Source organism: Oricola nitratireducens, from assembly GCF_014904745.1.
Taxonomy (GTDB): domain Bacteria; phylum Pseudomonadota; class Alphaproteobacteria; order Rhizobiales; family Rhizobiaceae; genus Oricola; species Oricola nitratireducens.
Window position 1 is genome coordinate 1 of record NZ_JACZCS010000021.1, and the last position, 57671, is coordinate 57671.

Consider the following 57671-nt stretch of genomic DNA (forward strand, 5'->3'; position numbering starts at 1 on the left):
CGGCAACGGCATCTCCGAGGAGTTCCAGGTGTTCCGGCACATGGCCAATCTCGAGACCGTCAACACCTATGAGGGCACGCATGACGTGCATGCGCTGATCCTCGGCCGCGCGCAGACCGGATTGCAGGCGTTCTTCTGAGATGACGGCGAGCAAAATGCCGCCGGGCGACCGGTGCGCCGGCGGTGGTTGCCTATATGCGTGGGAGACTGAGACCATGATTCACGAAAACCTGATCGGTGGGGCTTGGGTGGCCGGCGCAGGCACGTCCGAAAACCGCAATCCCGCGGACGCGAGCGACCTCGTGGGAATCTACGCCCACGCCGACGTGTCCCAGGTGGCGGAGGCCGTCGAGGCGGCGCGGCAGGCGCTCCCCGGCTGGGAAAGAGCCGGTTCCCAGTTCCGGGCGGATCTGCTCGACAGGGTCGGCGCCGGGATCCTCGCCCGGAAAGACGAGATCGGCAGGATCCTCGCCCGCGAAGAGGGCAAGACGCTCGCCGAGGCCGTGGGCGAAACGGTGCGTGCCGCGCAGATCTTCCGCTTCTATGCCGGCGAGGCGCTTCGCGTGGCCGGCGATGCGGTCGCCTCGGTGCGACCGGACGTGGATGTGGAGATTACCCGCGAACCCGTGGGCGTTGTCGGGCTCATAACGCCCTGGAACTTCCCCATCGCGATCCCCGCATGGAAGATCGCGCCCGCTCTCGCCTATGGCAATACGGTGGTCTTCAAGCCCGCCGACCTTACGCCGGCCTGCGCCCATATCCTGGCCCGCTTGCTCCACGAGGCCGGTGCGCCGGCCGGAGTCTTCAACCTCGTGATGGGTCGCGGCTCGGTCGTGGGCGATGCGATCCTGAGCCACCCGGACGTGGATGCCGTCTCGTTCACGGGCTCGGTCCCGGTCGGCCGTGCGCTCGCCGTCAAGGCCGCCGGGGGACTGAAAAAGGTCCAGCTCGAAATGGGCGGCAAGAACCCGATGGTGGTCCTCGATGACGCCGATCTCGATTTGGCCGTCGCGGCCTGTCTCAACGGCGCCTTCTACTCCACCGGCCAGCGCTGCACCGCATCGTCGCGGCTGATCGCCGAGGCCGGGATCCACGACGCGTTCGTGGAGAAGTTGACGGAGGGCGCCATGGCACTCAAGGTCGGCGACCCGCTCGATCCGGGCACGCAGATCGGGCCGGTTGTCTCGGAAAGCCAGCTACGGTCCAATCTCGCCTATGTGAACCTCGCGTGCGAGGAAGGTGCGGAGGTTTTTGGCGGGGAGACGATCAACGGCGAGACGGAAGGCTATTTCCAGCGTCCCGCCGTCTTCGTTGGAGCCACAAACGGCATGCGCATCAGTCGGGAGGAGATCTTCGGACCCTGTGCCAGCGTTATCAAGGCCGCCGATTTCGAGGAGGCGCTCGCGCTCGCCAACGACACCGAGTTCGGCCTTTCATCGGGCATCTGCACCTCGAGCTTGAAATACTCGCGTGAGTTCAGGAAGCGCTCTCAGGCCGGCATGGTGATGGTCAATCTACCGACGGCGGGCGTCGACTATCACGTGCCGTTCGGCGGGCGAAAGGGCTCGTCCTACGGCTCGCGCGAGCAGGGGCGCTACGCGGCCGAGTTCTATACGACCGTGAAGACCGCCTACAGCTTTGCCGGGTGACGCGATGGCCGACGTGATCCTCGCCATCAACCCCGGCACGACGACGACGCGTTGCGCGCTGTTTGCGCTAGACGGCGCGGGCGTCGAGCCGGTGTCCGAGCAGACGCTCGACCATGACGAGGCGGCGATGGCCGGCTTCCCGACCGTCGCATCACAGCTCGAATTCAGATCCGGACACGTCGCGGCCTTTCTGGAGGCGCATCTTTCGCCTGAACACCGTCTCGCGGCCTGTGCCGGGCGGGGCGGGATGCTGACCCCGGTGCCCGCCGGCGTGATCGCCGTCAACGACGCATTGGTTGAATTCGCCCTCGAAACGCCGGTCTATCAGCATGCGAGCAATCTCGGAGCGCCACTGGCGCACCGGATCGCCTCGGCCAGGGCGGTTCCCGCCTTCGTCGTTGATCCCGTGAGCGTCGATCAGCTGGCGCCGGTCGCGCGGATATCCGGCGTGGCCGAGTTGCCGCGCTTCAGTTTCGTTCACGCACTGAATATCCGGGCCTGCGGTCGCCGGCTGGCGCGAGAGACCGGCAAGCCCTTCGAGCGGCTGCGCGCCGTGATCGCCCACATGGGGGCGGGGTTTTCGATCGCCGCGCTCGTCGACGGACGGCTCGTCGACAGTTCCAACCGGATGGAAATCTCACCTTTCACGCCCGAACGCGCTGGCGGCTTGCCGCCCCTGCCTCTGATCGAGCTCTGCTACTCGGGCAAGTATACCCGCGAGCAGCTTCTCAAGAGGCTTTACGGACATGGCGGCGTCTGCGGGCTCATCGGGACGAAGGATATCCGCAAGGTCGAGGCGATGGTCGAGGCGGGGGACGAAACCGCCGCACTCGTCTACGAGGCGATGCTCTACCAGACGGCCAAGGCCATCGGAGCCATGGCTTCCGTCGCCTCCTTCGATCTCGACGGGATCGTGCTGACCGGCGGGCTTGCCAACAGTACGCGGGTGACGGGCTATCTCACCGGGCGGCTGTCGCGCATCGCGCCGCTCTGTGTCTATCCCGGGTCTGACGAATGCCGCGCGCTCGCCGAGGGCGCGGCCCGTGTGCTTTCGGGGCAGGAGAGGCCCATGAGCTGGCCCGTCGCGGCGGCACTCGAGGCTGCTGAATGACGGTGCGTAGCTTTGCCGAATTGCGCAAGGCCGCCGGCGCCATGCCGCCGCTCCGGGTGGCCGTCGCTGGGGGCGAGGCGCCGGAAATCGCCCGCGCGCTCGAGCGTCTGATTGCCGAGGGCATTCTTGCCGAGGCCCTGGTCGCGGGCGATCCCGCGACGGTTTCGGCGCAGTTCGAGGGGGCGTTGCCCGCCGGCGTGACGCTCCTGCAGGCGAATAGTGCGCAGGCCTGCGCGAGCGCCGCGGTGGCGGCAATCCGCGCCGGCGCGGCCGATATCCTCATGAAGGGCCATGTCGACAGCACCATCTATCTGCGCGCGGTGGTCGACCGCGAGACCGGATTGCGCGCCGGCGGCGTGCTTTCGAACGTGACCGTGGCGGAGATGCCATCGGTCGGCCGGCTCATCGCGGCGACGGACAACGGCATTCTGCCGCTGCCCGATCTCGACCAGAAGCGCCAGATCGTGCTGAACACCGCGCCGCTTTTCCGGGGGCTGGGCGTGAACCCGGTGCGCGTGGCAGCCATCTGTGCGACAGAAAAGGTCTCCGACGCCATACCGGCCACGCGCGATGCCGCGACCCTCGCTCAGGAAGCCCGTGAAGGCAAACTGCCGGGTTTCGAGCTCGGCGGGCCCATGGGCTATGACGTGGCCGTCTCCGCCGAGGCGGCCCGGATCAAGGGACTCGGCAATATGCCCGCCGCCGGCGCCGCCGATCTCCTGCTCTTTCCCAATATCGATGCCGCCAATGCGGTGGCGAAATCCTGGAAGTATCACGGCGGGGCCGAGACCGGTTCCATCGTGCTCGGCGGGCGTTGTCCGATACTCCTCAACTCCCGTTCCGACGGGGCGGGGCGGCGCATCAACGCGTTTTTGCTCGCCGCCGCGGTGCTGGCGGGCGAGCCTGCATGACAGCGCAGCCGGCGGAAGCGACCGGCCCGAGCGCTTCGCGCATCTCCAACTCGTGAATGTGTTCCGAATGCGCTCAATGCCCGTTTCCCGATGGGCAAGCCGCCGTTCTTTTAGTCTGTCCGTGATGCGGAAATGTGATGTAAAATCTCATCACTTCCCCGGCCGTTGGCGACCGGGGCGGAAATTGCCGTCCCGGTCGCGGGGCGGCGCGCGTCGAGATAGGGAGAAGATAACTTGTCCGGAACTGGCACGAGAGTTGCATTTATATCAACGAGGGCGGCGACGCACGTCGTCGGCAAAAACGAGAGGTGCGGAATGTTCCGGACCAGGATCGACAACTGCATAACCGGTTTGCCCGCCGCCGCCGGCACGAGCGAACCGGTGCGCGCCGGAATTCCGGGAGGTGCAAGGCCTTGACGGAGAAAACCACCGGACCGCACGCCGTTGGGGCAGCCAGCATATACGAGATCGCCCAGGATGGTACGATCCTCGCTTGCGAAGCCGACGCCGCGCTAGCTTTCGGATACGAACCCGAGGCGCTCGTCGGTGCGCCCTGGTCTATCCTTTATCCGATCTCGTCTCGACGCGTGCTTGAGGCCCATTTTATCCGGGCGCGGAGCGGGCCCGCGCCCGAGACCCTGCAGATCAAGGATGCCGGCGGGCAGATCCATGACGTCGCAGCGATCGTCGAACTCCGTGAAGATGGCGCGGGGCGGCGTATTATCCGGATATTCAAGTGGCTGGAAGCCGATTTCATCACCCGCGCCGATGTCTTGGCCGAGGACAAGGAAATTCTCGCGGATATCGTTGAAGCGTCCGACGATCCGGGCTGGTGTATCCAGTTTCTGGAACCCGTCGACCTTTCGGCGCCCGAGCAGGAAATCGTCCGTCAGGTCTTCGGCAACAAGCGGCGCTGGCGTTGCTGCAACTCTGCCATGGCGCGGTTCTATCGCCTGCCCGACGGCGAGGATCTTAATGATCGGCCGGTTGATGAGATCTTTGCGCTGAATCCGGACAATGAAGAATTCGTCAGACTGCTGATCCGCTCGAATTTCGACGTTGTCCGCGCGGTCTCTTTCGACACCCGCTACGACGGTGTGACCCAGGCGGTTGAAAACGATGTGCGCGGGCTCATCCGCAACAACCATCTCTACAGGATGTGGGGCACGGTGCGGGACGTCAGTCAGCATCACCGACGGACCGAAGAGCTCAAGCGCCGGATCGCGGACCTCGAGACCTATCTCTCGGCGGTGCCCGATGCGTTGGTGCTTCTCGACCATAACGGTGCGGCGATCCACGCCAACGCGATCGCCCAGTCTCTTTTCGGGATGGCCGCAGCCGAGATCGACGGCGCGTCCTGCAGTCGCCTCCTCGCCGATGACATCAGTATCGAGGATCTGTTTGCGCTTGCTTCGGACAGGTCGGGCGAGTTCGCGGGCCGCATACTTACGACACGGGCCCACGGCCGCGCCGGGCCCGTTCCGGTCGAGATCAACCTGAGAACTTTCGGGCTCAACGGCGAGACCCTTCTCGCGATGAGCCTGCGTCCGGCCAATGCGCCAAGCCGGCCCGCCCGGCCCGCTCAACTTTGGGCAACGTCGTGAGCGGGGTGGTGCGCATGACAGATCCAAAGCAGGGACAGGGGCAGCTTGCGGCCGCAACAGAAATCATGTTGCGCTCCATGACGGCGCTGCCCGACGGCGTAATCGTGATCGGTCCCGACCGCAGGATCGTATTCGCCAACGGCGAGGCCGGCTCTATACTCGGCACCACCGTCAAGGACCTCGCAGGGCTCGACCTCGGCCGGCTGTTCAATCTCGGCGATTACGACTGGGGCGATGCCCTCGAGGCGGCCGCCGACGGGGTCAATGGCGAGTTCATCATTCGCGGCGGAACGCGCGGCTCGGTCTTTGCGACCGTGCGGCGGGTGACGGGTGTCGACGGCGCCATGCTTCTCTGCCTGCGCGACCTCGAAGTGTTCGATCACATGCGCCGGTCGGCGACGGGACTTCCGAATCCCGCCGAGTCGCCCGGCACGGTACGAAAGGTCCGGCCCAATTTCGCGCGTCAGCGCCAGATCAGCCCGTATCTCGATCGTATCATCGCCCGCGGCGAGCGTGCCCTCGTACAGGGCGCGCGGGTCATCATTACCGGCGAATCCGGTGTCGGCAAGACGGAAATCGCCCGCCATCTGCACCACTTCGTCTCCGACGCGAGCGATCCCTTCATCGTGGTCAACTGCGCCGCAATCCCCGATACGCTCTTCGAGTCCGAACTCTTCGGCTACGAGAAGGGAGCCTTCACCGGAGCGCTTTCGGGCGGCAAGCCGGGGCTGATCGAACAGGCGGAGGGCGGTACGCTCTTTCTCGATGAGGTGGGCGAGATACCTGTCCATCTCCAGGCCAAGCTCCTGAGCTTTCTCGAAGACGGCACCGTGCAGCGTGTCGGCGGGGCGAAGCCGAAACAGGTTCATGTGCGGGTCATCTCGGCCACGAACCGCGATCTCGAGGAGATGGCGGCCGACCGGCTTTTCCGGCGCGATCTCTACTACCGGCTTGCCGTGGTGCGCCTGCCGATCAAGTCCCTGCGCGAGACGCCGGAACTCATCGTCCACCTTGTCGACCGGTTCCTCGCGTCGATCAATCAGCGGCGGCCTGCGCCCCTGGAACTGTCGGAGGACCTGCGGTCGCGGCTTCTGGCCTACGACTACCCGGGCAACATCCGCGAGCTCTACAACCTCATGCAGCAGATATCCGTTCTGGCGGAGGAAGACGAACTTCCGCGCCGTCTGAACCGGCGGGCCCGGCGGGATCCCGATTCCCAGAGGCAGATGACGACTGCTTCAGTCGAGGACGGGCGCGGGCTCAAGGACATCGTTGCGGAATTCGAACGCGGGGTGATCGAGGCGGCCATCGCCAAATACGGAAGCAAACGCAAGGCCGCCGCAGCACTGGACGTGGATATCGGAACCATCGTCCGGAAAACCAAGAACGTTCCGAGTGAATCCGAACTAACACAGGAGTAAACAGAGAGATGCTGAAGAAGACCATGACAGTCACCGCGGTAGCCACGCTGATGGCCAGCACCGTGTTGGCCGACGAAGTGAATGTGCTGACCTGGGAAGGCTATGCCGACGACAGCTTCATTAGCCAGTTCGAGGCCGAATCCGGCTGCAAGGTCACGGCGACATATGTCGGCTCGAACGACGACTTCGCACCGAAGCTCGCCGCCGGCGGCGGGACCTATGATCTCATAACTCCCTCGATCGACACCACCCAGCTGATGATAGACGCGGGCTTTGTCGAGCCGATCGACACATCCCGGATCGAGAACTGGGACAGCATTTACGAGAAGTTCCGCAACCAGGAAGGCATCCAGTCGAACGGCGAGTACTACGGCATGCCCTACACATGGGGCGCGATCGCCTTCATGTATCTGAACGACGCATTCGATACTCCGCCGACCTCGCTTGCGGCGCTCTGGAGCGAAGAGAATGCGGGCAAGATCTCCCTTTGGGACGACAAGAGCGCCCTTTTCGTCGCCGCACGCCTCAACGGCGACTACAACATTTACGACCTCTCCGACGAGCAGCTCGCCGCCGCTCAGGAAACCCTCCTCAAACAAAAACCGCTCGTGCGTAAGTACTGGGCGACCGCAGGCGAGCTGGTCGATCTCTACGCGGCCGGGGAAGTGACGATTTCCAATACCTGGGCCGGTTACCAGTCTTCGCTTCTGGCCGAGAAGGGTATCAACGTGACCGAATTCATCCCCAAGGAAAACGCCGAGGGCTGGATGGATAGCTGGATGATCGTCAAGGGCACCCCGAACCAGGAATGCGTCTACAAGTTCCTCAACATGCAACTCAGCGAACTCGGCCAGTGCGGAGTCGCCAATGTCAACGGATACTCAGTGGCCAATCCGGTCGCTGCCCGCAAATGCATGCCCCAGGAACAGTTCACCAAGCTGCACCAGGACGATCCCGACTACCTCGACGGCCTGCTCCTCTGGAAGCCGCTGGGAGAACGTCTCGAAGCGTACACCAACGCATGGAATGCCGTTAAGGCGCAGTAAGCCGGCAGGGCGGGGCGTAGATGCGGCCCGCCCTTCAAACTCCAGGGATGGTTGAGTCATGGCCAGCATCATCGAACTGAACGACATCAGGAAGGTTTACGGCGGCGTCATCGTCGGCGTGGACCACGTTTCGATGTCGGTCGAAGACGGGGAATTCGTTACGCTTCTGGGGCCGTCGGGCTGTGGCAAGTCCACACTTCTGCGCATGATTGGCGGTTTCGAGCAGCCGACCGCGGGCCAGATCGTACTGGCCGGGCGGGACGTGACCTACGAACCGCCGCACAAGCGCGACGTGAACATGGTGTTCCAGGACTACGCACTCTTCCCCCACATGACCGTGGGCGAGAACATTTCCTACGGACTGCGGATGATGGGCCTGCCGAGAAGCGAGACGCGCAGCAAGGCTGTCGAGGCGCTCGATCTTGTCGGCCTGCCCGAAAAGATCGACCAGAAGCCGCACGAGCTCTCGGGCGGCCAGCGTCAGCGGATCGCGCTCGCCCGCGCGATCGTGCGCAACCCAAAGGTGCTGCTGCTCGACGAGCCGCTCTCGGCGCTGGACGCCAACCTGCGCGAACAGATGCAGGTGGAACTCAAGCACATGCATGAGAAAGTGGGGATCACATTCATCATGGTGACCCACGACCAGACCGAGGCGCTTGTCATGTCCGACCGCGTCATTGTCATGGAAAAGGGCAGGGTGGCCCAGGACGGCACGCCGGCAGAGCTCTACGATCATCCCGAGACGCCCTATGTGGCGAACTTCATCGGTACGACGAATTTCCTGCCGGCGCGTGTCCTCAGCCGCGACGGCGGGAGCGTGGTCGTGGAGGCAGGCGGCACGCGGATCATCGCAGAGGTCGGCGGTGCGCTGCCCGAGGGAGAGCACATCAGGATCGGCATACGCCCCGAAAAGCTCCATTTCGCCGAGAGCGGTGCGAGCGGCCCGGGCAACACGCTCGAGGGCCGTATCGAAGAACAAATTTATTACGGCCTCGGCATGCGCACCGTGGTGCGCCTGGCCGAAGGGTCGACCGTGCTGGTCGACGGACTGTTGCCCGAGGCGGTCGCGCGTACCACGCTGCCGGAAATCGGTTCGAACGTACGGCTGAGCATCGCGCCGCACAATGTGCGCGTCTTTGCTGCGGAGAACTGATCGATGGCTGCATTTTCCACCCGGCGGCTTTCGAGCTACATGGTCCTCGGGATTCCGATCGCCTGGATCATCATCTTCATGTTGGTGCCTTATGGCGTCCTTCTGACCTACAGTTTCTGGGTAAAGAAGTATCCCCTGTTCGTTCCCGCCTTCCAGTTCGGGAACTACATTACCGTCTTTACCGATCCGCAGTATCTGCGCGTGCTGCTGCGCACCCTGAAGATATCGGCGCTGGTCTCGCTCGCCTCCCTTCTGCTGGCATACCCTTTCGCGTATTTCCTGGTTTTCCGACTGAAAAACCAGTCTCTGAGGGTGTGGCTCTACATGGCCGTGATCGCGCCGCTGTGGGTGTCCTATCTCCTGCGGGCCTACACCTGGAAGTCGATTCTCGGGACGCAGGGCGTCCTGAATTCCTTCCTGATGTCGACGGGAATCACGACGGAGCCGTCGACGATCTTCCTGTACAATCAGTCCGCGATGGTGGTCACGCTGACCTACATCTTCATCCCGTTCATGGTGATGCCGATCTACGCGGCGCTGGAAAAGATACCCAATAATCTGAGCGAGGCCTCGGCCGACCTCGGGATGGGGCCGATCCGGACCTTCCTGCGAATTACTCTGCCCCTGTCGCTGCCGGGAATCGTCGCCGGCTTCACGCTGACCTTCTGCCTGAGCTTCGGCGACTTCATCGCGCCATTCCTGGTGGGCGGGCCGGACGGCCTTCTCGTGGCCAACGTCATCGTCTCGCAATTCGGGGCGGCGCTGAACTGGCCGCTCGGCTCGGCGCTTTCCGTCGTGATGCTCTTCATCGTTCTCGCCATCATCACGGCCTCGGACCGGCTGGAACGCTTCGGCCAGCAGGGACACTGACATGAGCACTGCCTCGACCGACACCGCGATGATCTCGACTGTCAGCCGCGCCAGGAAACCGGGCCTGGTCAGCCGATATGCCGCCGACATGGCCTTCATGGCCTTCGTCGCGCTGCTGATGGCATTTCTTTACGTCCCGATCTGGGTGCTCATCATCTTCAGCTTCAACGACAGCCGGACGCTGACCTGGCCGCTCTCGGGCTTCACGCTGGACTGGTACGGCACGCTCTTCAGCAACCAGGATCTGCTCGCCGCCATCGGCAACAGCTTCTACGTGGCTACTTCCGCGACGATTCTGACCCTGATCGTGGGCATCCCGGCCGCCATGGCGATCAACAAGTTCCAATTTCCCGGCAAGGCTCTCTTCCGCCGGCTGATCCTGCTGCCGATTACCTTGCCCGGGATCGTCACGGGTATCTCCATGCTGAACATGTTTCGGCTGTTCGGTTTCAACCTGAGCCTCGAGACCGTTATCCTCGGCCACGCGACGGCACTGCTGAGTGTCGTGGTGACGCAGGTCTATTCTCGACTCCAGCGGCTGCCGCGTTCGCTCGATGAGGCTTCGGCGGATCTGGGTGCGAAGGGCTGGCAGACGTTTCTTTACGTCACGCTTCCGAACCTCAAGACCGCGATCATCGGGGCCGCGCTGTTGTCATTCGTGCTGTCTTTCGACGAGATTCCGGTGACCTTCTTCCTCACGGGCCGGGAGAATACCCTGCCGATGTATATCTACTCCACCATGCGTCGCGGCGTGACGCCCGAAATCAACGCTGTGGGCACGCTGATCGTGCTCGCCTCGCTGGTTCTTATCGTGATTTCGGTGATCATGTCTCGCGAGGCGAACCGATCTCGTCAAAGCCTCTAAGACCGGCGGGCCGGGCAATCTGCCCGATCCGCCTGGTTTTTCGATCGTTGCACGGACGAAATGGAACTCAAGCCGACGCTCTCCCTCAGCCAGAAACGGCTTCTGGCGATCACGCCGGAACTGCGGCAGGCAATCGGCCTGTTGCAGATGGGGGCGAGCGACCTGAGGCGATTCATCGCCGAGCAGTGCGATAAAAATCCCTTTCTGAGGGCTCATGTTCCGGTCGGGAGCCGGTACCGTGCGCGGCCGGCGGGCGACAGGACAGATCCGATCGATAAGCTGGCCTACCGCCCCAGCCTGATTGACCACGTAACCGCGCAGATCGGCACCTGCGATCTGACGCCGGCCGAACGACCCATCGCGGTTGCCTTCATGGAAGCGCTGGAACCCAGCGGCTGGCTTGGCGTCGAAGTTGAGGAGGTCATGGCGCGCACAGGCGCGTCCGGGGCCGCCTGCGAGGCGGTATTGGGAAAACTCCAGGAACTGGAGCCCACCGGCCTGTTCGCACGCAACCTCTCCGAATGCCTGCGCCTCCAACTCGCCGAGCGGGATGCGCTGGATCCGGCGATGGAGATGATCCTCGGCGCGCTGTCGGAGCTTGTGGAGTCGGGGCCGGCGCGGTTCGCCGCGCGGCTGGGTTTGTCGGGAGCGGAGATTTCCGAGCGTCTCGCGCGGATCCGGACGCTCGATCCGAAGCCGGGCGCCGCATTCGGATCCGGCCGCGCGGAGGCGATCGTGCCCGACATCCTGGTCGAGCGGCGCGCCGGCAAGTGGGTGGTCTCTCTCAATGCCGGCGCATTGCCCGGCATCGAGGTCGATACGCGGCTTCACAGGACGCTGAGGGAAACGGAAGCGGCCGATACGGATATCGCGCGTTTTCGCGAGGCCTTCGGCACGGCGAGATGGATCGTCAAGGCGATAGAGCGACGCCAGGAGACGTTGCTGCGCATCGGGACCGAACTCGTGTGCCACCAGGCGGCCTTCCTGGATCACGGCCCGGCCGGGCTCCGACCGTTGCTGCAAAAGGACATCGCGCGGTTGCTCAAACTCAGCGAAAGCACCGTCAGCCGGGTGGCGAACGCGACCTATATCCAGACGCCCGCCGCCGTTTTCCCTCTCAAGCGCTTTTTCTGCACCGGCCTTCCGACGGACGGCGGCGGCGCGCTCTCCCCGGCTCAGATACAGCAGCGCATCGTCGAAATCGTGCGCTGCGAAAATCCGGACCGGCCCCTCTCTGACGGGATTATCGCGGAACGCCTGAACGGCGAGGGCATCCCGATCGCGCGGCGCACGGTCGCTAAATATCGTGTCAGCGCGCGTATCCCCGGCCATAGCCTCCGCCGAAAAACAGCGGCCCCGTACCTCTGAGCGGGTCTCGTTGACGCTCTCCTGCTGCAAAATTTCAGCGCACATCGCATCAATCGGCACATGCGGCGGGGGTTGTCCTCCGGCCGCCATTGATCCGCCCGTTCCCGGAAGCGCTGGCATGTCGATTGCATAAGGGAAGGTGAAAGCGCAGCCAGGAGGAAGATCCATGACCGCCAGCATTGACGACGCCCCGTTCCTTGACATTACCAAGCCGGACTTTTCGATGCGATCGCAAGAGGTATCCGACGCCCGCGAACGCAGCTGGTTTGCACGCACGCCCTATGGGGTGGCCGTCCTGCGATATGCCGAGGTTGCGGCTCTGATCCGCGATCCCCGGCTGCGGCAGGGCAGCTATGCGTGGCCCGCCCACAACAACGCCAGCGGGAGCTGGGCGGACTGGTGGCTCCGGATCATGCTCAACCGCGAAGGCGCCGACCATATCCGCCTGCGCAAGCTCGCCAATCCGGCCTTCGCCCCCAAGCTGGTCAAGGTTCTCAGGCCGAAATTCCAAGAACTGGCCAACGAGCTCATCGACAAGTTTGCCGCAAAAGGGCGATGCGAATTCGTCCGCGAGTTTTCCGAACCTTACGCCACGCGGGTAATCTGCCTGTTGCTCGACGCCGACCAGAACGACTGGGAATATCTGGTCGACCTCGCGATGCAGATGGGTATGGCCCTCGGCACCACTTACGAGCAGGACCAGGACGAGATCAACGAAGCCACAGACAAGATGTTCGACTATTGCCGCAAGGTGGTGAGCGACGTCCGGGCGCGCGGACTTGACGACGGCTTCATCGCCTCGCTGATCCGCGCAAACGAGGCGGGCGAGGAGGCGCTCAGCGAAGAAGAGCTCTACGACATGATCGTGCTCGCGATCTTCGGCGGCATCGACACGACCCGCAACCAGATCGGGCTGGGCATGGACACGTTCATCAAGCATCCCGATCAGTGGGCGCTTCTGGGCGACCGACCCGAGCTTGCGCGGGCAGCGGTTGAGGAGATCATGCGCGTCCGCCCGACCGTCACCTGGGTCACGCGCGAGACGCTCGAAGATCTGGATTACCAGGGCATAACGATTCCCGGGGGCACCACGGTTCACATGTTCAGCCAGGCCGCGTGTTCCGATCCGCGCGCCTTCGACAATCCCGGCTTCGACATCACGCTGGAGCGCAAGAACCATTTCGGCTTCGGCCTCGGGCCTCATCACTGCATCGGTCATTTCATCGCCCGGGGCGACATGACGGAAGCGATGGCGCTGCTGGCGCGGCGGATGAAGAACCCCCGTTACGAAAACGAGCCGAAATTCCTGCGCGACAGCGGCAATACCGGCCCCCTCACGATGCCCGTCGTGTTCGACCCAGAAGCCTGAACTTTCTGTTCCCAAAGAGGATATCACCATGGTCAACGGCCTTGCCCGGACCCTTGCCGATCTCGACTATGACATTGTCCATGTCGGCCAATTCGACCTGAACGGACTTTTCCGCGAACGCCGATTGCGGCGCGAGCAGTTTCTGGCTTGGGCGCGTGAGCCGCGCTTCGCGAATGTCATCGCCCATTGGGGCGCGGGCGAAAACCTATTTGGCGGCGGGCCCTATATCAGCGAGGAGGTGGCGATCGACGAAAATTCGCTCCGCCCCTTCGGCTTCGAGGAAAGGTCGGGCGCGGTTCTCGCCGATCTCGCCGGCTTCAGCGCGCCCTACATGCCGCGCAATGTCCTGAAGACGCAGCTCGCCCGTGCTGCCGAGATGGGCTACGAGGTGCGCGCCGCCTTCGAGTTCGAGGCGATCTTCCTCGCGGAGACGGCCGAGAGCCTGCGAGCGAAGGGCTTTGCACCGCCCACCCAGTTCGCCGCCGACAACAAGTGCTGGTCCGGCACCACCGCTGCCGAAAAGGCCGAATTCGTGACGGCCTGGGAACAGGCGCTGATTGCCCACGGGATCGACGTGTTCGCCGTGGCGGGAGAGCTCGGCCCGGGCTGCTTCGAGGCGACGCTGGGCGTTGTGGACGGGCTCAAGGCCGCCGACGATGCCTCCTTCTTCCGTCTCGCCAGCCGCGCGTTTGCCCGACAGCGGGGGCTCACGGCCTGCTTCATGCCGTCGCTCGGCCCCGGATTTCCGGGCATAGGCGGTCACGTCACGCTCTCACTCCGGGACGCCAAGACCGGGCAGAACCTGTTTTCCGACGCTAAAGGCCAGACCAACGCGCTGGCTCGCCAGTTCATCGCCGGTATGACCGCGACGGTTCCAGAGGCCTTCGCGATGAGTGCCCACACGGTGAACGCCTACCGCCGCTTCACACCGGGCAGCTGGGCGCCGAAATCCGTCGGCTGGTCGGAATGGGCCTTCACCACCGCCGTTCGCTCAGCGCCCTCGGCGACTGACACCGCGCGGCTGGAGTTCCGCCTTCCGGGCGCCGACTGCAACACCCACGCGACGCTCGCGCTGATGCTCGGCGCCGGGCTCGACGGGATCGAGCAGGGGCTCGTCGCGGCAGAACCCAACGAGAATGCCGGGCCCGACGACGTGGTGGGCATTCCGCTGCCGCGCGATCTCTTCGACGCGGCGACGCGGCTTCGCGCCAGCGACAACGCAAAGCGGCTCTTCGGGGAGCCTTTCGTGACCAACTTCGCAACGTTCTGCGAGGAGGAGTTCAAGTCACTCGCCCGCGAGGTCAGCGACGAGGAGCGTCGCCGTTACCTCGAAGGCTGAAAACGCACGCAACGACAGGGAGAACCAGATGGCATTCGACATCTCAGCAACCGACATCGGCCGAGACCTGGCCGACCCGATCCGCGAGGAACGGATTGAACGGGTCCGCGCCAAGATCGACCAGCTCGGCATCAAATATATCTACTACCAGTACGTGACGATCACGGGCCGGGTGCTCGGCAAGGCCGTCCCGGCGCGGCACTGGGAGCGCAATGCCAGGAAAGGCATCCAGACCTGGCTGGGCGGCATCACCAACGTTGCAGCAGACATGCACGGCAATCTCTACGGCTTCTCGGCGAATGCTGGCGAGTCCCTCGCGATGCCGGACCCCGAGACCTTCGTCCAGCTGCCATGGGACAAGCGCATGGCGCGGGTGTTCTGCACGCTCTATCACGGCCTTGAGGATGCCCACTCGCCGGGCATGTATTTCACCGCCGACGCGCGCGGCAACCTGAAACGCTTCGAGCGCGAGTTCCGCGACGCCCATGACGGGCTGCATCTGCGTCTCGGCCTCGAGCCGGAGATGGCTTGGCTACGCAAGACCGAGGATGGTGGTATCTTCCCCTATGAGGGGATCACGAAGACCTATGCCTATCATATCGGTCAGTTCGAAGGCGCGCGCGACGTCTGGACGCAGGTCATGGAATACGCCGAGGCGATGGGCCTCGACATGGTTCAGTCCGACGTGGAGGATGCCCCGGGCCAGATCGAACTGAACTACAGCTTCGACGACGCGCTCAAGACCTGCGACCGGCTCACCACCTACCGCCAGATCGCCAACGAGGTCGCGCGCCAGCACGGGCTTGTCGCCTGCTTTATGGCCAAGCCGTTCATGGGCGCGCCGGCAATGGGCTGTCACCACAATTGCTCGCTCTGGCGCGGCGACGACTACCAGGTTGTCCGGACCGTCGACGGCGAACTGCCGGGTATGGAGGAGATGTTCACCTACAACCGCGGCGGCGTGAACGAGTTCGAAAACAAGGAGGACGGCTGGATCCCGACCGAACTCGGCCGCCATGCGCTGGGCGGCGCGCTCAAGCATATCGGCGCGCTCACGGCGCTCGGCGCCTCGACCGTGAACTCCTACCGCCGCTTTGCCGATGTGGGCCTCTGGGCGCCCATCGGAGCCAATTGGGGCCTGCAGAATCGCTCCTGCACAATCCGGATATCCTCGCCCGACCGGTTCGAGTTTCGCGCGGTCGACTCGATGGTCAACCCCTATCTGTTCTGCAGCGCCTTGCTGAAGGCGATCGACGAGGGCATCCGCGAAAAGATCGACCCCGGCGCGCCGGAAGACCGCAATGTGGTCGAGGTCATGCAGTCGGGCGAGGACGTGAAGCTGATCCCGATGACGCTGAAGGAGGCGCTCGATGCGCTCGCCGAGGACGACATCATACGCGAAGCCATGCCGGGCAGGCTCTACGAGCTCTACGACCTCATGAAGCGCGACGAATGGCAGCGTTTCCTGAAGGAAGTGACGAACTGGGATGTCGAGCGCTATCTCGATTGCCTCCCCTGAGGCCCGGTTGAGACGGACGGCGGCCGGTTCCGCCGCCGTCCCTTTTCACACAGTATTCTTTTCCAGTCCGGAGGACCGACCTTGGCCGCGCATATCCCGGCAACCCGTCAAGAATGGCACGACAGGGCGGTGAATTACCCGTTCGAGCCCCGCCTCTTCATCGACGGGGAACTCGTCGACGCGATCGATGGCGGCCGCTTCGAGAGCGTGAACCCGGCCACGGGCGACACGATCGCGACGCTGGCCGAGGGCAACGAGAAGGATGTTGAACGCGCCGTGGCCGCGGCGCGGCGCGCCTTCGAGGCTGGCGTCTGGTCGCGCATCGCACCGCGCATGCGGATGGATATCCTGCTGAAGTTCGCGGATCTCGTGGAAGGGCGCGCGGTCGATTTCGCGCTCCTCGATTCCCTTGAAATGGGTAAGCCGGTCAGCTCCATGATGGGGTTCGACGTGCCGAGCGCTGTGGCCAACCTGCGCTTTGCGGCCGAGGCAATCGACAAGATGGAAGGTGCGGTGACCAACACGCACCCCGATGTGCTCCACTACATTCTGCGACAGCCGCTGGGCGTCGTCAGCCTGATCGTGCCCTGGAACTATCCGATGATGATGGCCGCCTGGAAGCTCGGTCCGGCTCTCGCCATGGGCAATTGCGTTATCGTCAAGCCGGCGCAGCAGAGTTCGATGTCGGCCGTTCTCCTGGCCAGACTCTTCGCCGAGGCCGGCGGGCCGGCCGGCGTCTTCAGCGCGGTGCCCGGTAGCGGCGCCGTGGCGGGGCAGGCGCTCGCGCGGCACATGGACGTCGACAAGATCGGCTTTACCGGATCGGCGCCCGTCGGCGGGCTCATGATGCGCTATGCGGGGGAATCGAACCTCAAGCATGTCACGACCGAATGCGGCGGCAAATCCCCCCAGGTCGTTCTGGCGGATTGCGATCTCGACACGGCGGTCGAGATGGCCGTCCACGGTGTCTATTCCAATCAGGGCGAGGTTTGCGCCGCCGGTTCCCGCATCATGGTCGAGGAGCCGATCGTCGATACGTTCCTCGAACGCTTCCAGGCGCGGACGGTGGCACTGTACGCGCCCGGCGACCCGCTCGATCCGGCGACTTCGATGGGCCCGCTCGTCGACGAACGCCAGCACCGGACGGTTTCCGGCTATGTCGAGGCCGGCAAGGCCGAGGGAGCGCGGCTCGCCTTCGGCGGAGGCGTTCCCGCCGGAATGGAGGGCGGCTACTATCTGGAACCGACGCTTTTCGCGGATGTTCGCAACGACATGAAGATCGCCGCGGAAGAGATATTTGGCCCGGTGGGCGCGGTCCTGCCGATTCGGGACATGGAGGAGGGCATCGTGCTCGCCAACGATTCGATCTTCGGCCTTGGCGCCTCGGTCTGGACGAAGGATCTTGCCAGGGCCCACCGCTTCGCGCGCGACGTCGAGTCCGGCATGGTCTGGGTCAATACCTATTTCGACCAGGATCCGACCGCGCCGTGGGGCGGGGTGAAGCAATCGGGAAACGGGCGCGACAAATGTATGGAAGCGCTTTCGCATTATTCGCAGACAAAATCCGTCTGGATGTCGCTTGGAGGCTGAATTGAGACTTTGCATCTTCGAGACGGGACTCACGCCGGAGCCCTGCCGCGACCGTTTCGGAATGTATCCCGAGATGGTCGAAGCCTGGCTCGGGCCCGGGTTGCCCGAGGCACGGTTCAGCTATGTCTCGGTGGTCGGCGGCGAAGATCTCCCGGACGTCCAGGCCTTTGACGGCTATCTCATCACGGGCTCCAGGCATGGAGTCTACGAAAACCTTCCTTGGATGCGGAAACTGCGCGCCTTCCTTCTGTCCGCGCGGGAATCGCGCGTGCCCGTCTTCGGGATATGCTTCGGTCACCAGATCATGGCGGCGGCATATGGCGCGGATGTCCGCAAATCCGCCAAAGGCTGGGCGATTGGCGCGCAATCCTACGACTACGATGCCGATTACCGGCTGACGGGAAACGCCTCGCTGTTTTTCCATCAGGACCAGGTGGAGACCGTGCCGGAAGACGCGCGCGTGATCGGGGGCAACGCCTTTTGCCCGATCGGTGCGCTCGCCTACGACTTCCCGGCGCTTTCGGTTCAGTATCACCCGGAATTCGGCAAGGATTACGTCGCCGAATTGGCGACTCTCTACGGCGGAGACCGCATCCCGCGGGAGGCGGCGGATGCGGCGCTGGAGAGCCTCGCGACCGCGGAAGTCGACAACGCCGCTGTCGCGCGGAAAGTCGCGCAATTCTTCCGCGACAACGTCTGACCGGCCCAGCCGGAGAAGGGCGGGAAGACTGACGCGCGCTTGCCATAGCGCGCGGCCGTCTCGCCGTGTCTCGCCCCCGGGGATACCGCTTCAGTAGACGTCGCGCACGTAGCGCTTTTCCCTTTTCAGGGCCTCCACATAGGTCTGTGCGCCGCCGGCGTCGAAACCGCCCTCCCGGGCCACGATCTCGTGGAGCGCCTCGTCGACATCGCCGGCCATTCGCGTCGCATCGCCGCACACGTAGAAATGCCCTCCCGCCTCGAGCGCGGCGAAGAGTTCGGCGGCGGCCGCGCGCATCCGGTCCTGCACATAGACCTTTCCGGCCTGATCGCGGGAGAAGGCGAGATCGAGCCGGGTTAGCACCCCGGCCGCCTCGAAGGCGCGAAGTTCGTCTTCGTAGATGAAGTCCTCCGCGCGGGTCCGATCGCCGAAAAAGAGCCAGTTCATGCCGCCCGCGCCCGTTGTCTGGCGCTCCTGAAGGAAGCCGCGAAAGGGAGCTATGCCGGTACCAGGACCGACCATTATCATCGGCGCGTCCGGATCTCGCGGCACGCGGAACGCCGAATTGGGGACAATAAAGACCCGGACCTTCGAGCCCACCTCCAGCCGGTCGGAAAGCATGGTTGAGGCGACGCCGCCATGCTCGCGTCCGTTTGCGATGTAGCGGATCGTGGAGACGGCGAGGTCGGCGAGCCGCGGATTCACCCGGGCGCTCGACGCGATGGAATAGGACCTGTGAGCAAGCGGGCGCAGAAGCTGTTCGGCGTCTCCCGGGTCGATCCGGTGGCCGGGCACCATGTCGAGCAGGTCGAGCGCGTCTTTCGACCAGAGCCAGGCGTCAAGCGCCTCGCGGTCGCCGTTGTCGAACAGGCGTGTCAGTTCCGCGTCGCCGGCCCGGTGTGCCACGTAGCGGATCAGCTCCCGGGACGGGGCAGAGATCTCGAAATGTCGCGCAAGCAGCGTCTCCAGGGGAGCGTCGAAACCGGGCAGGGAGCGTTCCCGGTCGAGCGCGATGCGGTCAAGCCAGGCCTCCACCAGTACGGGGTCGTTGACGGGCAGGATGTTGAGGGCGTCGCCCACCTCGAAGCGTGGGCCGTCCTCGCCGAGATCGAGCGTGTAGTGGCGGATTTCCTTGGCCGAACCGGGGCCGGAAAGGGGCCTGTTCTCCACCAACGTCGCCTCGTAGGGGTTCGATCGGGTCCACCTCGGGGCATCGCGGGCCGTACACGGCGCGGGCGCCGCGCCGGCGGACTTTCCAGCGGCGGCCGGCGCGGCCTTCAGCGCGGCGATGACGCCGGCCGTCCAAGCTTCGGCCTGCTCCTCGTAGACGATATCGCATTTCGCGAGGTCGTGGAGGCGGGTTGCGCCGAGTTCCGCGAGGCGAGCGTCGAACTTGCGCCCGGCGGCGCAGAAATCGGCGTAGGAGCTGTCGCCAAGTGCGAGGACCGAGAAGCGCAACGCTGAAAGATCGGGGGCGTCGGCCGCGGTAAGCGTCTCGTAGAAGGTTTGCGCGTTGTCCGGCATTCCGCCGTCGCCATAGGTGGAGCAGACGACGAGTGCGGTGCCGGCCCGGGCGAGGTCGGTCGGATCGATCTCGTCGAGTCCTGCGATCCGCTCGGGCACGATATCCGCGGCGGTCAGCGCGTCTTCCACGTCGGAGGCGACCATCTCGGCGGTTCCGGTCTGGGTGCCGAAGACAATAAGGGGCCGGGCCGGAGCTGCCCTGGCGGGCCCGTCGGCGGGGTCTTCCGGGGCGGTCAGAGCGGCGAGGATGCCTGCGGTCCAGCTTTGCGCGCCGTCCTCATACATGATGTCGCAATTTGTCCGGTCGTGGATCCGTATGGCACCGAGTTCGGAAAGCCGCGTATCGAGCTTGCGCCCCGCAGCGCAGAAATCGGCATAGGAGCTGTCGCCGAAGGCAAGGACGGAGAAGCGAAGCGATGAGAGACGGGGCGCGTCTTCGGCCATGATGGCGTCGTAGAAGGCCTGTGCGTTGTCGGGCATTCCCCCTTCGCCATAGGTGGAGCAGATGATGAGCGCAGTGCCGAGGCCCGGCAAGTCGGCCGCCTCGATCTCGTCGAGCCCGCGCACGCTCGCCGGCGCGATGCCTGCCGCGTTGAGGGTGTCATCGATGTCGGAGGCCACCATTTCGGTCGTGCCGGTTTGGGTGCCAAACAGGATATGCAGGTCAGGCTTCATCTCGTCGTCCCGTGTGAATGCTTCTACCGGGAAGAATGCAACTTCGGTGCCAGAGCGACGGTTGAGGCGCCCAATGTTCCGTCAGCTTTAAGTGACATCCGTTGCGAGCGTAGAGAGGGCGTCCTGGGGCGACCCGGCTGGCGAGGTGGTGCTGGGCGCGCTGGTCACCCCCGAGGCGGGCGCTAAGATGGAGGCGCTGATCTCCGACGCCCCCGCCAGGGGCGGCGCGTTGCGGCGAGCGGCACGGTCGAGGGCGCGCTCTGTGCAGAACCCTGCTCGACGGGGTAACGCCCGGAATGCGTCTATGCCGAGGAAAGCTTCGGTCCGGTCAAATCGGTCATCCGCGTTGCCGATACAGAGGAGGCGATCCGCATCGCCAATGACACCGAATACGGGCTCTTCGCCGCGGTATTCAGCCAGAACATCACACGTGCGCTGGACGTGGCCAACCGGCTTCAGAGCGGGATCTGTCACATCAATGGGCCGACCGTGTCGGACGAACCGCAGATGCCGTCGGTGGCGTCAAAGCCTCAGGTTTCGGGCGGTTCGGTGGCAAGGCCGCGATCCAGGAATTCGCCGTCCTGCGCTGGATCACCGTCGAGGATCCGAAACAGCATTACCCGTTCTGATGGGCAAAGGGTCAGGGTCGGCGAGGGCGGCGGCGTTGATTACCAGGGCGTCGAGCGGACTCGGCGCGCATGTCGGTCAGGTGCTGGCGGGCGCGGGCTACTACGCTCTTGCGGCCGATGTCGTCCGCCAATGGTGCGAAAAAAACCGGAAATACGGAACGTTCCTGACCGAGACGTAGTGATCATTGATTAGAGCGACACTGTCATTATGAACAACCTGCCGGCGCACAAGGCCGCCGGCGTTCGCAACGCGACCGATGATACAGTCTCGCCTCCATGACCCGTATTGCTAAAAGCGTAGCTGAAACAGACCCCGGCGTTCGTAGAGAGCTGCCGCTTCTCTGACGAACGCGGCTAGCCGATGCGCCTGGTATTCCGAAGCAAAACGCTCCGCCATGCGCTCGAGCTCTGCAGCAGATCGCGCTCGGCCCGGACGCAACAGTTCATAAATCCGCATGATCTCGTCTTGCGGCAGGCGGGTCATCTCCGCCGCGCGCTCGAAATTCTCCGCAAGGGATGCGCGCCCGACGGAACGGGCAATCTCGGCCTGCTGCAAGAGGGCTGCGGGCGTGATCCGAAGATCTTCCATGTGCAGGTCGCCATTCGCCGCCGCCTCGAGCGTAAGGGCGTCGAGCGATTTGCCCCGCTGCCCCGTAATGCGTTCGGGTGACTTTTCGGCCATGGGGTAGTTACGGGCGGTCAGGGGAGGATTTCGCATTAGCCTTGCTCCAGAAAATCGATGGTGATCTCTTCGGGAGCGGCATCTGGCTCGGTCATCGCGGTTTCGATCGCGTAGGAAAGCGCGACGCGAGCGTGGTAGCGTGCGCCCAGCGCCTCGCCCCTGGTCGGCACGACGACAGGTTCCGGCAGGCTGCCACTTGCGTGGACCGTCGCATTGAAACCCAATGTCTCGTAATGGGCGAGCGTGGTAATTGGCGCGTTGGAGAAAAGCTCCAGATTGTTATGCGGCAACCGGTCCTTCTGGTGAATGACAGTGGTGCCCTTAGACTGGATGCCGATTCCGACACCCGAGCCCGACAACCGCGCCGCGCTGAGCCCGAGGAAGGAGGTGTCGGCGGTATGGTGCAATCGGACGACCCGCATGCTACCGCCGCCACGCGCGATTCCGTCGCCTATGGCGCGCACGACTTCGCTGAGGCGATGTCCAGCAAGCGTGCGGAAGATTTTCGTCCCGAAGCCCGGGCTAATCCCCACGACGATTTCGCCTCGATCTGTCCCGGGTACGGCTCGCCCCATTATCCGGTACCGTATGGCGCGGGCTTCCATCTGCTCGCTCGCCGCTTCCGTGCGAAGAACCTCGTCGCGTGTCAGCACGTCGCGGATCGCGGCCAACTCCTTGCGCCGTGCATCGTTCAAGCGGTAGCCGGTGCCTGGCCCGACATAGTCGTTGGGATCGTTGATCGCGCTGAGCACGCGCCCTTCGCGCACGATCGCCGAGGTCTGCAGGTAGTCGCCCGAGATACGCAGCTTGACGAGGAAAAGGAGGTTCCGCGCCTCCTCGACGAAGCCGCCGCGATCGAGGGACCGGATGACATCGAGCACGGTGATACCCTTCGCCTTTATCTCCTCGCTGATGAGCGCCACATCGCGGGGCTGGAAGCTCTCGGTTTCGTTCGAGCCCGAGGCGACGGCGACCGAGCGCTTCATGGCTTCGGTCGTTTCGGCCAGCCCGAGATCCTTCAGCACATGGGACAGCGCATCGATGGCACGGCGGCGGAGGTCGAGCGCGCTCGCGTCCTCGATTGAGGTCAGCCCGCCATCGGCCTCGAAGTCGCGCTGCAGGACAAGAAACTCTTCCAGTTCCTCGCCGTTGAACGAGGACGGATTGAAAGAGTTGTCGTATTTCAGGATGCTTCCGAATCCCGAACAAATGAGATCCGATCCGCCGATGAGGAACGGCAGGATCTTGGCGGCTACGCGCATATCGGACTCGGAATGCCGCGCATCGTTGCCCGAGGCGCATTCGAGATCGAGCCAGACCGCGATCAGGTTTTCAGCCATGATCTCGCGTACGCCGCCGGGGATCGAAGCGGCCAAGGGCGCGCCGTCGATGCCGCCGTTCTGCGTGCCTTGCGACCCCATCCCACGCTGCAAGCAAAGGCAGCGGGCCTCGAGGTAAAGTAGCGACTTCGCTTCGTGAAATCCCATCAGCAGTTCCGCCGCCGCGCCGGAGGTGCAGCGCATCTTGATACCGCGCGAGGCATAGGCGGCGGTTAGCCAGGCCTTGGACCACGGCGTATCGTCTCCGTCGATGAAGGCGCTTTCCGTACCATATACGGAAACCGTCTCGGCATAGGAGGTGAAGCCTGCCATGCCGATCTCGAGTTCTTCGGCCTCCTCGCTCGAGCACTGGAACAGCGTGCCAGCGCGGCCGACTGCGGAACCCACGCAACACGCGAGCGCGTTCGACCAGGAATTGCGCGCGACGCGCATCGTGGTCTCGATCTCGTCGAAGCCGAGCGCGACCGCGATCGCGGCGTCGGCGGCCAGTTGCAAGGGATCATCCTTAGCGTTCGTAACATGCGCCTGATTGCCGGGGGTGCGGCGCGCGCGCATCTTGGAATAGGCGAAAGCGATTTCCATCGCATTCAGTTCGGCTACCGCCTCGGCGAGTTTCGCGGGTGTCAGGCCGCGTGCGAGCCGGGTGAGCTCCGTACGCGGCACGTTCACGTCGACCAGCATCCGGGCAAGCTGAGTCGATGGGATCGCCATCGCCTCTTCCGCGATCGCGGGGTCGATATGATAGGTGGCGATGAAGGCGTCGATCATGTCGAAGTCCTTCGCGGCGACACCGTCCATTGCCATAACCTTACCGCCCGAGATCTTCAGTCCCGGCTTTGGATCCGCCGCGCCCGCAAACGCCGCGAAGCCGTTTTCGGGGTCTTCGGCGGCGAACTGGTCAAGTCGCAGGGCGCGATCGTCCCAATCGTCGAACCTTCTCCAGCGATTGGCAGCGAAGTTTCGGCTTTCGCTCATCTTTCCAGTTCCTTCGTAGTCGCGGCACGGCGAATCAGTCCCAGATTACGTCGGCCCCGCGTTGCCGGATCGCATCGAGCAGCCAGGCCGTAGGTGCTTTTTCCGAAATCAGGCTGACGGTTCTGTCCCAGCCGACGATCTGTTGAAGCGACCTGTTTCCGTATTTCGACGAGTCTGCCAGAATCAGCGTCTCGTCGGCGCAGTCGATCATCGCGGAGTAGACCTGCGCCGCATGCAGAAGCGCCTCGCTCACACCTTCTTTGTCGATCCCGGACGCGCCCATGACAGCGATCGGAGTACGAAACTGCCGGATACATTTCAGTGTCTCGGCTCCGTGAACCAATCCTTCCTTCGGCTCGACGATGCCGGGCAGGGCCATCACCTGGATGAGCGGGTTCGTTGACAGTTCGGTGGCGATGCTGAAGGCGGGGGTAAGCACGGTCAAAGGGCGCTCGATGGAACGCAGGGCGCGCGCGAAATGCAGCGTCGTGGCGCCGCCGCCGACGAACAGGCTTCGCGCTTCGCCGATGCGCGCGATCGCGGTCCGGGCAATCTTCTCGCGCTCCTGGATGTGCAGCTTCAGGCGTTCCGCCAAGGCCGGCTCAAACGTCTTCGTGCGCACCGCGCCCCCGTAGGTGCGCTTGATCCGGCCGGTCTCGTCCAGTTCCGTCAGGTCCCGGCGGACTGTCTCCGCTGAAACGCCGAGTCGCTCGGCGAGTTCGTTCACGCGGATCGACGGATTGATTTCAAGCACGCTGAGAATCTGATCGTGCCTTCGCGTCTTTTTCGACATTTGGGGCCTGCCTTCTGATTCGTGCCTACCAACGATATTGGGTTTGATAAAAAATATCCAAAGAAAAATGCCCGATATCGGGCAAAACATGTTGCAAGTCAAAAATTCGATGTTAGCATCCGGGTGACTTCACAGGGGAAGCGCGTGTTCAATTACGGATATTTCGCCTTTGACTCCAAGGAGGACCTGCTCCGGAAAGCGGCCGAGTTCTGGAATCCGGGCAAGGTCAATTTCTGGACGGAAGCCGGAACGCCGATGGTCATCGACCGGCGCGAGGGCTATTTCCTTTACGACATGACGGGCAAGCGCCTGATCGACCTGCACCTGAATGGCGGGACCTACAATTTCGGACACCGTCATCCCGAACTGGTGGAAGTGCTGAAATCCGGCCTCGACTATTTCGACATGGGCAACCACTGGTTCCCGTCCGTGGCGCGCGCCGCTTTCGCCGAGAAACTGGTCCAGACCGCGCCGCACATGAAATACGCGATCTTCGGCGCCGGCGGCGCCGAGGCTGTCGAGATTGCGCTGAAGACCGCGCGCTACGCGACCAAGCGCAAGAAGATCGTCTCGATCATCAAGGGATATCACGGCCATTCCGGCCTGTCGGTCGCCACCGGCGACGAGCGGTTTTCCAAGATCTTCCTCTCCGACCGGCCCGACGAGTTCATCCATGTTCCCTTCAACGACGCCGATGCTCTCGAGGACGTGCTCAAGAAGGGCGATGTGGCGGCCTTCATCATCGAAACGATCCCGGCGACCTACGGCTTTCCGCTTCCCAAGGACGGCTATCTGAAGGCCTGTCAGGATTTGTGCCGCAAATACGGCACCAAGTTCATTGCCGACGAGGTGCAGACCGGTCTCATGCGCACCGGCGTGATGTGGGGCTGGCAGGGCTACGGACTCACGCCCGACATCTTCGTCTGCGGCAAGGGGCTTGGCGGCGGGATCTACCCGATCAGCGCCTGCCTCGTGAACGAGGAGTGCGGCGGCTGGCTGGTGGAAGACGGCGCGGCCCATATCAGCACCTCGGGCGGCGCCGAACTCGGCTGTCTCGTCGGCCATCACGTGCTGGAGATGCTGCAACGGCCCGAGGTCATCTCGAACGTGCATTTCGTCGCCGAGTTCTTTGCGCAGGGCATGGCCGAAATGATGCGGCGGCACAGCGATGTCTTCGTCGGCGTCCGTCAAAGGGGCGTCGTGCTCGGGCTCGAATTCGACCATCCCGAGGGGGCGGTCGCCGTGTCGCGCGCGCTATATGAAAACGGGGTCTGGGCGATCTTCTCCTCGCTCGACAAGCGCGTGCTGCAGTTCAAACCGGGCGTCGTTCTGGACGTCGATCTCTGTCAGGAGATCCTCGACCGCTTCGACGCCGCGATGCCGCGTGCGCGGCAGCTTCTGAAATCGGGCAGGCGGGCGGCATGAACGAACACGTGACAATGGATGCGCCGCGTCTGTCGGTCCCCGACCGGGCTATCTCGAGTGCCCGCATGAAGGTCGAGCGCGCCGCCTGGGCCGCGCGCTACTACCGGAACTTCAGCCGCGAGGCCGTGCTGGCCATAGCCGAGGCCGTCGCGCGTGCCGGCTACGAGAAAGCGGGGCATTTCGCCGATCTCGCTGTCGCGGAAACCGGTTTCGGCGTGGTCGAGCACAAGAAGATCAAGAATGAGCTCTGTACGCACGAGCTTCTGGACTACTACCGGGACATGGATCTGGTCACGCCCCGGATCGACAAGGAACGCAAGATCGTGGAGCTGCCAAAACCGGCAGGCGTCGTCTTTGCCTTGGCGCCCGCGACCAATCCGGTAGCCACGGTCTACTACAAGGCGATGCTGGCGATCCTGAGCCGGAATGCCATAGTCATAAGCCCGCACCCCGTGGCGAAGTCGGTTTCGGCCGCGGCCGCGCGGCTTCTGGCCGAGGCGGCTGAGGCGGCTGGCGCGCCCTCCGGCCTAATCCAGTGCGTCGAGGAGCCGTCGATCCCGCTGGTGCAGGACATCATGTCTTCCGACCGGATCAACGTCATCGTCGCGACGGGCGGCACCGCGATGGTCCGCGCCGCCTATTCCTCGGGCAATCCGGCGCTCGGCGTGGGGCCGGGCAACGCTGTCGCCTATGTCGACACCACCGCCCGCGCCGATGCCGCCGCGCGCTGCCTTGTGGAGAGCAAGAGCTTCGACAATTCGATCCTGTGCACCAATGAAAGCGTTGTCCTGACGCTGGATCAGAACCGCGGCAACATGGAGCGCGCGCTGCGTACCGCGGGGGCTCATGTCTGCAACGAGGCCGATACGGACCGGCTGCGCGACTATCTTTTTGGCGGACACGGGATCAACCTCGAAGCCATCGGAAAGAGCGCGGCCTGGATCGCGGAACGCGCAGGCATCCGCGTCAGCCCCTCGGCCAAGATACTCGTCCCCGTCGTGGCCACGCCGGGGCAGGACGATTTTCTTTTCCGCGAAAAGCTTTGCCCGGTGCTGACGCTGACCTCGGCTGTCGATTTCCAGCAAGCGCTGACCTTCGCCAAGCACACCGCGCGGCGCGGTGCCGGTCACTCGGCGGCCTTCCACGGCGAGGACACCGCGAGGCTCGTCCGCTATTCACAGGAGATGCCGGTCTATCGCGTCGTCGTGAACGCACCCTGTTCGCAGGGCGCGGCCGGCTTCGCGACCTATCTGCCACCTTCTTTCACCATCGGTACGGGTTTCGCCGGACGTTCCTCGATCGGCGAAAATCTGGGGCCCCACCATCTCGTCCAGTGGACGCGGATCGCCTACGGTAAAGAGGTGCCGGCCGATCTGCACGAGATCGACCTGAGCACGGTCTCTTCCGACCGCTCAGCCCCGCGAGACCTTGCAGTCGCCACGCCTCCTGCCGGGCGGGAGCCTTCTGGTTTCAGTCGCGATGATCTGCGCCAGCTCATTCTCGAGGAATTGCGCAGCCTTAATGGGGCAGGGAAATGACTGAGTTGCGGGCCTCCATCTTCATTGACCAGCTTCAGCCGCAGACGCTGGCCTATATCGCCACCTGGATGCGCGGGACGCTGCCGCGGCTTCGAATGGCGGCGCAGATCGTCGAGATCGCGCCGGGCCTCGATGTCGAGGTGCTGACCGACACGGTGCTAAAAAGCGCCGATGTGCATGCCGGGCTTCTCGTGGTCGAACGCCAGTTCGGCACGCTGCAGTTCCATTCCCGCTCCACCGCAGAGGTGCAGGCAGGCGCGGCAGCGATCCTCGAAGCCCTGGGCAAGACCTCGGACGATGTCGCGCCGCCGAAGATACTCGCCTCCAAGCTCGTAACCAATGTGAGCGACCAGCACGCGTTTCTCATGAACCGCAACAAGCTCGGCTCGATGGTGCTCGGCGGCGACAGCATCTATCTGCTCGAATGCCAGTCGGCCGCCTACGCGATCCTCGCCTGCAACGAGGCAGAGAAAGAGGCGGACGTGAAACTTATCGACATGCGCATGATCGGCGCCAACGGACGGCTCTACCTGGCCGGGACCGAGGCCGACGTGCGCAATGCAAGAAACGCGGCCGAAGGCGCGTTGCGCGATGCAGGAGCGTCTTGATGTCGGCACTCAGGGACGAAATCCGCGCCATCCTGCGCGAGGAGATCGCTGCGCTGCGCGGAAATGCGGCGTCCCCGGCGCCGCAGGTCGAGCGGGTCCGCATTGGCTCGACCGCCGAGTTGAACCGTTTCGCGCAGGAACTCGTCCGGCGCGCTGCATCGGCCGATTTCGCGGCACGGGTAACGGGGGGCGAACTGACCTTCGAGTTGTCCGAAGCGCCGTTGATTGGCGCACCGATCGTCTCCGGCCCGGCGAGCAAGCCGCCTGGTACGATCGACAAGGCGCTCGTCACCGAACGCGACATCGCCGGACTTGGCGATGGGGTACGCAGCCTGCGGCTCGGTCCGCGAAGCCGGTTGACGCCGCTCGCGCGCGACGAGGCCCGGCGCAGGGGCATCAGGATCGAAAGGGCTGAGAAATGATACAAGGCCGCGTCATAGGCAAGATCTGGTCGTCGCGCCGTGTCGACTCGCTACCGGCCGGAGCGCTTCTGGAAGTCGAAACCGAGGGTGGCGCCAAGCTGATCGCCTTCGACCCATTGGGCTGCAACACCGGGGAGGCGGTTCTCGTCACTCAGGGTTCGGTGGCCGCGGGATATTTCAAGGGCAAGACCGCGCCGGTCGACGCCCTGATCATCGGCTCAATCGACGAAGAAAATGTCAGCAAAGCATGAAGGAACAAACTCATGGCTAACCAGGCAATCGGAATGATCGAAACCAAGGGCTACGTACCGGCGCTTTCCGCAGCGGATGCGATGGTCAAGGCGGCAAACGTGGAGATCGTTGCACGCAACGAAGTGGGCGGCGGGCTCGTGTCGGTCGTCGTGCGCGGCGATGTCGGCGCGGTCAAGGCTGCGACCGAAGCAGGCGCGGAGGCGGCAAGCCAAGTCGGCGAGGTGACCGCCGTTCACGTTATCCCGCGTCCGCATGCGGATCTCGGCAAGCACTTCACGGCTGCGGCCGTGAAGTGAAACGGTACGGCGCGCACAGGGGGATGAACAGGATATGACCGAACTTCGCGTCTATCTGCCGATCGAGGATCTGCAGCCGCAGTTTGCGGCCTATCTTTCCTCGCCTCTGCGCGCGCGGGCTTACCCGCCGTTTCGAGGGCAGAACTCGCTTATCATCGAGGTCGCCCCGGCGCTCAGCATTCACCGCATCACCGATCTGGCGCTGAAGGTGGCGCCGGACATGGAACCCGGCATTCTCTTCACCGAGCGCCAGTTCGGGCTTCTCGAACTGCATGCCGACGACATGGCCGATCTGCATTCCGCCGGACAGGCGATCCTGAAGGGAATCGGCGCGAAGCCGGAGGACCAACTGGCTCCGAAGATTCTCTACCACGACATCATCGAGGACCTGTCGGATCAGCATGCGATCATTCTCAACCGCTCGCGCGACGGCTCGATCCTGGTGCCGGGCGTCGCGCTTCTGATCTACGAGATGACGCCCGCCCTGTTTGCCTGCGTCGCGGCCAACGAAGCGGAAAAGGCCGCGCCGAACGCCACGCTTAACGATGTCCAGATGATGGGCGCGACGGGAAGAATTTTCATGTCCGGCAAGCTCGAAGACATGAAGGCGGCCCGTGACCGTATCACGGAGGCTCTAAAGAAAATCAAAGGCCGCTCCACCTGATTGGAGTGCAAAAAGAAGGGGAGAACCCCCGAAAAAAACACAACAGGGAGAAGGACATGACCAACAAACTATCCAGAAGGCAATTTATCGGCCGGACCGCGGCACTTGCAGGTCTGGCCGCAGCCGGTCCGATCAGCCCCGCATTTGCCGGACGCACGGATCGTATGAACATCCTGTGCTGGGAAGGCTACAACTCGGACCAGGTTCTCGGCCCCTTCCGCAAGGCTCATCCCGCCGCGACGGTGCGTGCCGAAAGCGGTACCTCCGACCCCGACATGATCAACAAGCTCCGTGCGGGGGAGACCTCAGTCTGGGATCTCATCAATGTCAACCAGCCCTGGGCACGCGACCAGCTCTACCCCGAAAAGCTCATCAAGCCGCTGAACAAGGAGCGGTTCTTGCCCTATTTTGAGAAGATGCTGCCCGATTTCTCGACCCCGCCCTATCGGCTGGCTTTCGCCGACGACGGCAACCTGATCGGGATGCCGCAGCGTTACGGTCCGTTCAGCTTCGTCGTCAACACCGACGTTATCAGCCGCGAGATGGCCGAGGACCAGGGCTGGAACCTGTTCCTCGATCCGGCGATGAAGGACAGGTTCGGCGTGCTGACCTATGATAACTGGAACGTCATCCACATGTGCCTGACCGCGGGGCTGAATCCGTTCGCTCCGGTCGAAGGCGCTGATGTCGAGAAGTTCCGCGAGACGGCGAAGACCATCTTCGGCGGCTCCAAGCTCCTGACCGACGACCTCGTAGCGATGAACACCGCGCTCATCAACGGCGAAATCGACGCCTACTTCACTGGCGGCACATATACCGCTTCGCCCGCCCGGTTCGACGGGGCGACGAATGTCCGCGGCATCACGCCAAAATCAGGCCCGGTCGACGGCAAGGGCGGTTGCGTCTGGATCGAGCTGACCTCGGCCGTCAACAATCCCGACCCGAGCGATCTGGCCGAAGAATTCCTCGAATTCGTACAGACGCCCGAGATCGCCAAGGCCGTGGCCTTCACCGAAGGCACATACAATCCGGTCGCCCAGATGGGCAATCCGGAAGTGATGGCGCAGTTCGATAAGGACGAACTCGACGCGATCCAGATGGACAGCCTGGAAGAAGAGATGGCGCGCTCGCTCGATTACAGTGTCGTGGCCTCTTATGACACGTTGATCGACATCTACACGCAAGAACGCCGTTCTTGAATCGAAAGGCTCCGGGGCGTGTTTCACCGCCCCGGAGCCGCCGGAACGAAAACTGGAACTCTATAAGGTTGGCGAATGGGCTCTCCGGGACTTCTGCGCCTGCGCGGCGTTGTTAAGAGATTTGGATCCTTCACCGCAGTGAGGGATATCGATCTCGACATCGTCGAGGGTGAGTTTTTCACGATCGTGGGACCGTCGGGCAGCGGCAAGTCCACGTTGATCCGCCTGCTCGTCGGGATGGACGAGGTCACTGAAGGCGAAATCTGGCTGCGCGACAAGCGGATCGACAAGACGCCCGCCAATCTCAGGCCGACCTGCATGGTCTTTCAGTCGCTCGCGCTGTTTCCGCACATGACAGTCGGGCAGAACATCGAATTTCCGCTCAAGCTCAGGAAGGAACCGCAAGACAAGCGGCGCGCCCGCGCCGAGGAACTGCTGGACCTCCTGCGCCTGCCGCGATCCTACTACGACAAGCGAATATCCCAATGCTCCGGCGGTGAACGGCAACGTGTCGCCCTTGCGCGCGCGCTGGCCTTCGATCCGGAGATCCTGTTCTTCGACGAACCCTTGTCAGCGCTCGACTACCGCCTGCGCAAGACACTGGAAAAGGAATTGAAGGACCTTCACGCCCGCACTGGCAAGACCTTCGTTTACATCACCCATTCGCTGGAAGAGGCGATGGTGATGTCCGACCGGATCGCCATCATGAAAGAGGGCAGGTTCGAACAGATCGCGGTGGCCGATGAGATCTACAGCGCCCCGGTCAGCCGCTTCGTGGCGGAATTCATGGGCGAGGTAAATCTATTCCCGCTGAGCGCCGGCGCGGATGGCAGGATCGCGAGCGACGCGCTGTCGGTCCGTCCGGGCATGCGGCTGTCGCAACTGACGCCCGGGAGCGGCGGTCTTCTGATGGTGCGGCCCGAATATGTGCGACTGGCCGGCGACGCTGACGGATTCGACTTTTCGCTGAAGGGCATTGTGCACGGCGAATACGCTCTCGGCTCGCGGATTCAATATGAGATCGAGACGGTGAACGGTATGGTCACGGTCGAAAAGTTGCGGGAAGATCGCCTGACTGCGACCGAGGGGCAGACCTTAGTACTCGGATTCAACGCCGAAAACACTCACTTCATCGGTGAGGCGGCATGAACAGGCTCGATGGTAGGCTGGGATTCCTGTCGGCGCTGCCACTAGTGCTCGTTCTGCTGTTGTCGTTCCTGGCGCCGATGGCGGTGGTCGCGCTTTTCTCGGTGATGCCGCAAAAAGTCTTTTCGATTGCGAATATGCCTGATTTCTCCGCCTATTCGCTGTTCTTTTCGCAAGGTTACTACAAGTCGCTGCTCTGGTCGCTCGGCATGGCACTTACCGCAACGATAATACTTTTGCTGATCTGCTGGCCGCTGGCTTATGCCATGGCCAAGGTCTTCGGGCGGTTCGGCTTAGTTCTGACGGTCGCCGTGGTGATGAGCCTTTTCGTGTCGGAAAACATCCGGCTTTTTGGCTGGGTGCTGACGCTGATGAAGGGCGGGCTGATCGAAGGGCATCTGCGTGCCTGGACCGGTCTCAGCTTCGAAAGCCCGCTCTATGACGTGCCGATCATCATATTCGGGCTGGTCTATGTCTATCTGCCCTTTATGCTTTTCCCGCTCGCGCAGGGGATCGCAATGGTGCCGGACGACACGCGGCAAGCGGCCTATGACCTCGGCGCGTCGCGCTCGCAGGTGTTGTGGCAGATTGAGGTACCGTTGGCGGCTCCGGGCATCGTGGTGGGTTCGCTCCTGACCTTCGTCCTTGCAGCCGGAGCGCTGGCAGAATCCAAGATCCTTGGGGGGCAGGCGGTGATTGCAATCGCCGACGATATTGAGACCGCATTCACCTTCGGCCAGAACTGGCCGCTTGGATCTGCTCTGTCGATGATACTTATCGTCATCATCGGGGGGCTTGCGCTCTTCGGTGTGTCGAAAGTCGATCTCGACGCGATTATGGGGAGGAAACGCTGATGCCAACCAGCCGCTCGACCCGGATTGTCCTTTACGTCTATGGCGTTCTGGTGATCGCGTTCCTCTACATCCCGCTCGTGTCGGTGGGCTTCGCCTCTGTCTCGAAGGCCCGCTACCTAACTTTTCCGATCAAGCGCTACTCAACGAAATGGTATGGGGAGGCGCTTGGAAGCAGCACTGTCAGCGAATTGCTGACGACTTCCATGACAGTGGCTGTCCTGGTGACCGTCATCTCTGTCGTCGTCGCCTTCTTTGGGGCGCTGGCCTTCGCCCGCTATCATTGGCGTTTCCGCACGACGTTCCAGAAACTGATCCTCCTGCCGATCTTCTTTCCGCAGACGGTTCTCGGGCTAGCGCTTCTGATGTGGTTCAACTCGCTGGGCATCATTCCGACCTGGAAAACCGCGGTGGTGGCGCATCTGGTCTGGATCGCGCCCATCGCCACGCTGATCGTTGCAATACGCGCCTACAGCTTCGATCCCGCGCTGGAGGAGGCCGCCCGCGACATGGGGGCGGGCACCTTCACCATTCTGCGCGAGATCACGCTGCCGCTTCTCATGCCGGGACTGGTGTCGGCGGGTCTTTTCGCCTTCCTGCTCAGCTGGGGCAATTTCCCGTTGTCGCTGTTCACCACAGGCGCGGATTCGACGCTGCCGGAGTGGCTCTACGCCAAGATGGTATCGGGTTACTCGCCGCTGGTGCCGACACTCGGCGTCATGTCGGTCGTCGGATCCTTCGTCCTGATCATCGCGGCCTTCGCGGTGGCCAGGCTTCTGCGCGCCAACAAGGAAACGAGCGCCGTCCAAGACTGAAACAGAGCAAACCGTTGGGAGGACATAAGCATGCTCACGTCATTGCAAGGAAAAAGCGTCATCGTCACAGGCGGCTCCAAGGGCATCGGCCGCGGCATAGCCACGGTCTTCGCGCGCCAGGGGGCCAAGGTCACGATCGCGGCACGCCACGAAGACGAACTGAAGAAAGCCGCTGAAGAAATCGAGGGCGAGGTCCGCTACGAGATCTGTGATGTCTCTGACTGGGATTCGGTCAGAGAGATGGCGGACAGCGTCGCTGCGGCGCAAGGAGGGCTTTATGTGATGTGCGCCAATGCCGGCGCCTTTCCGCAAACCAAGATCGTCGACATGGATCCGGCCGAATGGGACCGCGTGATGGCAACGAATCTCCGCTCGGCCTTTCTTTGCGTAAAAGCGGCGATTCCGCATTTCGAGAAAGCCGGCAAGGGCCGCGTCGTGCTGACCTCGTCGATCACCGGGCCGATCACCGGCTTTCCCGGCTGGTCGCATTACGGTGCATCGAAGGCCGGCCAGCTCGGTTTCCTCAAGACGGCGGCGATGGAGCTTGCGCGCTACAAGACGACGATCAACGCCGTGATGCCGGGCAACATTTACACCGAAGGGCTTCAGGATCTCGGGCAGGACTACCTCGACACGATGGCCGCCTCGATCCCCCTCAAGCGGCTGGGTGACGTGGAAGACATCGGCAATGCGGCGCTGTTCTTCGCCTCCGACGAGGCGGGCTATATCACCGGCCAGCAGATCGTGGTCGACGGCGGTCAGATCATTCCCGAATCCCTGGAAGCCATCGCCGAAATCTGACCGTAGAAGGAGGACGCAATGTCAGGTTCCGACATGCCGTTGGAAGAAATGCTGCGCCATCTGGACCGGCTGGCCCAGTCCTCGCTGTCGCTTTGGGACATGCCGGAGGGGGCGAAGGCGCGGCTCATCAACGTTTCCGAGAACGCGACCTATCTCGTCGAGGCTCCTGGCGGCTACAAGTCGGTGCTGCGTATCCACAGGGAGAATTACCACACCCACCGGTCTATCGAATGCGAACTTGCCTGGCTCGAGGCGCTGGACAGCGCGGGTGTGGTGACGACGCCCGGCGTCCATATGGGGCGCAATGGCGACCCTATCCAGGAAGGGCATATCGACGGACTTCCTGCGCCGCGCTTCATGGTTCTCTTCCATTTCGTCGAGGGAGAGGCACCCGACGAGACGGGCGACTTGACTGCGGGCTACGAAGAACTCGGCGCGATCGCCGCGCGCTGCCATGACCACGTGATCAGTTGGCAGAAACCCGACGATTTCCGGCGCCTGACCTGGGATGAGGAAGCCGTCTTCGGTCGCAAGGCGACTTGGGGTGACTGGCGCGACGCGCCCGAAGTCACGCCGGATGTCGCCAGGGTGCTGGAAGAGGTGGAACGGACGGTGCGCGCCCGGCTCGATGGCTTCGGCAAGGCACCCGACCGCTTCAACCTGATCCATGCGGACATGCGGCTTGCGAACCTGCTCATCGACGATACGGGCACCCGGCTCATCGATTTCGACGATTGTGGCTGGGGCTGGTTCCTCTACGACTTCGCCGCCTCGATCAGCTTCATCGAGGACGACCCGCGCATCCCCGAGCTCAAGGCCGCCTGGGTCCGCGGATATCGCTCGGTCCGGACCTTGGGCGTGGTGGAGGAAGCCGAGATCGACACCTTCGTCATGATGCGGCGGATGGCCCTCCTGGCTTGGATCGGCAGCCATATCGAAGCGCCCGAACCTCAGGCGCTGGCCCCCGGTTTTGCAGCTACCACCGCGCGGCTCGGGCAGGACTACCTGGAAAGGATGGGTGTACCGGCCTGAAAGGGGAAACCGGAATATGCAGAACTGGAAGAAGGCGTTTCGCAGTTTTTACTACGAGACGGCCGAGGACCCCGAGGACATCGCGCTGGTCCGCGAGCGCACCGCGGTTCTCGTCATCGATATCCAGAATACCTATCTTGTGTTCCCCGTCAGCGCCTATGGCCCAGATTTGAGGTTGTGATTTAAGGAGGATTTGGGCTTCGTCGCAGTGACGAAGGAACGAAGATGAAGCCCAAATCCTCCAATGCAAAATCGTCGACAAAGCCCCCCGCAGAGCGGGTGGTGAAGGACATCCGGCGACAGGCACGGCGCCACTTCTCTGCCGAGGACAAGATCCGCATCGTACTGGAAGGTCTGCGTGGTGATGACAGCATCGCCGAGCTTTGCCGCAAGGAAGGCATTGCCCAGAGCCTGTATTACACCTGGTCGAAAGAGTTCATGGAGGCCGGCAAGCGGCGCCTTGCGGGTGACACCGCTCGTGCCGCCACCACCGGCGAGGTGCAGGACCTTCGCCGCGAAGCCCGCGCCCTAAAGGAATGCGTGGCCGACCTGACGCTGGAAAACCGGTTGCTGAAAAAAAGCATGATCGCGGATGGGGGCGACGACGAATGAGGTATCCCGCATCCGAGAAGCTCGAGATCATCAGGATCGTCGAGCAGTCGCACCTGCCCGCCAAGCGCACGCTGGACCAACTCGGCATTGCCCGCCGAACCTTCTACCGCTGGTACGACCGCTATCTCGAGGGCGGGCCGGAAGCGCTGGAGGATCGGCCATCGGCACCAAGCCGGGTGTGGAATCGTATCGCGCCCGAGGTGCAGGACCAGATCGTCGAGATGGCCTTGGAACACAGCGAGCTGTCACCGCGCGAATTGGCTGCGCGCTTCACCGACGAGAAACGCTACTTCGTGTCGGAAGCCACGGTTTACCGTCTGCTCAAAGCCCATGATCTGATCACCAGCCCGGCCTACACGGTAATCAAGGCAGCCGATGCGTTCCACACCAAGACCACGCGCCCGAACGAGATGTGGCAGACCGACTTCACCTACTTCAAGATCATCGGGTGGGGCTGGATGTATCTGTCGACCGTGCTCGACGACTTCTCGCGCTACATCATCGCCTGGAAGCTGTGTACCAACATGCGCGCCGAGGACGTCACCGACACGCTGGACCTTGCCCTCAAGGCCTCAGGCTGCGACAGCGTCACCGTACTGCACAAGCCCCGGCTGCTGTCGGACAATGGCCCGAGCTACATCGCCGGTGAACTGGCCGAATACATCGAGGCCCGGAAAATGAGCCATGTGCGCGGTGCCCCGTGTCACCCGCAGACCCAGGGCAAGATCGAACGTTGGCACCAAACCCTGAAGAACCGCATCCTGCTGGAAAACTACTTCCTGCCCGGCGATCTCGAGGCCCAGATCGAGGCCTTCGTCGAGCACTACAACCACCAGCGTTATCACGAGAGCTTAAACAACGTGACGCCCGCCGATGCCTACTTCGGCAGGGCTCCAGCGATCATCAAACAGCGAGAAAGGATCAAGCGACAGACTATCGAATATCGGCGCTTGCAGCACCGCACGCTCGCCGCCTAACATAAACCCCCAGACGAAGCCCGCACTCCGCTAATCTACGCCGCGAGTTGTGCCGAATGTTCTGACGACGGACAAAGCCATATCAGGCCATCATCACGCCGACGCATGAGGAGTATTCCACGCTCAACATGATGAACGCGCTGATGGCCTACCAGAATGCGGGCGGTCGACATCTCTGCCTCGGCGCGAATTCCTTCTACTGGCGCTGCGCCTTCCATCCTCAGGCGCCGCAGGCTCTCGAAGTTCGTCGAGGAATGGCCGGTACTCGAACATGGGAGTCGCAGTCAGGCGAGGTCCATTTGGCGGGTACGGGCGAACCCGGCTCGTTGTGGCGGCACAGCGGCTTTGCACCCCAGGCTCTGGTCGGCGTGGGCTTCGACGCAACAGTCTATGACCATGCCGGCTACTACATGACGACGCCCGAAGCGAGAGACCCGCGTGTTGCCTTCATCATGGACGGTATCTCCGATGGAAAGCCGATTGGCGACTATGGAGCTCGTGTCGGTGGAGCGGTCGGCATCGAGACTGACCGGGCGGATTTCGATTTGGGCACACCCGAGCACGCCCTGGTGATCGCGACCTCGCATGGCCTTGGTCCAGGCGCTCTGCCGACGCTCGAGGAAATTCGGACGATGTCGCATGGTCTTGACGGCGAACAGAATAACCTTGTCCGGGCGGACATGCTGTTCTTCGAGACAGCAAATGGCGGGGCCGTATTCTCAACGGGATCGATCTCCTACGCCCTCTCCTTGAGCCACAACAATTACGACAACGAGATCCGCACGATAACGCGACGCGTCACGGATCGATTCCTGGATCCAACTCCCTTCTCCATTCCGGAGTAACGCAACTTGGCAAGAAATTCCTCGTTCACCCCGCCCGAAATGGGTGATTTCAACCGGCGTCCCGCCAGGACCGTGCCGATGCATGGCGATCATTCCTGGCAGGCCTTCCCCTGGTATGACGCGCCTCACAACGATCCGGCATTTCCTGAGGTGCACGTCTACACTGACGCCATGTCGTATGATCCGGGCGACGAGATTGCGTTTCACGCCAGCTCTACGGCCCAAACATGGTCCATGACGATCTACCGTGACGGCTACGAACCCCTCACGGTGATGGAAGAGCGTGAGTTTGCGGGGGTGTTCCACCCGATGCCGGAAGCCAGCTACCGCGATGGGTGCGGCTGGCCGGTAGCGTTTCGATGGAAGCTTCCCGACGACATCCAGTCGGGCTTCTACCGTGTCGTGTCGACATGCGACCGACCCAGTGGCGGGCGCTTTGTCCAGCACCACTATTTCGTCGTCCGTCCGTCCGATCGGATGCCGCGTGCGCAGATGCTGTTGATCCTGCCTACCAGCACGTGGATCGCCTACAATGACTGGGGTGGCGCCAACTATTATTTCGGCGCCGCCGGTCCGGATAAGGACAGGCCGTCGCCGGTGCTCAGCACCCAGCGTCCCTGGACGCGCGGCATGGTTTGGCTGCCGCCCGGGGCTCCTCGGATCTGTGCGGACCCGACCCCTGAAATGGGTGATGCGCCGCGCTACCCAATGAAGGAGTTCGCCTATGCGAACGGCTTCGGGCAGTTCTACGCCGCGGCCGGTTGGGCACAGTTCGACCGGCACTTCGTGGTGTGGGCCGAACGCGAGGGTTATACCCTCGACATGCTCACGCAGTCGGATCTGCACTTTAAGCCGGATCTGCTGGATCACTATTCCTGCGTTGTGATCGTGGGGCATGATGAATACTGGACGCGCGAGATGCGCCTGGCCATGGAGGCCTATGTCGAGAAGGGGGGCAACCTCGCACGCTTCGGCGCCAATTTCCTATGGCAGGTGCGGCTGGAGAACGACGGTACCCAGCAGGTATGCTACAAGTTCATGGCTGCGGAAGAGGATCCTGTCCGAGATACCGACCAGGCTCACACGCTGACAACGGCCTGGGAAGACAAATCGATTGCCTGGCCCGGCGCATCGACAGTAGGCGTGAACGGCATGCATGGCATGTGTGTCTCCTGGGGAGGCTTTGCTCCAGGTGGCCAGAAGGGTTTCACCGTATACCGGCCGGAACACTGGGCTTTCGAAGGGACCGGGCTGCATTACGCGGATGTGTTCGGCGAGAAGGCCCGCATCTTCGCCTACGAGGTCGACGGGCTGGACTATACGTTCCGTCATGGCTTCCCCTATCCCGTGCCGGGTCCGGGCATTCCGGAATCGATTCAGATTCTCGCGATGGCACCGGCACTGCTTATGGAAGATGAGCCGGTGGGCGAGGGTTTTCGGTATTACGTGCGCGATTTCCAGCACAGGGGACTCGTCAAGGCCGCCACCGGTGGCCAGGAGCAGGCCGATCTGGACCGATACGCGCATGGGTCCGGGATGATGGTTCACATGACGCTCGGCGATGGAGAAGTATTGACTGCAGCAACGTGCGAATGGGTCATGGGTCTGAAGCGGGAAGATCCCTACACGCAGAAGATCACGCGCAACATCCTCGATCGCTTTATCGCCAAAGGCGCCTGAAAACGCGCCCGAACCCAGCCGGCGGAGTTCAGGTTGTGACCTGAGGTTCCGCCGGCTGTTTCAAAGCTGAACGCAGGCTTCGGCCTCGACGCTCCCTTTACCTGCGCCGGAAACAGGTGCCCGCTTCGGGCTTCCAACGACGCCCGTCTCCTTAAGAAAAGCGTGTTTTGCACTTGCAGCAGACCGCGTGCGACAGCCTTGGTTCGACCCGGTCGTGCGGAACCTTCGTGCGAGACTTTTCGCACCGTCCTTCACAAAGAATTCGGATTCGCATCGCTCAGGGGCGTGCAATACGCTATCCGGACTTCTGCTGACGTCTCTTTCGTTGATGCAAAAAGTGCTCGCAAATGCGGAACACTGTACGCAGCAGAGCAACGAATTTCGCCGACGCAATCATTAGAGGCCATGCTAAAACTTCGAGCATAAGTCAGTTATCGGTTGAACCCGATGTACTGCTCGAAGGTTCCCCGTAGCTCCGTCATGAACTCGTGTGTTGTCTGCAACGCCGTTGCGAAAACGCGGTTATGCCCAGAAATTTTCGTGAACTTTGGCCTGTTGCGGCCCGGCTGGCGTTTCCACTGTCAGTTCGGTGCCGTCGTCCCAATGGGTTATGCGCACCATGCCGATGGCGACATTTGTCTTGAAATCCGGCGACCAGGCAGCCGACGAGACACGGCCAACAGTTTTTGTCCCGTGCTTCACGGGCCACCAGCGGTCGCAGCCGGGCACGGCGGGCCCGTCGATCTCCAGCGCGCGGATCTGCTTGACCGGTCCTTCCTTCGCCACACGCAACAGTGCATCACGTCCGATGCAGCCGATCGCGGTCTGGGTGTTGCAGAACCGGCCGAGGCCGCATTCATGCGGCGTATTGTCGTCGGTCATGTCGTTGCCGTAGGACAGCAGGCCGCTCTCGATCCGTTCGATCAGGTTGGGGCAGCCGGCATGAACGTCCATCGACGTGCCGGCCTCCATCAGGGCGTTCCAGAGCGGCATGCCGATGTCCTCGCCCTCGACGTAAATCTCGAACCCGCCTTGCTTGGAGTAGCCAGATCGGGCCACCACCATGTCGCGCCCCTGAAAGTCGAGATGCGTGAACCTGAAGAAGCGGATGTCACGCACCTTGTCGCCAAAGACCGCCGCCATAAGATCGTCGGCGCGCGGCCCCTGCACGGCGAGGGGCGACACGTCGGGCTCGTCCACCAGAACGTCCAGCCGGTAGCCGTAGGCGAGCCCCTTAATCCAGTAGAGCAGGTCGCTGTCGGCAATGGAGATCCACCAGCGGTCCTCGGCCAGCTTTACCGCAACGGGATCGTTCAGCATGCCGCCGGTCTCGTCGACGATGGGCACGTAGTAGCACTGGCCGGGCAGCATCCCGCGCAGATCGCGCGGTGTCAGCAGTTGCGCGAGGCGTCCGGCGTCCGGACCGCGCAGTTCGACCTGGCGTTCGCAGGCGACGTCCCAGATTTGCACCGCCTGTTTCAGATGGTGATAGTCCTCCTCGACCGACCGGAACACCGTCGGCAGGAGCATGTGATTGTAGACGGTGTAGGCTTTGACGCCAGCGGCTTCCACGCCTTCCGAGAAAGCGGTGCGACGAAGCCTGCGCGAGGGTGAGAGCAGTGCCATTCCAGCTTACTCCAGTTCTTTGGCGCGATTGCGAAGCTGGAACTTCTGGATCTTGCCGGTGGATGTTTTGGGGAGGGATTCGAAGATGACAGCCTTGGGGGCTTTGAAGCCGGCCAGATGGGCGCGGCAAAAGGCGATGAGTTCGTCCGAAGTGACCTCGATCCCGTCGCGCAATTCGACAAAGGCGCAAGGGACTTCGCCCCATTTCTCATGCGGCATCGCGACCACGGCGGCAGCCTGGACGGCGTCGTGGCGATAGAGCACAGCCTCGACTTCGACCGAGGATATGTTCTCCCCGCCCGAGATGATCACGTCCTTCAGCCGATCGCGGATCTGGATATAGCCGCTCTCATTCAGGACGGCGACATCGCCGGACCAGAACCAGCCGTCTTCATAGGCCGTCGCGGTGGCCTCGGCGTCCTTGTAATACCCCGCCATGACCGTATTGCCCCGAATGGCGATCTCACCCTGTGTGGTGCCGTCGCGCGGGACAGGCTCACCACTGGCGCGATCAATCACCGTGACCTCCTCGACCATCGGGAAGGCCATGCCCTGTTGCGCCTGCAACTGGGCTTGCTCTGCGGGGGTGAGATCGTGCCAGTCGTCCTGCCAGAGACATTGCGAGATGTGGCCAAAGGTTTCCGTCAGGCCATAGACCTGCATGACGTCGAACCCCATGGATCGGGTCTTTTCCAGGACCGAGGGCGGCGGCGGTGCCCCGGCCGTCAGCACGCGGATCGCGGGATCGAAGGGCGCAGCGCCGCACTCTGCTTCGGCCAGCATCTGCAACACGATGGGCGCGGCGCCGAAATGGGTCACGCCATGGGCACGGATCGCGTCGAGGAGCCGGCCCGCTGCCGGAACGCGGGTGAACACGACCGTACCCCCGAGCATGGCCATCAGCCAGGGGTGGCCCCAACCGTTGCAGTGGAACATCGGGACCGCCGACAGATAGACCGGATAGTGCGGCATCTGCCACGCGGTCCCGGTGCCAAGCGCCATGAGATAGGCGCCACGATGGTGATAGACGACGCCCTTTGGGCGCCCGGAGGTGCCGGACGTGTAATTCAGCGCAATCGCGTTCCATTCATCCTCCGGAAGGACGATCGGCAGGGGCTCGCTCGCCAGCAGGCTGTCGTAGGTCGGGCCGCCAAGGCTTTCGCCCGGCACGTCCGGATCGGCAATCTCGACCATCGGCAGGACGTGGCCCAGATGGTCGAATGCTTTTGACAGGAGTGGCACCAGTTCCCGATCCACGATCACCAGTTTCGTGTCCGCGTGGTCCAGAATGTAAGCGATGGTCTCGGGTTCCAGCCGAGTGTTGAGCGTGTTCAGCACCGCGCCGGTCAACGGCAGCGCGAAATGCAGTTCGAACAGTTCCGGGATATTCGGGCTCAGCACCGAGACCGTATCGCCCTTTTGCACGCCAAGCCCGACGAGCCCCCCGGCCACCGCGCGAATGCGGGCGGAGGTTTCGACCCAACTGCGCCGGATGGTGCCATAGATCACCGCCGTGCGCGCGCCGTGCAGAGTTTCGGCGCGGCGCAGGAAGGACAATGGCGACAGGGGCACATGGTTCGCCCGTGTCTTCTGAAGAGCCTCGAAATGGTGACGCATCGCGGTTCAGCCTGACTTAGGTGTTGGGCCGCACGCGGGCAGCGGTCTTGTTGGCGAAGGCTTCGAGGCGCGCGCGGGCGGCTGGCTGGGTGTTGACGATGCCGCCCACGAAGGCTTCGGCATAGGCGGCATCCATACCGGACATGTTGTTCATGTGGCTCACCGCAGAACAGATCGCGAAGTTCGTCAGCGGCAGGTTCTGCGCGACCTTTTGCGCCAGTTCCATCGCCTTGGCAAAGCTGCCACCGTCTTCGGTGATATATTGCGCCAGCCCCAGATCGACGGCCTCTTGTCCCTGGTAAACGCGTCCGGTGAGGATCATGTCGATCATGCGGTATTTGCCGATCATCTCCGAAACCCGGATCGTCGCGCCGCCGCCAGTGAAAATCCCGCGTTGGCCTTCCGGCAGGGCGAAATAGGTGCCGGGGTCGATCACGCGCACATGGGCGGCGCTGGCAAGTTCCAGGCCACCGCCGACAACCGCGCTATTCAGCGCGGCAATGATCGGCACGCCGCCATATTCCATTTTGTTGAAGGCCTCATGCCAGCGCAGGCAGACATGCATGAAGTCATCGGCGCTGCGGTCGGCCTTCCAATGTTCGACCAGATCCAGACCCGCGCAGAAGTGATCGCCTTCGCCTGCCAGCAACACAGCCTTGACGCCCGCCATCCGTGCGCCGCTGAAGAAGCGTATCAGTTCCTCGATCGTGGCCACATCCAGAGCGTTGCGTTTGGAAGGGCGGTTCAGCGTCACGACATACAGGCCGTTCTCACGCGCAGAAATCGAGAGTCTTTCATAGGTGTCGGGGTTCACGACGCCGTTCATGGGTCGGGTCCTTTCGAGTAATTATTCGGGGAAAGCTGTGTCTAACAGGCTTCGCGAGCCGTGCATGATGCGAGTTTGCTCGGTGGCACATTCGGGCAGAATGTGCTGGGCAAAAAACAGTGCGGTGGCGATTTTCCGGGTCATGAACCCAGTGTCCTGCCCGGCGTCGAGCGCAGTTTGCGCCGCCAGGGCGCCTTTGGCGAGTTTCCACCCCGCCGCCAATGTGCCCGCCAGCATCAGGAAGGGGACAGAGCCCGCGAAGGCCGCGTCGATATCCCTGCGGCTGTTCTCCAGCATCCAGTCCAGCGCGGCTTCGAATGCGCCGCGCGCCTGCGCGAGCCTTGTGCCGATCGCCTGGGCGGAGGCGTCACCCTTTGCAAGCTGCGCCTCGGTCTCGGCAATTCGCGCGGCGAACAGGCGGGCGGTTTCGCCTCCGTCACGCACTACCTTGCGCCCCAGAAGGTCATTTGCCTGGATGGCCGTGGTGCCCTCGTAGATCGGCAGAATGCGGGCGTCACGGTAATGCTGCGCAGCGCCGGTCTCTTCGATGAAGCCCATGCCGCCATGGATCTGCACGCCCAGCGACGCGACCTCGACCGCGCGTTCGGTGCAAAATCCCTTGACCAGCGGAACCATGAATTCGGCCAGCGCGAGGGTCTCGGGATCGCTCTGATGATGCGCGATGTCCAACAGCCCGGCGGTCGCCACCGCCATGGCCCGTCCGCCTTCGGTCAGGCTGCGCATCCGCATCAGCATGCGGCGGACATCCGGGTGGTCGATGATCGGGACGGCCTCCCTGCGCTGACCGTTCACCGGACGGCTTTGAACCCGGTCGCGCGCATAGGTCAGAGCACGCTGAAAAGCCCGCTCCGACAGCGCAATCCCCTGCACACCGACAGAGAACCGTGCGGCGTTCATCATGATGAACATGTACTCCAGCCCGCAGTTTTCCTCGCCGATCAGGAAGCCGGTGGCATCATCGTATTCCAGCACTGCCGTCGGACTGGCGCGCACGCCCAGTTTGTGTTCGATGCTCACACAGTTTACTGAGTTCCCGGTCCTCAGCGTCCCATCCGGATCCACCAGCTTCTGTGGCACGATAAAAAGGCTCAGCCCCTTCGGCCCGGTTGGCGCATCAGGTGTGCGCGCCAGCACGAGATGGATGATATTCTCGGTCAGATCATGGGCGCCATAGGTGATGAAAATCTTCGTGCCGGAGATACCATAACTACCATCCCCGCGCCGTATCGCCTTTGTCGCCACAGGGCCCAAATCGCTGCCCGCCTGCGGTTCGGTCAGGTTCATTGTGCCGGACCAGCGCCCTGCAATCAGCGGCTCGAGATAGGTGGCTTTCTGTTCGTCCGAGCCGGCCAGCAGCAGCGCCTCGATCGCCCCATCGGTCAGCAGCGGGCAGAGCCCAAAGCTCATATCGGCGGCATTCAGCATCTCCACCGCCGCCGCGCCAACGGCACGCGGCAGCCCGATGCCGCCATATTCCACCGGATGGGTCAGCGCCTGCCAGCCCATTTCGACAAACTGAGCATAGGCCCGCGCGGCGCCTTCGTGCATGGTCACACGGCCTTTGTTAAACTGGGCCCCCAGCGTGTCCCCGATTTGAGACAATGGCGCGATCTGTTCGCGGCAGAACTTGGCATAGCCCTCAAGCGCGGCGCCAATATCCGACAGGTCGTGTTCGGAATACACCTCCAGCGCAGACACCTTTTCCCAGTGGGACAGGTGTTCGATACAGAACATCAAATCCTGCACGGGCGGCTGATAGGACATACCTGGCTCCCCGACGGAAACTATGGTTTCGCGTCATTTAGCCACGACATAACTTGCCGATAAGCTCATCTTGCGCCAAAATGCTATCCGATTACGCCAAGCAAGCCTCCATGACCAGTCATGACCCCATCTCTCTGACGACCGTATCGGCGGGTTTCATTCAGGACTGGCTTGATGCGCTGAAATCTCGATGCACGCCGGAAGCTATGACTTCCCTGCTGGAGCGCTCAGGGCTGCAATCCAGCCCGATGGCATCCACGCAACGCGTCACGCTCGAAGAAATCGCCCGGCTGTATCAGCTTGCCACGCCAGAGACCGGGGATGAAATGATGGGACTCTGGAGCCGCCCGATCCGGCCCCGCGCCCTGCAACATCTTGTAACCGTGCAGCGTGAGGCGAGCAGCCTGGTCTCGGCGCTGTATCGGTTCTCGACATTCTGGAACCTGCTATTGGATGATTTTCATCTGGATTTGCAGAACGGACCGGAGGAGGTGGAACTGGCGTTGGTCCCTTACTCGAACGAAACCCACCCGCAGCGATTTGGTCACATGCTGATCCTGAAATTGGCGCATGGGCTCCTGTCCTGGCTCGGCGGGTCGGAAACGACCGTGAAAGAGGTTCGCTTTGCCTTCTCTCGTCCGGATTTTGCCGCAGACTACGCCGTCGTCTTTCCTTGTCCGGTAGAATTTGACGCGCCGCAAACCAGCATCCTTTTTGATCCACGCCAATTCAACCGTCCGATCACTCGCAGTCCCGCCGAGGCATCCGTGTTCCTTGAACGCGCGCCGATTGACTGGATCTTCACCGGCTCGCGCGCGCATACGAACAGCCTGCGCGTCCGCGCCTTTCTTTACGGAACGGCGTGGCAGAGCTGCCAGCTTCCGGATGCGGCCCACGCCCTGAAAATGACGCCCCGGACGCTGAACCGTCGCCTGAAAGAGGAAGGGACATCCTTTCAGGACATAAAGGACGCTCTGCGCCGCGACATCGCTGTCCGCGCGCTTCAGCAAGGCACGGACAGCATCGAACAAATCGCCTTTGACACCGGCTTTTCTGCCCCGGCGAACTTCCATCGAGCCTTTCGCAAATGGACCAAGCGGACGCCCGGATCATACCGATTGTAAGTTCGGGTTTCGAAACATCGAAATCTCTTCGCGGATGATCTGATCAAGCACCGCTTTAATTGCCTGCACTCGGCGGGCCATGCGCAGGCTCTCGTGCCAGACCAATTAATAGCTGCCCATGACGAGTAGGTACGGTAATAGGCGCACAAAAAAGCATGATCCCGACACGCGCCTTGGCGGTTCTTCCCGCGCTTTAATTTGGATGAATGGCCGTTCTACCACTGCTCCGCAGCACAGAGCACCGAGATCTCGCAGAATTTCCCGTACTGCCAGCGAGCGCAGAAAGAAAATCGATACGGGTAGGCTCGAAATATCCGTTCGCTGCAGAGTGACCAAAGGTCCGCGATGGGCCGTGAGTCATACCGCGCTTGTCAATGCGGAGCGTCTGCTTCCCCGACTTCGTTCTAACAAGCTGCCTGACAGGTCACGGCCCCTATTTGGTCATTCATCCAAACCGCTGCGGATGCCTTGCGGGGAACAAAGCGACGGTCCTTGGACGTTTCGTCATCGTCCTTCCACTGGTCCTCTTCGAACTCTACATCTGCGCGGGCGTCCGCTTCCAAAGGCGCTTTTCCGACACCAGCGGGAGCGAGATCATTTCGCGTTTCCGGTTCAAGCATCGGCTGCGGCCGAAAACTTTTCGGCGGCTTGCCTTGTCGGCGTCAGAGACGGTCGACACCGTCAGTATCGGCATGTCACATAGCGCTGCCCAAGCATGTCAACGTTTTCCCTGACCAGCGGATTCAGCCCTCGCCCCTAAAGGCGGGACTGCTCATTGGCGGAGAGGAAGGGATCTCTCCATAGCATTAGGTATCGGCATTTCTCGAGAAGGCGCTCCGCAAGAAGAATGTTTCCTCCGGCCTTTGAGGTTCGTGGCAAATGCTGCCCTTGCAGAGCTAAATGGATCCGTGTACGTGAGGACGTATCCTGATTGGAGATAGACTCCGATTTTGCAATACTAAATCAATAGGTTAGCGAGTTTGGAGGTTCGAGTCCCTCCTCCGCTACCATTTCACCTATCTATGTCATTGATATCTTTATATGAAATACAGGCGCGCCGGCTGCACCTCAGCCGCAGATCGCGACCGACAACGACCAACAAATTGATTCTACTCAGGAAATCCTGTGTTGGTTCAATCCGAAGCGCTACCATCGTTTGTCGAGACAATCGTCTGGGACTAAGCCCGCAGTATGGCGCCCAATCCCGCTATTAAGTTTCGCGAATTCCATTCGGATTACCGGACCTCCGGGATAGACGCGCCTAGATTCCGATCGCCTCGTAGAGGCCCTTGATGCGGGTGAGGGCGAGAACATACCCGCTGCTGCACCAGACGATCGGAGCGGACATGCTGCTCTCCGGTCTTGCAGGCGGCACCGCAAGGCGCGTGCATCGGCGTTTGCGGAAGGCGGAACGTCAGGCCCGGCGCATCGTCGCCTGGCACAGGCCAGCCGTGATCGATCTCGCCGCCCGGCTGCTGGAGGTGGAGACCTTGGAAGGCGAGGAATTGCGACGGCTGCTGCCGGACCGTTAGCCCTCTCGTCCCGGTTCCGGTTTCCGCTCCGAGTTGAAACGCATTCCCGGCGACTTGCGTCGCCGTGCCCGCAGGTCATCTCGATTTGCAGTCATTCGATTCCCAAGTGCGGGCGGGCGATTCCGGGTCCCAGACAAGCGATTCATCGGGCGGCTTCGTTGCGGATTGATGCGTTCCGACGCGCCCACAAGTCTGCAAGAGCGTGTAGCGCCTGCTCGGCACCGGCCACGTCTCGTAAATCTAAATCGAGGGCCCTGACGAGCTGTTGGTTGTGATCAGAGAACCTTCCCTGATCCCACCTAGCCTTGGCGAGATCCTCGAATACTGGGAGAACCCCTGACATCACATTGCCAATCACGCGCCGAGCCATGGCATCTCCGCGTACGTATCTGGGAGATGTCTCACAGCTTCCGGAACCTCTGTTCCTTACAAGCTATTGATTTTGCACGATAAATCAGAGTGGTAGCGGAGGAGGGACTTGAACCCCCGACACGCGGATTATGATTCCGCTGCTCTAACCGACTGAGCTACTCCGCCAAGGCGGCAGGGCACATGGCCTGCCAAGTCGCGCGGATATAAGGTGCGGGCGTTCGTACTGTCAAGCGCGTATGCGGCGTGATGTGCCTTGTTTTGATGGCGCAAACGCGCTTTAAGGCGCCCGCAGCCTCCAAACGCTTTCCGGACAGGACAATGACCCAGACCACAGGCCCCAGACTCGCGGTGATCGGCTGCGGCTATTGGGGCGCCAACCATGTTCGCACACTGGGCGAGATGGGCGTCCTGCATGCCGTCTCCGACGTCAATATCGAGCGCGCGGAAATGCTCGCCCAGCCCTTCGGCGCGAAAGCCTGCATGCCGGACGAGGTCTTCGCCGATAGCGGGATCGATGCGGTGGTGCTGGCGCTGCCGGCCCATGTCCATGCCGAATTCGCGTTGCGCGCGATCGCCGACGGCAAGCATGTCTTCGTCGAAAAACCGCTGGCGTTGTCGTCCGCCGACGGCGCGCATGTCGTCGACGAGGCGGCGACGGCGGGCCGCGTACTGATGACCGGCCATATCCTGCGCTATCACAATGCCTTCGTCGCGCTTGCGGAACGGATCGCCGCCGGCGATCTGGGCGAAGTGCGCTATGTCCAGAGCCACCGGCTCGGCTTCGGCAAGTTCCATGCCCGCTTCGATGCGCTCTGGGATCTCGCGCCACACGATCTTTCGCTGATCCTGACACTGGCCGGCAGCGAGCCGGAGCGGGTGCGCGGCGTTCATCGCGGCGTGTCGATCGGCTCGACCGATCTTGCCCATGTGCATCTGGATTTCGATGGCGGGATCGGCGCGCATGTCCATGTCTCGCGGCACAGCCCCTATCGCGAACGCCGGTTCACGGTGATCGGGTCGCGAGGCATGGCGGTATGGGACGATCTCGCCGACTGGCCGCGGAAACTGGCGCTCTATCGCCACTCGATCGACCCCAAGGGCACCAACTGGGACTTCACGCTCAGCGAGCCGGAATATGTGGCGCTGGAGCCGAATATGGCGCTGACCGACGAACTCGCCCATTTCATCGATTGCATCGGCAGCGGCCAAGCGCCGCAGACGGACGGCCGGCAGGGCGTCGCGGTGCTGCGCATTCTGGAACAGGCCGGCCGTTAAGGTTTTAGCGTTCACCGCACGTTACAATACGGCGCAGGGATTGATTCACCGCCGTCTTTACCTTTGTGCCCGGTTCGGGTTAAGCGGCGCAGTTGGGCGAGAGGACATTTGCGCCGACGGCGATGCCCGAGGCGGCCATTTCTGGGGTAACCATGCAATTCATCGATCTCGGCGCACAGCGCGCCCGCATTGAGGACAAGATCCAGTCCGCAATCAACGCCGTCATTTCGAGCGGCGCCTTTATCCTCGGACCCCAGGTGGGCGAATTCGAGCGCCAGCTCGCCGACTATGTCGGCGTCAAGCACGTGATCGGTTGCGCCAGCGGAACCGACGCGCTGCTGATCCCGCTGATGGCCAAGGGCATAGGCCCGGGTGACGCCGTCTTCGTGCCGAGCTTCACGTTCGCGGCCACGGCGGAGGTCGTCGCGCTGGCTGGCGCAGAGCCCGTCTTCGTCGATATCGATCCCGATACCTACAACATGGATCCGAAGTCGCTTGAGGAAACGATCGCGATGATCGAGGCCGAGGGCAGGCTGAAACCCCGCGCGGTCATTCCGGTCGACCTGTTCGGTCTGGCGGCCAACTATGTCGCCATCAACAAGATCGCGGCCAGGCACGGCCTGCTGGTCATCTCGGACGCGGCGCAGGCAATCGGCGGCGAGGCGGACAACAAGCGTTGCGGCAGTTTCGGTGACGTCGCCTCGACCAGTTTCTACCCGGCCAAGCCGCTCGGCTGCTACGGCGATGGCGGCGCGGTGATGACCGATGACGACGAACTGGCCGAAATCATGCGATCCGTCGCCTTTCACGGCAAGGGCGCGAGCCAGTACGACAATGTGCGCATCGGCCTGACATCGCGCCTCGACACGATCCAGGCGGCGATCCTGATCGAGAAACTGGCTATCCTCGAAGACGAGATGGTCGCGCGCCAGCGCGTCGCGGCGCGTTACCACGCCGGTCTCTCGGACATGGTCAAGGCGGCATCCAACCCGGCCGGCGCACGGTCGGCCTGGGCGCAATATGCGATCGAGCTGCCGGAACGCGACGCGCTGCAGGCGCATCTGAAGTCGCAGGGAATTCCGTCGGTGATCTATTACGTCAAGCCGCTGCACAAGCAGGTCGCCTATGAACGCTTCCCGGTTGCGCCGCGCGGTCTTCCCGTCACGGAAGCCAAGCCGAAGACGATCCTGTGCCTGCCGATGCACGCCTATCTGTCCGAAGAAGACCAGGACCGCGTGATCGGCGAAATCCGCGCATTCGTGATGGCCAGCCCCGAGCGGCTGGCCGCGGCCGAATAGGGATCAGCCCGCTTCCGCCATCGCCGTTTCGAGCCGGGCGAGCATGCGCTCGGCTTCTGGCACGCGTTCGGTCCGGTCGATGAAGCCGCCGCCGAGGACGCGGGCGCCTTCGCCTTCGCCGTCATAGAGCACGCAAGCCTGGCCGGGGGCGATGCCGCTTTCGCCGACGGACAGTTCCACCCATGTATTGCCGCCATCCGAAAACAGCCGCGCCGGCGCGGGAGAACTTGTCGAGCGGACGCGCGCCAACACTTCGAGCCCGCCCGCGCCGATGGCATCGAGCGGACCGCCACCGAGCCAGTTCACATCGCGAAGATGCACGATGCGGGTGTCGAGTGCCTCGCGGGGGCCGACGATAACGCGGCGCGCGCGCGCATTGAGCTTGACCACATAAAGCGGTTCGCCGGTGGCGACGCCGAGGCCCTTGCGCTGGCCGATGGTGAAACGAAGGATGCCGTCATGGCGCCCGAGCACGCGGCCGTCGATATGGACGATATCGCCGGCGAGCGCCGCGTTCGGGCGCAGCCTGGTGATGATGTCGGCATAGTTGCCGTTCGGCACGAAACAGATGTCCTGGCTGTCCGGCTTGCCGGCGACCGCCAGTCCCATCTCGGCGGCGAGCGCGCGGGTTTCGTCCTTGGTCAGGTCACCGAGCGGAAAGCGCAGGAAATCGATCTGCTCCTGCGTCGTGGCGAACAGGAAATAGCTCTGGTCGCGATCGGCGTCGGCCGGCCGGTAGAGGGCGCGGTGGGCGCCGTTTTGGCGCGAGCGGATATAGTGACCCGTCGCCAGCACGTCGGCGTCGAGTTCGCGCGCGGTCTTCAGGAGGTCGGCGAACTTGACCGTCTGGTTGCAGGCGACGCAGGGGATCGGCGTTTCGCCGGCGAGATAGGAATCGGCGAAATTGTCGATTACCGCCTCGCGGAACCGGCTCTCGTAGTCGAGTACGTAGTGCGGGATGCCAAGTGTTTCGCACACGCGGCGCGCGTCGTCGATATCCTGTCCGGCGCAGCACGAGCCTGTCTTGCGCACCGCTTCGCCATGATCATAGAGCTGCAGCGTGATGCCGATGACCTCGTAGCCCTCGCGGTGGAGCATGCCCGCGACGACGGACGAATCCACCCCGCCCGACATGGCGACGACCACGCGGGTTGCTTCAGGCGGCTTTGCGATATCGAGCGAGTTCATCGGTTTTATCTTCGGCTTTCCGCGCCGCATATAGCGGCATAACCGGCAATCTTCCAGTCGTGACGTTCCGCAACGCCGCAAAAAGCCCGGCGCCCGGGCGCCAAGCCTTACCAAATGCCTACCGCGCCTTTAGGTGTTTTTTAAAGCTGTGGCCGTAATGTGGCATCGTTAATGGTCCTTGAGTGTGTAGTGAGTGCAATGACCGACCAGATCCGACCACGAGTCAAATATGTGATCGGGCCCGATGGCAGCCCTTTGACGATAAACGATCTTCCGCCTGCAACGACAAGGCGGTGGGTCATCCGGCGCAAAGCCGAAGTCGTTGCCGCAGTTCGCGGTGGATTGCTGAGCCTGGAAGAAGCATGCCAGCGCTATACGCTGACTGTTGAAGAATATCTTTCCTGGCAGGCCTCGATCGACGAGCACGGCCTTGCGGGACTGCGCACGACGCGCATCCAGCAATACCGGCACTGAGGGCTCGCGGCCCGACGGCCACGGTCTTTCGTCCGTATCAATGAAATCCGCAAACGGCGTCCGCAGGGGCGCCTTTTCGCGTTTGGCCGGTGGTTAGCGGAGCAGCACGGTAGCCATGGCTGCCGATGCCACCGATGTCGCGTAGAACCACAGTCCGGGCTGGGTGAAAGCGTCGGCGAGCCCCGATGTCTTGGCGGCGACAATCACCAGCGCGACCAGAAGGACGTCCATCATCGACCATTTCGAAACGGCACCGAGCAGGCGGTGCATGCGTTCATGCACGACCGGATCGCCGTCGTTGCGCGCCAGGATAGCCTGGGCGACGAGGATTTTCGCGGCTGGAAACACGATGGAAAACGATACGACGAGAAAGGCGAGAAACGCGTCACCCGATGTCCACAACTCGCCGATCATTCCGATCAGCGACGGTGTCCGGTCGAAAAACACGAGGTGCTCGAACCGCAGCAGCGGCTGGGTAATGCCCAGGGCAAGGCAAAAAGCCGAGATCGCGAGCAGCGTTGCGGTGAGTGTGCGCATGGCGCGCAGGTAATCTGCCTCGGGCGTCAAGGCAAGTGCGGGTTGCGGGGCCGGCTGCGGCCCGTCAGCCGATCATGGCCTTGTGGTGGTCTCCGGCGTGGGCGCCATCGTCACCGCGCGCTTCGCGAACTTCCAGCCGCTCGGCCTTCTGAAGTTCGGTTTCCGCTTCGAGCAGTTCCGCCTCGGCCGATTCCTTCTGCTGTTTGAGGTCGCGGATCGATGTCGCCAGGTTGTCGCGGCGGGTCCGCGCGGCTTTCGCGAAGGTCGGATAGGCGAAATGGCTCTGATCGGTGATGCCGGATTTCTTTTCCTCGGCGACGATCTGGGCGTCGAGTTCGTTCGCCATGCGCTCGAATTCACCGATCATGGTTTCGAGTTGCATGACCTGACGATGCTTTTCGGCCACCTTGAACTGACGGAGGCGGATCATATTGTCCCTTGGCTTCATACTCAAAACTCCCAGAACCAAAAAACGCAAACGGCCGCCCGGGTTGAGCGGACGCGGCTTCACGAATTGTAAACCAAACCGCCGAAACCGGCTTCTGGTAACACTTCGTTTACGTCCTCCGTTAATGATAGGCCGTAACCTTTAAGGCAGAGTAAACCCGAACCGCTTATCCGGGGCGAAATTTTGGTGAGTCATTTGAATCACTTAGGGCGAATTCTTCATGCAGAGATTCCGATTCTGCGGTTGAAAAAGCAATGTGATTTCATACGCCTGAAGGAATGGATTAATAAGGAATGAAGTCTTGCCGAACCGGAATATGTTTTGTTAACCATTCCATGCCAGCCTAGGCGCGGATTATTGATTCTGCCCCGGGGCTGAACGGGGGACGGGATAGCCGGCGCGGGAAAAGGGGAAAGAAATGCGAGTATTGCTCATCGAGGATGACAGCGCGATTGCGCAGAGCATCGAGCTGATGCTGAAGTCCGAAAGCTTTAACGTCTATTCCACCGATCTCGGAGAAGAAGGCGTCGATCTCGGCAAGCTGTACGATTACGACATCATCCTCCTGGATCTCAATCTGCCCGACATGTCCGGCTACGAAGTGCTTCGCACTCTGCGCCTGTCGAAGATCAAGACGCCGATCCTGATCCTTTCCGGCATGGCCGGTATAGAAGACAAGGTCCGTGGCCTCGGTTTCGGCGCCGACGACTACATGACCAAGCCGTTCCACAAGGACGAACTGGTTGCCCGCATTCATGCCATCGTGCGCCGCTCGAAGGGCCACGCGCAATCGGTCATCACGACAGGCGACCTGGTCGTGAACCTCGATGCCAAGACCGTCGAGGTCGGTGGACAGCGCGTGCATCTGACGGGCAAGGAATACCAGATGCTCGAGCTGCTTTCGCTGCGCAAGGGAACAACGCTGACAAAGGAAATGTTCCTGAACCACCTTTATGGCGGGATGGACGAGCCGGAACTGAAGATCATCGACGTCTTTATCTGCAAGCTGCGCAAAAAGCTCGACGCGGCGTCCGGCGGCGTGAACTATATCGAAACCGTTTGGGGTCGCGGATATGTGCTGCGCGAGCCAGATCAGGTTTCGATGGCGGAAAGCGCCTGATCGGTACTGTTTTCACCGGAATTCAATTAAATGAAAAACCCGGCCGATCGGCCGGGTTTTTTCGTGATTAGTGAAAGCGCTGCTGCGGCCGGATCAGGCCGCGCGCTTCAAATCGTGCAGGCGGCGCGTCAGCTGGGTGCGATCGAACGGCTTTAAAAGGTAATCATTCGCACCGGCGCGTTTCGCCTTGGTCATCAGCGCCAGGTTCATTTCCGTCATCATCACAATAATCGTCGGCTGTGTCATGTTGCGCATCGAGCGAATATTGCGGATGAATTCGGTGACTTCCATATCCGGAAGATCGCCGTCCACGATGACGATGTCCGGATGGCCCGAAACAAGGGCGCCAAGCGCCGAATTGGCGTTATCCGCCTCTACGACAAGATCAGACGGCGTGGTGAGAATTCGTTTCGCCACCTTGCGAACCACACTCGATCCGTCAACAATCAAACACCGTGTCATCCGTTTCTTCCTTCTTATTCTTCCGCAGATGCGGATCGTCCCCCAAGATGGAGGAGACCATAGCCGGAAAAATTGAAAGAAGCCGAAAACCGGTATCGGGGATTCTAACGTTGTGCTTAAGGGACTGTTAACGCTGTTCGCCTCGCGCTTTAGTCGGCTGCGAACACGATCTTCTCGTCATCGGCGATAATATCGATCGTCATGTCGCCTTCGGAGGCGAGCAACAGCGTATAGTAGGCCTGCACGGAATGGGCGTCGATCGGTTCGTCGAGCGGCGCGCCGTATTTGGCGGCCGTGTGCAGTTCGTCGAACTTCGGCGGCACCCGCAGCATCTTGCCTGCTGCCGTGAGGGTGAATTTCGGTGATCCCGAAAGGTCGTCCAGAACGACATCGAGCGTGCCGCCGCGCGGGATGGCGCCATTTCCGACGAGGATCAGATTGAGCAGCAGCTTGACCTTGTTTTTCGGCAGATAGGCGCGTTCGCCCGTCCAGGTAAATTCCGGCTTTTCGCCCTGCATGTATCCGGTGGCAACCGACTGGGCATCGCCGGTATCGATCTGAACACCGGCCGAGCCCGCCGCGCCGAAGGCGATGCGCGCGAATTGCAGCCGCGCCGATGCGTTGCGGGCGCTGGCCCTTATCAGGTCCATCGCCGCTTCGTCGGCTCCACCCTCGTCGAGCAATTCCAGTCCGTTATTGATGGCGCCGACCGGCGAAATGATGTCGTGACAGACCTTGCTGCACAGCAGAGAGGCAAGGTCAGACGGCGTCAGGGTGAAAATCGACGGCATGTGGCGTGCTCCGGTTTGTCGCGTCGCGGCGAATCATTCTCCTGTCCCGATACTTGGGTACCACCGGCTGTTTGGATCAGGCAAGAAAGCGTGAAACTGCCGGTGAGAAGCGGGGCGCCGCGTTTTACCGCAATCAGGCCTTAATGGTGCGTAAACTCCGGCGCGGTAATGCTAACGAAACAGAAATGAGTCCGCGAAACGGACCAGAATCGACACCACAGCGGCAGGCGCAGAACAAGGACGGCAATGACGAAATGCAAAACGCAAAGCGTTGGAAGGAACCGTCATGACCCATAAATACAGGACGACGTCGAGCGCCTCCGTCGCCAGCTATCCCCGAATTCTTCCGCTCCTGATGGCATTCGCCGTCGTGATCATGGCTGCGGTCATGCCGGTCAAGGCGCGCGCACAGGCCAGCGAGGCATACACCGCCCAGGAAATTGTCGATGCCGGCCACACATTTTTCGGCGCGACGTCGGGTGGTCTTGCCTCGGTGATCGAAAAGATATTCTCCACCTACGGGCTGCCGAACGGATACGTACTCGGTCAGGAGGGCGCCGGTGCATTCGTTGGCGGCCTCACCTATGGCGAAGGCACGCTCTACACCAAGAACGCCGGCGATCACACGGTGTTCTGGCAAGGGCCGTCGCTTGGATGGGATTTCGGCGCGGACGGCAACCGCACGATGATGCTGGTCTATGATCTCGACAGCATCAACGGGCTCTATGGCCGTTATGGCGGCATCGCGGGTTCGGCCTATCTGGTGGCCGGCGTCGGCTTCAACGTGCTGAAACGCGGCAATGTGCTGCTGGTGCCGGTGCGCACCGGAGTCGGGGCTCGTCTCGGCGTGTCGATCGGGTATCTCAAGGTTACGCCGATGCCGACCTGGAACCCTTTCTA

50 protein-coding genes, 1 tRNA gene and 5 pseudogenes (1 of these 56 running past the window's edge) are annotated in these 57671 nt (G+C 62.5%); 42 read left to right on the forward strand and 14 right to left on the reverse strand.

All coding sequences use genetic code 11. From position 1 onward, the window contains the following. The 16 genes and pseudogenes from IG169_RS11140 to IG169_RS11215 all read left to right on the forward strand — a co-directional run. Positions 1 to 139, forward strand: a pseudogene (locus IG169_RS11140) (acyl-CoA dehydrogenase); the annotation flags it as partial. Between the two features lie 76 nt (positions 140 to 215). Beyond that, positions 216 to 1649 carry an aldehyde dehydrogenase family protein gene (locus IG169_RS11145; protein ID WP_193176290.1) on the forward strand — a complete coding sequence of 478 codons (1434 nt, stop codon included), beginning with the start codon at positions 216 to 218 and terminating at the stop codon, positions 1647 to 1649. A 4-nt stretch (positions 1650 to 1653) separates the two neighbouring features. Then, a complete protein-coding gene (gene buk / locus IG169_RS11150; protein ID WP_193176291.1) occupies positions 1654 to 2760 on the forward strand; it encodes a butyrate kinase in 1107 nt (368 codons plus the stop codon). 20 nt (positions 2761 to 2780) lie between these two features. Continuing rightward, on the forward strand, positions 2781 to 3671 hold the full coding sequence (locus IG169_RS11155; protein ID WP_193176292.1) for a phosphate acyltransferase: 891 nt from the start codon (positions 2781 to 2783) through the stop codon (positions 3669 to 3671). A 413-nt stretch (positions 3672 to 4084) separates the two neighbouring features. Beyond that, on the forward strand, positions 4085 to 5275 hold the full coding sequence (locus tag IG169_RS11160) for a PAS domain-containing protein (protein ID WP_193176293.1): 1191 nt from the start codon (positions 4085 to 4087) through the stop codon (positions 5273 to 5275). Between the two features lie 14 nt (positions 5276 to 5289). Continuing rightward, the gene (locus IG169_RS11165) at positions 5290 to 6696 is read left to right on the forward strand and encodes a sigma-54 interaction domain-containing protein (protein WP_193176294.1); all 1407 of its coding nucleotides are present in this window, start codon (positions 5290 to 5292) and stop codon (positions 6694 to 6696) included. An 8-nt stretch (positions 6697 to 6704) separates the two neighbouring features. Beyond that, positions 6705 to 7742 carry an ABC transporter substrate-binding protein gene (locus IG169_RS11170; RefSeq protein ID WP_193176295.1) on the forward strand — a complete coding sequence of 346 codons (1038 nt, stop codon included), beginning with the start codon at positions 6705 to 6707 and terminating at the stop codon, positions 7740 to 7742. A 58-nt stretch (positions 7743 to 7800) separates the two neighbouring features. Beyond that, positions 7801 to 8895, forward strand: a complete 1095-nt coding sequence (locus tag IG169_RS11175) for an ABC transporter ATP-binding protein (protein ID WP_193176296.1) — start codon at positions 7801 to 7803, stop codon at positions 8893 to 8895. Positions 8896 to 8898: 3 nt separating this feature from the next. Then, a complete protein-coding gene (locus IG169_RS11180) occupies positions 8899 to 9765 on the forward strand; it encodes an ABC transporter permease (protein WP_193176297.1) in 867 nt (288 codons plus the stop codon). Position 9766: 1 nt separating this feature from the next. Then, on the forward strand, positions 9767 to 10630 hold the full coding sequence (locus IG169_RS11185) for an ABC transporter permease (RefSeq protein WP_246717324.1): 864 nt from the start codon (positions 9767 to 9769) through the stop codon (positions 10628 to 10630). Positions 10631 to 10690: 60 nt separating this feature from the next. Then, positions 10691 to 11998 (forward strand): RNA polymerase factor sigma-54, encoded by a 1308-nt coding sequence (gene rpoN / locus IG169_RS11190; RefSeq protein ID WP_193176298.1) that lies wholly within the window; start codon positions 10691 to 10693, stop codon positions 11996 to 11998. 166 nt (positions 11999 to 12164) lie between these two features. Then, entirely contained in the window at positions 12165 to 13367 is a 1203-nt protein-coding gene (locus tag IG169_RS11195; RefSeq protein WP_193176299.1) for a cytochrome P450, read from the forward strand. A 28-nt stretch (positions 13368 to 13395) separates the two neighbouring features. Further along, positions 13396 to 14706, forward strand: coding sequence for a type I glutamate--ammonia ligase (locus tag IG169_RS11200; protein ID WP_193176300.1), 1311 nt, complete (start codon positions 13396 to 13398; stop codon positions 14704 to 14706). Between the two features lie 28 nt (positions 14707 to 14734). Then, positions 14735 to 16225, forward strand: coding sequence for a glutamine synthetase family protein (locus IG169_RS11205; RefSeq protein ID WP_193176301.1), 1491 nt, complete (start codon positions 14735 to 14737; stop codon positions 16223 to 16225). Between the two features lie 81 nt (positions 16226 to 16306). Then, on the forward strand, positions 16307 to 17815 hold the full coding sequence (locus IG169_RS11210; protein WP_210325972.1) for an aldehyde dehydrogenase family protein: 1509 nt from the start codon (positions 16307 to 16309) through the stop codon (positions 17813 to 17815). A 1-nt stretch (position 17816) separates the two neighbouring features. Further along, positions 17817 to 18515, forward strand: coding sequence for a type 1 glutamine amidotransferase (locus IG169_RS11215; protein WP_193176302.1), 699 nt, complete (start codon positions 17817 to 17819; stop codon positions 18513 to 18515). 90 nt (positions 18516 to 18605) lie between these two features. Here IG169_RS11215 and IG169_RS11220 read toward each other — a convergent pair whose 3' ends face one another. Next, positions 18606 to 20714, reverse strand: coding sequence for a flavodoxin domain-containing protein (locus IG169_RS11220; RefSeq protein WP_193176303.1), 2109 nt, complete (start codon positions 20712 to 20714; stop codon positions 18606 to 18608). Between the two features lie 127 nt (positions 20715 to 20841). On the opposite strand from IG169_RS11220, the pseudogene IG169_RS11225 reads away from it, so the two are divergent. Both IG169_RS11225 and IG169_RS11230 read left to right on the forward strand, forming a co-directional pair. Further along, positions 20842 to 21343: pseudogene (locus IG169_RS11225) on the forward strand (aldehyde dehydrogenase family protein); the annotation flags it as partial. After that, entirely contained in the window at positions 21343 to 21522 is a 180-nt protein-coding gene (locus IG169_RS11230) for a hypothetical protein (protein WP_193176304.1), read from the forward strand. The pseudogene IG169_RS11225 and the gene IG169_RS11230, both read left to right, overlap by 1 nt. Positions 21523 to 21632: 110 nt before the next feature. On the opposite strand, the gene IG169_RS11235 is transcribed toward IG169_RS11230, so the two are convergent. Genes IG169_RS11235 through IG169_RS11245 form a run of 3 tightly spaced genes read right to left on the reverse strand, consistent with a single transcriptional unit; the run spans position 21633 to position 25133 of the window. Beyond that, complete coding sequence (locus tag IG169_RS11235) at positions 21633 to 22061, reverse strand: diol dehydratase small subunit (RefSeq protein WP_193176305.1); 429 nt, start codon at positions 22059 to 22061, stop codon at positions 21633 to 21635. Continuing rightward, a complete protein-coding gene (locus IG169_RS11240; protein WP_193176306.1) occupies positions 22061 to 24340 on the reverse strand; it encodes a propanediol/glycerol family dehydratase large subunit in 2280 nt (759 codons plus the stop codon). Before IG169_RS11240 ends, IG169_RS11235 begins: the two co-directional genes overlap by 1 nt. Before the next feature lie 34 nt (positions 24341 to 24374). Further along, positions 24375 to 25133: a DeoR/GlpR family DNA-binding transcription regulator gene (locus IG169_RS11245; protein WP_193176307.1), complete on the reverse strand. Its 759-nt coding sequence runs from the start codon at positions 25131 to 25133 to the stop codon at positions 24375 to 24377. Positions 25134 to 25277: 144 nt separating this feature from the next. Here IG169_RS11245 and IG169_RS11250 point away from each other — a divergent pair, with 144 nt between their 5' ends. The 17 genes and pseudogenes from IG169_RS11250 to IG169_RS11330 all read left to right on the forward strand — a co-directional run bounded on the left by IG169_RS11250 (position 25278) and on the right by IG169_RS11330 (position 40296). Next, positions 25278 to 26558 carry an aminotransferase class III-fold pyridoxal phosphate-dependent enzyme gene (locus IG169_RS11250; RefSeq protein WP_193176308.1) on the forward strand — a complete coding sequence of 427 codons (1281 nt, stop codon included), beginning with the start codon at positions 25278 to 25280 and terminating at the stop codon, positions 26556 to 26558. Further along, positions 26555 to 28096, forward strand: coding sequence for an aldehyde dehydrogenase family protein (locus tag IG169_RS11255; protein ID WP_193176309.1), 1542 nt, complete (start codon positions 26555 to 26557; stop codon positions 28094 to 28096). Before IG169_RS11250 ends, IG169_RS11255 begins: the two co-directional genes overlap by 4 nt. Next, a complete protein-coding gene (locus tag IG169_RS11260; protein ID WP_193176310.1) occupies positions 28093 to 28704 on the forward strand; it encodes a BMC domain-containing protein in 612 nt (203 codons plus the stop codon). The genes IG169_RS11255 and IG169_RS11260 overlap by 4 nt, the downstream gene beginning before the upstream one ends. Next, a complete protein-coding gene (locus tag IG169_RS11265; RefSeq protein WP_193176311.1) occupies positions 28704 to 29126 on the forward strand; it encodes a hypothetical protein in 423 nt (140 codons plus the stop codon). The genes IG169_RS11260 and IG169_RS11265 overlap by 1 nt, the downstream gene beginning before the upstream one ends. Further along, complete coding sequence (locus tag IG169_RS11270) at positions 29123 to 29377, forward strand: EutN/CcmL family microcompartment protein (RefSeq protein WP_193176312.1); 255 nt, start codon at positions 29123 to 29125, stop codon at positions 29375 to 29377. Before IG169_RS11265 ends, IG169_RS11270 begins: the two co-directional genes overlap by 4 nt. Before the next feature lie 12 nt (positions 29378 to 29389). Further along, a complete protein-coding gene (locus IG169_RS11275) occupies positions 29390 to 29674 on the forward strand; it encodes a BMC domain-containing protein (RefSeq protein ID WP_193176313.1) in 285 nt (94 codons plus the stop codon). A 34-nt stretch (positions 29675 to 29708) separates the two neighbouring features. Then, positions 29709 to 30338 (forward strand): microcompartment protein, encoded by a 630-nt coding sequence (locus IG169_RS11280; RefSeq protein WP_193176314.1) that lies wholly within the window; start codon positions 29709 to 29711, stop codon positions 30336 to 30338. 56 nt (positions 30339 to 30394) lie between these two features. Beyond that, complete coding sequence (locus IG169_RS11285) at positions 30395 to 31537, forward strand: ABC transporter substrate-binding protein (protein WP_193176315.1); 1143 nt, start codon at positions 30395 to 30397, stop codon at positions 31535 to 31537. A 138-nt stretch (positions 31538 to 31675) separates the two neighbouring features. After that, on the forward strand, positions 31676 to 32686 hold the full coding sequence (locus IG169_RS11290; RefSeq protein WP_343225641.1) for an ABC transporter ATP-binding protein: 1011 nt from the start codon (positions 31676 to 31678) through the stop codon (positions 32684 to 32686). After that, positions 32683 to 33537 carry an ABC transporter permease gene (locus IG169_RS11295; RefSeq protein ID WP_193176317.1) on the forward strand — a complete coding sequence of 285 codons (855 nt, stop codon included), beginning with the start codon at positions 32683 to 32685 and terminating at the stop codon, positions 33535 to 33537. Before IG169_RS11290 ends, IG169_RS11295 begins: the two co-directional genes overlap by 4 nt. Continuing rightward, complete coding sequence (locus IG169_RS11300) at positions 33537 to 34349, forward strand: ABC transporter permease (protein ID WP_193176318.1); 813 nt, start codon at positions 33537 to 33539, stop codon at positions 34347 to 34349. The genes IG169_RS11295 and IG169_RS11300 overlap by 1 nt, the downstream gene beginning before the upstream one ends. A gap of 30 nt (positions 34350 to 34379) precedes the next feature. Beyond that, entirely contained in the window at positions 34380 to 35150 is a 771-nt protein-coding gene (gene fabG / locus IG169_RS11305) for a 3-oxoacyl-ACP reductase FabG (protein WP_193176319.1), read from the forward strand. 18 nt (positions 35151 to 35168) lie between these two features. Beyond that, positions 35169 to 36182 carry a phosphotransferase enzyme family protein gene (locus IG169_RS11310; protein ID WP_246717326.1) on the forward strand — a complete coding sequence of 338 codons (1014 nt, stop codon included), beginning with the start codon at positions 35169 to 35171 and terminating at the stop codon, positions 36180 to 36182. A 16-nt stretch (positions 36183 to 36198) separates the two neighbouring features. Then, positions 36199 to 36321, forward strand: a pseudogene (locus IG169_RS11315) (cysteine hydrolase family protein); the annotation flags it as partial. Positions 36322 to 36407: 86 nt separating this feature from the next. Continuing rightward, a protein-coding gene (locus tag IG169_RS11320; protein ID WP_246717328.1) for an IS3 family transposase occupies positions 36408 to 37771 on the forward strand; the annotation gives its coding sequence in 2 pieces (ribosomal slippage) (positions 36408 to 36755 and positions 36758 to 37771; 1362 coding nt in all). An 86-nt stretch (positions 37772 to 37857) separates the two neighbouring features. Further along, positions 37858 to 38616 (forward strand): annotated as a pseudogene (locus IG169_RS11325) (N,N-dimethylformamidase beta subunit family domain-containing protein); the annotation flags it as partial. A gap of 39 nt (positions 38617 to 38655) precedes the next feature. Next, positions 38656 to 40296, forward strand: coding sequence for a N,N-dimethylformamidase beta subunit family domain-containing protein (locus tag IG169_RS11330; protein ID WP_193176371.1), 1641 nt, complete (start codon positions 38656 to 38658; stop codon positions 40294 to 40296). 522 nt (positions 40297 to 40818) lie between these two features. Here the strand turns inward: IG169_RS11330 and IG169_RS11335 are convergent. The 4 genes from IG169_RS11335 to IG169_RS11350 are packed head-to-tail and all read right to left on the reverse strand — an operon-like array spanning position 40819 to position 46150. After that, positions 40819 to 41922 (reverse strand): dimethylsulfoniopropionate demethylase, encoded by a 1104-nt coding sequence (locus IG169_RS11335; protein ID WP_193176322.1) that lies wholly within the window; start codon positions 41920 to 41922, stop codon positions 40819 to 40821. Positions 41923 to 41928: 6 nt separating this feature from the next. Further along, positions 41929 to 43539: an AMP-binding protein gene (locus IG169_RS11340; RefSeq protein WP_193176323.1), complete on the reverse strand. Its 1611-nt coding sequence runs from the start codon at positions 43537 to 43539 to the stop codon at positions 41929 to 41931. 16 nt (positions 43540 to 43555) lie between these two features. Then, positions 43556 to 44365, reverse strand: coding sequence for a methylthioacryloyl-CoA hydratase (gene dmdD / locus IG169_RS11345; protein WP_193176324.1), 810 nt, complete (start codon positions 44363 to 44365; stop codon positions 43556 to 43558). A 21-nt stretch (positions 44366 to 44386) separates the two neighbouring features. Continuing rightward, positions 44387 to 46150 (reverse strand): acyl-CoA dehydrogenase C-terminal domain-containing protein, encoded by a 1764-nt coding sequence (locus tag IG169_RS11350; protein ID WP_193176325.1) that lies wholly within the window; start codon positions 46148 to 46150, stop codon positions 44387 to 44389. A 110-nt stretch (positions 46151 to 46260) separates the two neighbouring features. Here IG169_RS11350 and IG169_RS11355 point away from each other — a divergent pair, with 110 nt between their 5' ends. Continuing rightward, entirely contained in the window at positions 46261 to 47274 is a 1014-nt protein-coding gene (locus IG169_RS11355) for an AraC family transcriptional regulator (protein WP_193176326.1), read from the forward strand. Positions 47275 to 48620: 1346 nt separating this feature from the next. Then, on the forward strand, positions 48621 to 48806 hold the full coding sequence (locus tag IG169_RS11360; RefSeq protein WP_193176327.1) for a hypothetical protein: 186 nt from the start codon (positions 48621 to 48623) through the stop codon (positions 48804 to 48806). Positions 48807 to 49266: 460 nt separating this feature from the next. Here the strand turns inward: IG169_RS11360 and IG169_RS11365 are convergent. After that, positions 49267 to 49343 (reverse strand) — tRNA-Met (locus IG169_RS11365). A gap of 153 nt (positions 49344 to 49496) precedes the next feature. Between IG169_RS11365 and IG169_RS11370 the strand changes: the two genes are divergently transcribed. Beyond that, positions 49497 to 50453 carry a Gfo/Idh/MocA family protein gene (locus IG169_RS11370; RefSeq protein ID WP_193176328.1) on the forward strand — a complete coding sequence of 319 codons (957 nt, stop codon included), beginning with the start codon at positions 49497 to 49499 and terminating at the stop codon, positions 50451 to 50453. A 152-nt stretch (positions 50454 to 50605) separates the two neighbouring features. Further along, a complete protein-coding gene (locus IG169_RS11375; RefSeq protein ID WP_193176329.1) occupies positions 50606 to 51751 on the forward strand; it encodes a DegT/DnrJ/EryC1/StrS family aminotransferase in 1146 nt (381 codons plus the stop codon). A gap of 3 nt (positions 51752 to 51754) precedes the next feature. Here IG169_RS11375 and mnmA read toward each other — a convergent pair whose 3' ends face one another. Next, positions 51755 to 52939, reverse strand: coding sequence for a tRNA 2-thiouridine(34) synthase MnmA (gene mnmA, locus IG169_RS11380; protein WP_193176330.1), 1185 nt, complete (start codon positions 52937 to 52939; stop codon positions 51755 to 51757). 198 nt (positions 52940 to 53137) lie between these two features. Between mnmA and sciP the strand changes: the two genes are divergently transcribed. After that, positions 53138 to 53413, forward strand: a complete 276-nt coding sequence (gene sciP / locus IG169_RS11385) for a CtrA inhibitor SciP (protein ID WP_193176331.1) — start codon at positions 53138 to 53140, stop codon at positions 53411 to 53413. A gap of 93 nt (positions 53414 to 53506) precedes the next feature. Here the strand turns inward: sciP and IG169_RS11390 are convergent, their stop codons facing one another. Beyond that, positions 53507 to 53950, reverse strand: a complete 444-nt coding sequence (locus IG169_RS11390) for a paraquat-inducible protein A (RefSeq protein WP_193176372.1) — start codon at positions 53948 to 53950, stop codon at positions 53507 to 53509. A 64-nt stretch (positions 53951 to 54014) separates the two neighbouring features. Further along, on the reverse strand, positions 54015 to 54398 hold the full coding sequence (locus tag IG169_RS11395; RefSeq protein ID WP_193176332.1) for a flagellar export protein FliJ: 384 nt from the start codon (positions 54396 to 54398) through the stop codon (positions 54015 to 54017). Between the two features lie 418 nt (positions 54399 to 54816). Between IG169_RS11395 and ctrA the strand changes: the two genes are divergently transcribed. After that, complete coding sequence (ctrA, locus tag IG169_RS11400) at positions 54817 to 55518, forward strand: response regulator transcription factor CtrA (protein ID WP_131567405.1); 702 nt, start codon at positions 54817 to 54819, stop codon at positions 55516 to 55518. A gap of 93 nt (positions 55519 to 55611) precedes the next feature. Here ctrA and IG169_RS11405 read toward each other — a convergent pair whose 3' ends face one another. After that, a complete protein-coding gene (locus tag IG169_RS11405; RefSeq protein ID WP_193176333.1) occupies positions 55612 to 55980 on the reverse strand; it encodes a response regulator in 369 nt (122 codons plus the stop codon). A gap of 149 nt (positions 55981 to 56129) precedes the next feature. After that, the gene (gene chpT, locus IG169_RS11410; protein WP_193176334.1) at positions 56130 to 56771 is read right to left on the reverse strand and encodes a histidine phosphotransferase ChpT; all 642 of its coding nucleotides are present in this window, start codon (positions 56769 to 56771) and stop codon (positions 56130 to 56132) included. 412 nt (positions 56772 to 57183) lie between these two features. Here chpT and IG169_RS11415 point away from each other — a divergent pair. Beyond that, positions 57184 to 57671: pseudogene (locus tag IG169_RS11415) on the forward strand (DUF1134 domain-containing protein) (its annotated part continues 1 nt past the right edge of the window); the annotation flags it as partial.

Excerpts from the sequence above, each read along its gene's own strand:
- IG169_RS11145 (WP_193176290.1), top strand. The coding sequence starts at position 216 with ATGATTCACGAAAACCTGATCGGTGGGGCTTGGGTGGCCGGCGCAGGC.
- buk (WP_193176291.1), top strand. The coding sequence starts at position 1,654 with ATGGCCGACGTGATCCTCGCCATCAACCCCGGCACGACGACGACGCGT.
- IG169_RS11165 (WP_193176294.1), top strand. The coding sequence starts at position 5,290 with ATGACAGATCCAAAGCAGGGACAGGGGCAGCTTGCGGCCGCAACAGAA.
- IG169_RS11170 (WP_193176295.1), top strand. The coding sequence starts at position 6,705 with ATGCTGAAGAAGACCATGACAGTCACCGCGGTAGCCACGCTGATGGCC.
- IG169_RS11175 (WP_193176296.1), top strand. The coding sequence starts at position 7,801 with ATGGCCAGCATCATCGAACTGAACGACATCAGGAAGGTTTACGGCGGC.
- IG169_RS11180 (WP_193176297.1), top strand. The coding sequence starts at position 8,899 with ATGGCTGCATTTTCCACCCGGCGGCTTTCGAGCTACATGGTCCTCGGG.
- IG169_RS11185 (WP_246717324.1), top strand. The coding sequence starts at position 9,767 with ATGAGCACTGCCTCGACCGACACCGCGATGATCTCGACTGTCAGCCGC.
- rpoN (WP_193176298.1), top strand. The coding sequence starts at position 10,691 with ATGGAACTCAAGCCGACGCTCTCCCTCAGCCAGAAACGGCTTCTGGCG.
- IG169_RS11195 (WP_193176299.1), top strand. The coding sequence starts at position 12,165 with ATGACCGCCAGCATTGACGACGCCCCGTTCCTTGACATTACCAAGCCG.
- IG169_RS11200 (WP_193176300.1), top strand. The coding sequence starts at position 13,396 with ATGGTCAACGGCCTTGCCCGGACCCTTGCCGATCTCGACTATGACATT.
- IG169_RS11205 (WP_193176301.1), top strand. The coding sequence starts at position 14,735 with ATGGCATTCGACATCTCAGCAACCGACATCGGCCGAGACCTGGCCGAC.
- IG169_RS11220 (WP_193176303.1), bottom strand. The coding sequence starts at position 20,714 with ATGAAGCCTGACCTGCATATCCTGTTTGGCACCCAAACCGGCACGACC.
- IG169_RS11230 (WP_193176304.1), top strand. The coding sequence starts at position 21,343 with ATGGGCAAAGGGTCAGGGTCGGCGAGGGCGGCGGCGTTGATTACCAGG.
- IG169_RS11235 (WP_193176305.1), bottom strand. The coding sequence starts at position 22,061 with ATGCGAAATCCTCCCCTGACCGCCCGTAACTACCCCATGGCCGAAAAG.
- IG169_RS11240 (WP_193176306.1), bottom strand. The coding sequence starts at position 24,340 with ATGAGCGAAAGCCGAAACTTCGCTGCCAATCGCTGGAGAAGGTTCGAC.
- IG169_RS11245 (WP_193176307.1), bottom strand. The coding sequence starts at position 25,133 with ATGTCGAAAAAGACGCGAAGGCACGATCAGATTCTCAGCGTGCTTGAA.
- IG169_RS11255 (WP_193176309.1), top strand. The coding sequence starts at position 26,555 with ATGAACGAACACGTGACAATGGATGCGCCGCGTCTGTCGGTCCCCGAC.
- IG169_RS11260 (WP_193176310.1), top strand. The coding sequence starts at position 28,093 with ATGACTGAGTTGCGGGCCTCCATCTTCATTGACCAGCTTCAGCCGCAG.
- IG169_RS11265 (WP_193176311.1), top strand. The coding sequence starts at position 28,704 with ATGTCGGCACTCAGGGACGAAATCCGCGCCATCCTGCGCGAGGAGATC.
- IG169_RS11270 (WP_193176312.1), top strand. The coding sequence starts at position 29,123 with ATGATACAAGGCCGCGTCATAGGCAAGATCTGGTCGTCGCGCCGTGTC.
- IG169_RS11275 (WP_193176313.1), top strand. The coding sequence starts at position 29,390 with ATGGCTAACCAGGCAATCGGAATGATCGAAACCAAGGGCTACGTACCG.
- IG169_RS11280 (WP_193176314.1), top strand. The coding sequence starts at position 29,709 with ATGACCGAACTTCGCGTCTATCTGCCGATCGAGGATCTGCAGCCGCAG.
- IG169_RS11285 (WP_193176315.1), top strand. The coding sequence starts at position 30,395 with ATGACCAACAAACTATCCAGAAGGCAATTTATCGGCCGGACCGCGGCA.
- IG169_RS11295 (WP_193176317.1), top strand. The coding sequence starts at position 32,683 with ATGAACAGGCTCGATGGTAGGCTGGGATTCCTGTCGGCGCTGCCACTA.
- IG169_RS11300 (WP_193176318.1), top strand. The coding sequence starts at position 33,537 with ATGCCAACCAGCCGCTCGACCCGGATTGTCCTTTACGTCTATGGCGTT.
- fabG (WP_193176319.1), top strand. The coding sequence starts at position 34,380 with ATGCTCACGTCATTGCAAGGAAAAAGCGTCATCGTCACAGGCGGCTCC.
- IG169_RS11310 (WP_246717326.1), top strand. The coding sequence starts at position 35,169 with ATGTCAGGTTCCGACATGCCGTTGGAAGAAATGCTGCGCCATCTGGAC.
- IG169_RS11330 (WP_193176371.1), top strand. The coding sequence starts at position 38,656 with ATGGGTGATTTCAACCGGCGTCCCGCCAGGACCGTGCCGATGCATGGC.
- IG169_RS11335 (WP_193176322.1), bottom strand. The coding sequence starts at position 41,922 with ATGGCACTGCTCTCACCCTCGCGCAGGCTTCGTCGCACCGCTTTCTCG.
- IG169_RS11340 (WP_193176323.1), bottom strand. The coding sequence starts at position 43,539 with ATGCGTCACCATTTCGAGGCTCTTCAGAAGACACGGGCGAACCATGTG.
- dmdD (WP_193176324.1), bottom strand. The coding sequence starts at position 44,365 with ATGAACGGCGTCGTGAACCCCGACACCTATGAAAGACTCTCGATTTCT.
- IG169_RS11350 (WP_193176325.1), bottom strand. The coding sequence starts at position 46,150 with ATGTCCTATCAGCCGCCCGTGCAGGATTTGATGTTCTGTATCGAACAC.
- IG169_RS11355 (WP_193176326.1), top strand. The coding sequence starts at position 46,261 with ATGACCAGTCATGACCCCATCTCTCTGACGACCGTATCGGCGGGTTTC.
- IG169_RS11360 (WP_193176327.1), top strand. The coding sequence starts at position 48,621 with ATGCTGCTCTCCGGTCTTGCAGGCGGCACCGCAAGGCGCGTGCATCGG.
- IG169_RS11370 (WP_193176328.1), top strand. The coding sequence starts at position 49,497 with ATGACCCAGACCACAGGCCCCAGACTCGCGGTGATCGGCTGCGGCTAT.
- IG169_RS11375 (WP_193176329.1), top strand. The coding sequence starts at position 50,606 with ATGCAATTCATCGATCTCGGCGCACAGCGCGCCCGCATTGAGGACAAG.
- mnmA (WP_193176330.1), bottom strand. The coding sequence starts at position 52,939 with ATGAACTCGCTCGATATCGCAAAGCCGCCTGAAGCAACCCGCGTGGTC.
- sciP (WP_193176331.1), top strand. The coding sequence starts at position 53,138 with ATGACCGACCAGATCCGACCACGAGTCAAATATGTGATCGGGCCCGAT.
- IG169_RS11390 (WP_193176372.1), bottom strand. The coding sequence starts at position 53,950 with ATGCGCACACTCACCGCAACGCTGCTCGCGATCTCGGCTTTTTGCCTT.
- IG169_RS11395 (WP_193176332.1), bottom strand. The coding sequence starts at position 54,398 with ATGAAGCCAAGGGACAATATGATCCGCCTCCGTCAGTTCAAGGTGGCC.
- ctrA (WP_131567405.1), top strand. The coding sequence starts at position 54,817 with ATGCGAGTATTGCTCATCGAGGATGACAGCGCGATTGCGCAGAGCATC.
- IG169_RS11405 (WP_193176333.1), bottom strand. The coding sequence starts at position 55,980 with ATGACACGGTGTTTGATTGTTGACGGATCGAGTGTGGTTCGCAAGGTG.
- chpT (WP_193176334.1), bottom strand. The coding sequence starts at position 56,771 with ATGCCGTCGATTTTCACCCTGACGCCGTCTGACCTTGCCTCTCTGCTG.